Annotated in this window: 48 protein-coding genes (2 of these 48 running past the window's edge); 18 read left to right on the top strand and 30 right to left on the bottom strand. The window is 71.6% G+C overall.

Annotated elements, in window-relative coordinates; translation table 11 throughout:
• The 3 genes from H5965_RS34160 to H5965_RS34150 all read right to left on the bottom strand — a co-directional run.
• Positions 1-16: the 5' portion of a response regulator transcription factor gene (locus tag H5965_RS34160; protein ID WP_043781112.1), read on the bottom strand. 665 nt of this gene lie to the left of the window's left edge; only the first 16 of its 681 coding nucleotides appear in the window; the start codon lies at positions 14-16; its stop codon lies off the left edge, out of view.
• Positions 17-98: 82 nt separating this feature from the next.
• Positions 99-278 (bottom strand): hypothetical protein, encoded by a 180-nt coding sequence (locus H5965_RS34155; protein ID WP_310974905.1) that lies wholly within the window; start codon positions 276-278, stop codon positions 99-101.
• Between the two features lie 69 nt (positions 279-347).
• Entirely contained in the window at positions 348-1,892 is a 1,545-nt protein-coding gene (locus H5965_RS34150) for a PucR family transcriptional regulator (protein WP_310974904.1), read from the bottom strand.
• A gap of 97 nt (positions 1,893-1,989) precedes the next feature.
• On the opposite strand from H5965_RS34150, the gene H5965_RS34145 reads away from it, so the two are divergent.
• From H5965_RS34145 to H5965_RS34125, 5 genes are read left to right on the top strand one after another with little or no spacing between them, the layout of a single operon-like run.
• Complete coding sequence (locus H5965_RS34145; protein WP_310974903.1) at positions 1,990-3,435, top strand: sodium:solute symporter; 1,446 nt, start codon at positions 1,990-1,992, stop codon at positions 3,433-3,435.
• Positions 3,428-4,372, top strand: a complete 945-nt coding sequence (gene speB / locus H5965_RS34140) for an agmatinase (protein ID WP_310974902.1) — start codon at positions 3,428-3,430, stop codon at positions 4,370-4,372. Before H5965_RS34145 ends, speB begins: the two co-directional genes overlap by 8 nt.
• Positions 4,369-6,012 carry a thiamine pyrophosphate-binding protein gene (locus tag H5965_RS34135; protein WP_310974901.1) on the top strand — a complete coding sequence of 548 codons (1,644 nt, stop codon included), beginning with the start codon at positions 4,369-4,371 and terminating at the stop codon, positions 6,010-6,012. Before speB ends, H5965_RS34135 begins: the two co-directional genes overlap by 4 nt.
• On the top strand, positions 6,009-7,367 hold the full coding sequence (locus H5965_RS34130; RefSeq protein ID WP_310974900.1) for an aminobutyraldehyde dehydrogenase: 1,359 nt from the start codon (positions 6,009-6,011) through the stop codon (positions 7,365-7,367). Before H5965_RS34135 ends, H5965_RS34130 begins: the two co-directional genes overlap by 4 nt.
• On the top strand, positions 7,364-8,800 hold the full coding sequence (locus H5965_RS34125) for a cytosine permease (RefSeq protein WP_310974899.1): 1,437 nt from the start codon (positions 7,364-7,366) through the stop codon (positions 8,798-8,800). The genes H5965_RS34130 and H5965_RS34125 overlap by 4 nt, the downstream gene beginning before the upstream one ends.
• Here the strand turns inward: H5965_RS34125 and dxs are convergent.
• Positions 8,791-10,698 carry a 1-deoxy-D-xylulose-5-phosphate synthase gene (gene dxs, locus H5965_RS34120; RefSeq protein WP_310975224.1) on the bottom strand — a complete coding sequence of 636 codons (1,908 nt, stop codon included), beginning with the start codon at positions 10,696-10,698 and terminating at the stop codon, positions 8,791-8,793. The genes H5965_RS34125 and dxs overlap by 10 nt on opposite strands.
• 175 nt (positions 10,699-10,873) lie before the next feature.
• Between dxs and H5965_RS34115 the strand changes: the two genes are divergently transcribed.
• Positions 10,874-12,343 (top strand): aldehyde dehydrogenase family protein, encoded by a 1,470-nt coding sequence (locus H5965_RS34115; protein WP_310974898.1) that lies wholly within the window; start codon positions 10,874-10,876, stop codon positions 12,341-12,343.
• A 44-nt stretch (positions 12,344-12,387) separates the two neighbouring features.
• Positions 12,388-12,819 carry a hypothetical protein gene (locus H5965_RS34110; RefSeq protein WP_310974897.1) on the top strand — a complete coding sequence of 144 codons (432 nt, stop codon included), beginning with the start codon at positions 12,388-12,390 and terminating at the stop codon, positions 12,817-12,819.
• 437 nt (positions 12,820-13,256) lie between these two features.
• On the opposite strand, the gene H5965_RS34105 is transcribed toward H5965_RS34110, so the two are convergent.
• From H5965_RS34105 to H5965_RS34095, 3 genes are read right to left on the bottom strand one after another with little or no spacing between them, the layout of a single operon-like run.
• Positions 13,257-13,826, bottom strand: a complete 570-nt coding sequence (locus H5965_RS34105) for a TIGR03086 family metal-binding protein (RefSeq protein WP_310974896.1) — start codon at positions 13,824-13,826, stop codon at positions 13,257-13,259.
• 34 nt (positions 13,827-13,860) lie between these two features.
• Positions 13,861-15,048: a class I SAM-dependent RNA methyltransferase gene (locus H5965_RS34100; protein WP_310974895.1), complete on the bottom strand. Its 1,188-nt coding sequence runs from the start codon at positions 15,046-15,048 to the stop codon at positions 13,861-13,863.
• Positions 15,045-17,078: an APC family permease gene (locus H5965_RS34095; RefSeq protein WP_310974894.1), complete on the bottom strand. Its 2,034-nt coding sequence runs from the start codon at positions 17,076-17,078 to the stop codon at positions 15,045-15,047. Before H5965_RS34095 ends, H5965_RS34100 begins: the two co-directional genes overlap by 4 nt.
• Positions 17,079-17,171: 93 nt before the next feature.
• On the opposite strand from H5965_RS34095, the gene H5965_RS34090 reads away from it, so the two are divergent.
• A complete protein-coding gene (locus H5965_RS34090) occupies positions 17,172-17,837 on the top strand; it encodes a TrkA family potassium uptake protein (RefSeq protein WP_310974893.1) in 666 nt (221 codons plus the stop codon).
• A complete protein-coding gene (locus H5965_RS34085) occupies positions 17,834-18,490 on the top strand; it encodes a TrkA family potassium uptake protein (protein WP_003067924.1) in 657 nt (218 codons plus the stop codon). The genes H5965_RS34090 and H5965_RS34085 overlap by 4 nt, the downstream gene beginning before the upstream one ends.
• Before the next feature lie 217 nt (positions 18,491-18,707).
• Here the strand turns inward: H5965_RS34085 and H5965_RS34080 are convergent, their stop codons facing one another.
• Positions 18,708-19,427, bottom strand: a complete 720-nt coding sequence (locus H5965_RS34080; protein ID WP_310974892.1) for a DUF3159 domain-containing protein — start codon at positions 19,425-19,427, stop codon at positions 18,708-18,710.
• Positions 19,428-19,436: 9 nt separating this feature from the next.
• The gene (locus H5965_RS34075) at positions 19,437-19,817 is read right to left on the bottom strand and encodes an OB-fold nucleic acid binding domain-containing protein (RefSeq protein WP_003074944.1); all 381 of its coding nucleotides are present in this window, start codon (positions 19,815-19,817) and stop codon (positions 19,437-19,439) included.
• 135 nt (positions 19,818-19,952) lie between these two features.
• Here H5965_RS34075 and H5965_RS34070 point away from each other — a divergent pair, with 135 nt between their 5' ends.
• Positions 19,953-20,636, top strand: coding sequence for an alpha/beta hydrolase (locus H5965_RS34070; protein ID WP_310975223.1), 684 nt, complete (start codon positions 19,953-19,955; stop codon positions 20,634-20,636).
• A 41-nt stretch (positions 20,637-20,677) separates the two neighbouring features.
• Here the strand turns inward: H5965_RS34070 and H5965_RS34065 are convergent, their stop codons facing one another.
• A complete protein-coding gene (locus H5965_RS34065) occupies positions 20,678-21,340 on the bottom strand; it encodes a DUF3710 domain-containing protein (protein WP_310974891.1) in 663 nt (220 codons plus the stop codon).
• The gene (dut, locus tag H5965_RS34060) at positions 21,340-21,843 is read right to left on the bottom strand and encodes a dUTP diphosphatase (protein ID WP_310974890.1); all 504 of its coding nucleotides are present in this window, start codon (positions 21,841-21,843) and stop codon (positions 21,340-21,342) included. The genes H5965_RS34065 and dut overlap by 1 nt, the downstream gene beginning before the upstream one ends.
• A gap of 24 nt (positions 21,844-21,867) precedes the next feature.
• On the opposite strand from dut, the gene H5965_RS34055 reads away from it, so the two are divergent.
• The gene (locus H5965_RS34055) at positions 21,868-22,350 is read left to right on the top strand and encodes a DUF3093 domain-containing protein (protein ID WP_310974889.1); all 483 of its coding nucleotides are present in this window, start codon (positions 21,868-21,870) and stop codon (positions 22,348-22,350) included.
• A 141-nt stretch (positions 22,351-22,491) separates the two neighbouring features.
• Here H5965_RS34055 and H5965_RS34050 read toward each other — a convergent pair whose 3' ends face one another.
• Entirely contained in the window at positions 22,492-22,800 is a 309-nt protein-coding gene (locus H5965_RS34050; RefSeq protein WP_013224476.1) for a DUF4193 domain-containing protein, read from the bottom strand.
• 512 nt (positions 22,801-23,312) lie between these two features.
• Between H5965_RS34050 and cei the strand changes: the two genes are divergently transcribed.
• A complete protein-coding gene (gene cei / locus H5965_RS34045) occupies positions 23,313-23,996 on the top strand; it encodes an envelope integrity protein Cei (protein ID WP_310974888.1) in 684 nt (227 codons plus the stop codon).
• 180 nt (positions 23,997-24,176) lie between these two features.
• Here cei and H5965_RS34040 read toward each other — a convergent pair whose 3' ends face one another.
• Complete coding sequence (locus H5965_RS34040; RefSeq protein WP_310974887.1) at positions 24,177-24,995, bottom strand: inositol monophosphatase family protein; 819 nt, start codon at positions 24,993-24,995, stop codon at positions 24,177-24,179.
• Between the two features lie 64 nt (positions 24,996-25,059).
• Between H5965_RS34040 and ppgK the strand changes: the two genes are divergently transcribed.
• Both ppgK and H5965_RS34030 read left to right on the top strand, forming a co-directional pair.
• Positions 25,060-25,827, top strand: a complete 768-nt coding sequence (gene ppgK, locus H5965_RS34035; protein WP_396136973.1) for a polyphosphate--glucose phosphotransferase — start codon at positions 25,060-25,062, stop codon at positions 25,825-25,827.
• Positions 25,828-26,000: 173 nt separating this feature from the next.
• Positions 26,001-27,401 (top strand): RNA polymerase sigma factor, encoded by a 1,401-nt coding sequence (locus H5965_RS34030; protein WP_310974886.1) that lies wholly within the window; start codon positions 26,001-26,003, stop codon positions 27,399-27,401.
• 54 nt (positions 27,402-27,455) lie between these two features.
• Here the strand turns inward: H5965_RS34030 and H5965_RS34025 are convergent, their stop codons facing one another.
• The 12 genes from H5965_RS34025 to H5965_RS33970 all read right to left on the bottom strand — a co-directional run bounded on the left by H5965_RS34025 (position 27,456) and on the right by H5965_RS33970 (position 48,108).
• On the bottom strand, positions 27,456-28,649 hold the full coding sequence (locus H5965_RS34025) for a hypothetical protein (protein WP_310974885.1): 1,194 nt from the start codon (positions 28,647-28,649) through the stop codon (positions 27,456-27,458).
• A 40-nt stretch (positions 28,650-28,689) separates the two neighbouring features.
• The gene (locus H5965_RS34020; RefSeq protein WP_310974884.1) at positions 28,690-29,082 is read right to left on the bottom strand and encodes a hypothetical protein; all 393 of its coding nucleotides are present in this window, start codon (positions 29,080-29,082) and stop codon (positions 28,690-28,692) included.
• 178 nt (positions 29,083-29,260) lie between these two features.
• Complete coding sequence (gene glgB / locus H5965_RS34015) at positions 29,261-31,468, bottom strand: 1,4-alpha-glucan branching protein GlgB (RefSeq protein ID WP_310974883.1); 2,208 nt, start codon at positions 31,466-31,468, stop codon at positions 29,261-29,263.
• Positions 31,465-32,844: a maltokinase N-terminal cap-like domain-containing protein gene (locus H5965_RS34010; RefSeq protein WP_310974882.1), complete on the bottom strand. Its 1,380-nt coding sequence runs from the start codon at positions 32,842-32,844 to the stop codon at positions 31,465-31,467. The genes glgB and H5965_RS34010 overlap by 4 nt, the downstream gene beginning before the upstream one ends.
• A 5-nt stretch (positions 32,845-32,849) precedes the next feature.
• Positions 32,850-34,658, bottom strand: coding sequence for a maltose alpha-D-glucosyltransferase (treS, locus tag H5965_RS34005; protein ID WP_310974881.1), 1,809 nt, complete (start codon positions 34,656-34,658; stop codon positions 32,850-32,852).
• 40 nt (positions 34,659-34,698) lie between these two features.
• Entirely contained in the window at positions 34,699-36,681 is a 1,983-nt protein-coding gene (locus H5965_RS34000; protein ID WP_310974880.1) for a maltotransferase domain-containing protein, read from the bottom strand.
• 362 nt (positions 36,682-37,043) lie between these two features.
• Positions 37,044-39,191 carry a glycogen debranching protein GlgX gene (glgX, locus tag H5965_RS33995; RefSeq protein WP_310974879.1) on the bottom strand — a complete coding sequence of 716 codons (2,148 nt, stop codon included), beginning with the start codon at positions 39,189-39,191 and terminating at the stop codon, positions 37,044-37,046.
• 51 nt (positions 39,192-39,242) lie between these two features.
• Positions 39,243-40,967: a malto-oligosyltrehalose trehalohydrolase gene (gene treZ, locus H5965_RS33990; protein ID WP_310974878.1), complete on the bottom strand. Its 1,725-nt coding sequence runs from the start codon at positions 40,965-40,967 to the stop codon at positions 39,243-39,245.
• On the bottom strand, positions 40,964-43,240 hold the full coding sequence (gene treY, locus H5965_RS33985; RefSeq protein WP_310974877.1) for a malto-oligosyltrehalose synthase: 2,277 nt from the start codon (positions 43,238-43,240) through the stop codon (positions 40,964-40,966). Before treY ends, treZ begins: the two co-directional genes overlap by 4 nt.
• Positions 43,237-45,363 (bottom strand): glycogen debranching protein GlgX, encoded by a 2,127-nt coding sequence (glgX, locus tag H5965_RS33980; RefSeq protein WP_310974876.1) that lies wholly within the window; start codon positions 45,361-45,363, stop codon positions 43,237-43,239. Before glgX (H5965_RS33980) ends, treY begins: the two co-directional genes overlap by 4 nt.
• A 77-nt stretch (positions 45,364-45,440) precedes the next feature.
• A complete protein-coding gene (malQ, locus tag H5965_RS33975) occupies positions 45,441-47,417 on the bottom strand; it encodes a 4-alpha-glucanotransferase (RefSeq protein ID WP_310975220.1) in 1,977 nt (658 codons plus the stop codon).
• Positions 47,418-47,535: 118 nt separating this feature from the next.
• Entirely contained in the window at positions 47,536-48,108 is a 573-nt protein-coding gene (locus tag H5965_RS33970) for a hypothetical protein (RefSeq protein ID WP_310974875.1), read from the bottom strand.
• 109 nt (positions 48,109-48,217) lie between these two features.
• On the opposite strand from H5965_RS33970, the gene H5965_RS33965 reads away from it, so the two are divergent.
• From H5965_RS33965 to H5965_RS33955, 3 genes are read left to right on the top strand one after another with little or no spacing between them, the layout of a single operon-like run.
• A complete protein-coding gene (locus tag H5965_RS33965) occupies positions 48,218-49,384 on the top strand; it encodes a histidine kinase (protein ID WP_310974874.1) in 1,167 nt (388 codons plus the stop codon).
• Positions 49,384-50,043: a response regulator transcription factor gene (locus tag H5965_RS33960; protein ID WP_310974873.1), complete on the top strand. Its 660-nt coding sequence runs from the start codon at positions 49,384-49,386 to the stop codon at positions 50,041-50,043. Before H5965_RS33965 ends, H5965_RS33960 begins: the two co-directional genes overlap by 1 nt.
• Before the next feature lie 42 nt (positions 50,044-50,085).
• Positions 50,086-51,513, top strand: coding sequence for an amino acid permease (locus H5965_RS33955; RefSeq protein ID WP_310975219.1), 1,428 nt, complete (start codon positions 50,086-50,088; stop codon positions 51,511-51,513).
• Here the strand turns inward: H5965_RS33955 and H5965_RS33950 are convergent.
• The gene (locus H5965_RS33950; RefSeq protein WP_310974872.1) at positions 51,491-52,273 is read right to left on the bottom strand and encodes a DUF6885 family protein; all 783 of its coding nucleotides are present in this window, start codon (positions 52,271-52,273) and stop codon (positions 51,491-51,493) included. The two genes, H5965_RS33955 and H5965_RS33950, sit on opposite strands and share 23 nt — an antisense overlap.
• A 1,063-nt stretch (positions 52,274-53,336) precedes the next feature.
• Positions 53,337-54,140 (bottom strand): EamA family transporter, encoded by an 804-nt coding sequence (locus H5965_RS33945; protein WP_310974871.1) that lies wholly within the window; start codon positions 54,138-54,140, stop codon positions 53,337-53,339.
• A 342-nt stretch (positions 54,141-54,482) separates the two neighbouring features.
• Between H5965_RS33945 and H5965_RS33940 the strand changes: the two genes are divergently transcribed.
• A complete protein-coding gene (locus H5965_RS33940) occupies positions 54,483-54,662 on the top strand; it encodes a hypothetical protein (RefSeq protein ID WP_004561029.1) in 180 nt (59 codons plus the stop codon).
• Positions 54,663-54,811: 149 nt separating this feature from the next.
• Here H5965_RS33940 and H5965_RS33935 read toward each other — a convergent pair whose 3' ends face one another.
• The 3 genes in view from H5965_RS33935 to H5965_RS33925 are tightly spaced (at most 20 nt apart) and all read right to left on the bottom strand, a layout consistent with a single transcriptional unit that may run on beyond the window.
• Positions 54,812-55,993: an ROK family transcriptional regulator gene (locus H5965_RS33935; RefSeq protein WP_310974870.1), complete on the bottom strand. Its 1,182-nt coding sequence runs from the start codon at positions 55,991-55,993 to the stop codon at positions 54,812-54,814.
• An 11-nt stretch (positions 55,994-56,004) separates the two neighbouring features.
• Positions 56,005-57,468, bottom strand: coding sequence for an ABC transporter permease subunit (locus H5965_RS33930; protein ID WP_310974869.1), 1,464 nt, complete (start codon positions 57,466-57,468; stop codon positions 56,005-56,007).
• Positions 57,469-57,488: 20 nt separating this feature from the next.
• Positions 57,489-57,671, bottom strand: the final stretch of a protein-coding gene (locus H5965_RS33925; protein ID WP_004561026.1) for an ATP-binding cassette domain-containing protein. It continues 591 nt past the right edge of the window; only the last 183 of its 774 coding nucleotides appear in the window; its start codon lies beyond the right edge, outside the window; its stop codon occupies positions 57,489-57,491.

Below are 57,671 nucleotides of genomic sequence, written 5' to 3'. Positions count from 1 at the left end.
CTACCAAAACTCGCACCAGCCCACAATCCCATATTTTCCTGAGAGTGCCCTTTAAGGACGTCGTGCACCGGGTGTGACACCCCGCAGCGACTCGGCGGTCAGTACGTCTTCCGCTGCCTCGCCCAAGTGAGGAAGGCCGCCTTGGACGCGAAGGTGCGATTGCGATCGATCGTCGTGCCGTTGCTGTCCTCGACGGTGGCGCCGGTCATCTTCCCGCCGGACACCTGACCGGTCGCCTTGATGTGGGTGATGGGCTCGATCCAGCCTTCCAGACCCATGCTCTTCCTTTCCGGAACCTGTTGCCGCGTTTCGGTACTCCAGCCGAGTCGACGCCGGGCAGGCGCGTGTTACGGCAAATGACGGCGCGGCGTCGACACGCGGTCTCCCCAAGCCCGGTCCGGCGCGTCTGCCCAGCGCAGCGCGAACCACAGCCGCATCCGGGTCTCGGGATCCGCCAAATCGACGCCCAACGCCTTCTCCACCTGCGCGATCCGGTGCCGGACGCTGTTGCGGTGCACGCCCAGTTCGGCGGCGGTCGGTTCCCAGGCGCCGTGGTGGGCCAGCCATGTCCGCAGCGTCAGCACCAGCGAGCGGTCCCCCGCCCGGTCCAGCGCCACCAACGGCTCCAACGCCCTCGAAGCGAACCCGCGGGACGCGCCCGGGTCGAGCAGCGCGTCGAAGTCCAGCCGCTCGCCCCCGGCCACGACCGGATGGCCGAGCGCGAGCGCCCGCGCCAGCAGCAGCTCGGCTTCGCCCTCGGACGGCTGCCCGGCCGGCGCCGGCGAGCCCACCGCCGACAGCCAGCCGTGGGCGCGCAAGTCCTCCAGCACCGCGCGCGGCGGCACGGACCCCGCGATCGCCACGAACGACGGCCCGGGCAGCACCGAGACCAGGGGCGTGTCCAGCCGGGCCCGCAGCCAGTCCGGACGCCGGGCCACCTCGTCGGGACCCCGCCGAAACGCCGCCCCGGCGACCAGCCTGACGACGTCCGTCCCCAGCAGCGACCGGGCCGCGTCCCCCGGGGACACCCGGCCGAGCAGCAGGCCGGTGGCCGCCGCGCCCAGCTCGGCCGCGTCCGAGCCCGCGCGGCCGACCAGGCCGAGCAGGGCCGCGCCGACCGCGAGGATGGCCCGCTCGGCGCCGTCGAGCCGCCCGGGCCGGCCGACGACCACCAGGTGCGACGCCGTGGCCTGCGGGTACACCGGCTGGACGACGACGAACCCGCCGTCGAGCTCGGTGGTCGCGCTGCGGATCCCGCTGCCCGCCCGCACGGTCGCCATCAGTTCCCGCACCGGGAGCGGCAGCGGCGCGGGCGCGTCGTGCGCGGCGGCCAGCACGTCCTCGGCGCCGACCAGGGCGACCCAGGACCCCAGGACCGCCGCCAGTGCCGACGTCAGCTCGCCGAGGCCGCCGCCCGCGGCGCGCGTGAGCGTCTCGCGCGCCGCCGTGATCCGCCGCTGCTCCCGCTGGCCGGCCTCGGCCAGCGCCACCGAGACCGCCCGGTTGACCGCCAGGAACGGCGTCCGCGACGGCACGACCAGCAACGGCAGCCCGCGCCTCGCGCACGCCCGGCGCAGCGGCTCCGGCAGCGTCTCGTGCACCGTCGGGGTGAGCCCGAACCCCAGCGCCGTCACGCCGGCGTCGCGCAGCCCGCGCACGTACCGGTCGATCCGCTCCGGCAGGTTGACCCCGGCGGTGAGGATCAGCTCGCCGCCCAGCAGGTAGGGCGCGGGGTCCTCCAGCTCGCTGACGTGCGCCCAGCGCACCGGGGCGTCCAGCGCGCCCGGCCGCAGCGTCTCGGGGACGACGTCGAGCGCGAGCTCCCGGTTGCCGACCACGTCCCGTAACGGGACATTCACCTCCGTGGACAGCGCATCCGTGTTCGGAGTCATTTCGTCCCCACCGATGTCGACATGAGGATGAATCATCCCATGCCGGAGAGGTAGCGGCCGAACCTACGGTGACCCGAAACGACGTGAGGAGGACACCGTGACCGGCGACTACGCAGTGATCGCGCTGTACATCGCGGGCATGCTCGGGGTCGGCTGGTACGGCCTCCGGCTCGCGAAGACGAAGTCCGACTACCTGGTCGCCGGACGGCGGCTGGGCTGGTTCATGTACTCCGGCACGATGTCGGCCGTCGTGCTCGGCGGCGCGTCGACCGTCGGCGGCGTGAAGCTCGGCTACACCTACGGCATCTCCGGCATGTGGCTGGTGGTCAGCATCGGCGTCGGCATCCTGGTGCTGCACGCGCTGTTCGCGCGGCGGCTCGTGCGGCTGAAGGTCTACACCGTCGGCGAGATGCTCGACCTGCGCTACGGCGGCCGCACCAGCGCGGTGTCCGGCGTCGTCATGTGGGGCTACACCCTGATGCTCACGGTGACCTCGACGCTGGCCTTCGCGACCATCTTCAAGGTCCTGTTCGACCTGCCGAACTGGGCCGGGATCGCGATCGGCGGCTCGATCGTCGTGCTGTACTCGGTGCTCGGCGGCATGTGGTCGATCACGCTCACCGACATCGCCCAGTTCGTCATCAAGACGATCGGCATCCTGGCCATCCTGCTGCCGGTGGCGATCACGTCCGCGGGCGGCTTCGACGGGATGAGCGCCAAGCTCGACGCGAGCTTCTTCAGCTTCACCTCGATCGGCACCGACACGATCATCACCTACTTCGTCATCTACACCTTCGGCCTGCTGATCGGCCAGGACATCTGGCAGCGCGTGTTCACCGCCCGCACGCCGGCGATCGCGACGTCCGGCGGCATCACCTCCGGCGTCTACTGCCTGGTCTACGGCCTCGCCGGGGCCCTGATCGGCACCGCGGCGCACACGCTCTACCCGGACATCGCCAGCGCCCAGGACGCCTTCGCGACGATCGTCGAGCGCCTGCTGCCCACCGGCGTCCGCGGCCTGGTCCTGGCCGCCGCGCTCTCGGCGATGATGTCGACGGCGAGCGGCGCGCTGATCGCGTGTTCCACCACGACGACGTCGGACCTGCTCACCAAGCTGGGCCTCAAGAAGGGCGGCGAAGTCAGCCGCAACCGGCTCGCCACCCTGCTGCTCGGCCTCCTCGCGATCGGCATCGCGATGATCGTCGACGACGTCGTCAACGCGCTCACCATCGCCTACGACATCCTGGTCGGCGGCCTGCTCGTCGCCATCGTCGGCGCGCTGTTCTGGAAGCGCGGCACCCGGCAGGGCGCGTACGCGTCGATGGTGGCCGGCACGATCTCGGTCATCGCCTTCATGATCATCGACGGCGTCGACGCCAACACCCCGATCTACTGGGGCCTCGGCGTGAGCCTGGTCGTCTACCTGGCGGTCAGCTTCGCCACGCCCCGCACTCCCGAGACCGTCCTCTCCGTCTGGACCCGCCGCCTCGCCGGCGAAGAAACCGCCATTCCGAACCGGGAACAGGAGCCCACCAGTGCCTAACATCGGACCCCTCGACTCGTCGCGCGTCCCCCGGTTCGCCGGCTTCGCGACCTTCGCGCGGCTGCCGCGGATCGACCAGGTCGAACGCGCCGACGTCGCCGTCGTCGGGGTGCCCTTCGACTCCGGCGTGTCCTACCGGCCCGGTGCCCGGTTCGGCCCGGCGGCCGTCCGCGAGGCGAGCCGGCTGCTGCGGCCGTACCACCCGGAGCTGGACGTCTCGCCGTTCGAAGAGAAGCAGGTCGTCGACGCCGGGGACATCGCGGTCAACCCGTTCGACATCGGCGAGGCGATCGAGACGCTGCAGCAGGAAGCCGAAGCGCTGCAGGCGGACGGGACGCGGCTGGTGACGGTCGGCGGCGACCACACGATCGCCCTGCCGCTGCTGCGCGCGGCGGCGAAGAAGCACGGACCCGTCGCCCTGCTGCACTTCGACGCCCACCTGGACACCTGGGACACCTACTTCGGCGAGCCCTACACCCACGGCACCCCGTTCCGGCGGGCGTCCGAGGAAGGCATCCTCGACACGAGCGCGCTGTCGCACGTCGGCACCCGCGGGCCGCTGTACGGCAAGCGCGACCTCGAAGAGGACCGCCGGCTGGGCTTCGGCATCGTCACCTCGGGCGACGTCCTGCGCCGGGGCGTCGCCGAGACCGTCGACGCGCTGCGCCAGCGCATCGGCGACCGCCCGCTGTACGTCTCGGTCGACATCGACGTCCTCGACCCGGCCCACGCGCCCGGCACCGGTACCCCCGAGGCGGGCGGGATGACCAGCCGGGAGCTGCTGGAGATCCTGCGCGGGCTGCGCGACCTCAACCTGGTCGGCGCGGACGTCGTCGAGCTGGCCCCAGCCTACGACCACGCGGAGATCACCGCCATCGCGGCCTCCCACGTCGCCTACGACCTGGTGAGCCTGCTGGCCCTGGGGAAGGGCGAATGACCCGCATCGGCGGCGACGTCGTCGTCGAGACGCTGCGAGCCCTGGGGGCCGACACGGTGTTCGGGCTGCCGGGCCAGCACGCGCTGGGCCTGTTCGAGGCGCTGCGACGGGCCGACGACCTGCGCGTGATCAGCGGGCGCGTCGAGAACAACCTGGCCTTCGCCGCCGACGGCCACGCCCGCGCCCGGCTCGCGGCGGACCCGGACGGCCCGGTGCCGGTGACGCCGCTGATCGTCTCGACCGGCCCGGGCGCGCTGCTGACACTGGCTTCGCTGCAGGAGTCGCGCGCGGCGTCGGTGCCGGTGCTCGGCATCTCGAGCCAGGTCCCGGTCGCCGGCCTCGGCGGCGGGCGGCACGGCTACCTGCACGAGCTGCCGGACCAGCAGGCGAGTTTCACCGGCGTCGTGAAGTCGGTGCACGTCGTGCGGCGGGCGAGCCAGATCCCGTCGGCGCTGCGGGAGGCGTGGACGTCGGCCGCGACCGCGCCCTACGGCCCGGTGTGGGTCGAGATCCCCCAGGACGTGCTGCTCGGCCCGGCCGGGCTGCCGCCGATCACGTCGGTGTCGGCCGCGCCCGTTCCCCTGGAACCCCTGCCCGAGCTGGTCACCGCGGCGGCGGACCTGCTGGGCGCGGCGGCGAACCCGGTGATCCTGGCCGGCGGCGGGGCGCTGCGGTCGGGGGCGCACGCCGAGCTGCTGGCCCTGGCCGAAGCCCTCCGCGCGCCGGTGATCTCGACGTTCGGCGGCAAGGGCGTGTTCCCGTGGGACCACGAGCTGTCCGGGCGGTCGTGGCTGGAGGACTGGCACACCACGGAGTTCCTCGCGAACGCCGACGTCCTGCTCGTGCTCGGCTCCGGTCTCGGCGAGCTGTCCAGCAACTACCGCGAGTTCGCCCCGCGCGGCCGGGTGATCCAGGTCGAGGCCGACCTCGGGAAGCTGGAGTCGAACTACCCGGGCCTGGGCCTGCACGCCGACGTCCGGCCGACGCTGCAGGCGCTGCTGGAGTGGGTGCCGATGCGGGCGTCCGACGGCCGGGCCGAGAAAGCGGTCTCCGGGCTGCTCGCCCGCGTCGAGTCCCGGTTGGACGGTCAGGACCTGGCCGTCGAGCGGAAGCTGATCGACGACGTCCGCACCGCACTGCCCGAGGGCACGCAGACGTTCTGGGACATGACGATCGCGGCGTACTGGGCCTGGTCGGCGTGGAACCCCGAGGGCGCGCCGATCCACACGGCCCAGGGCGCGGGCGGCCTGGGCTACGGCCTGCCGGGCGCGCTCGGCGGCGCGGCGGCCGGCCGTCCCACGCTCGCCGTCTCGGGTGACGGCGGCGCGATGTACGGCGTCGCCGAGCTGGCCACGGCGGTGCAGCACGGCCTCGACGTGACGTGGCTGATCATCGACGACGGCGGCTACGGCGTCCTGCGCGAATACCTCACCGACGCCTTCGGCCAGACGACGGCGACGGAGCTGACCCGGCCCGACTTCGTCGCCTTGGCCGCTTCGTTCGGCGTCCCGGCCCGGTTGTCGTCGTTGGACACGGTGGGCGCGGACCTCGCCGAAGCCCTGCGCACGCCCGGGCCGTCCGTCGTCGTCCTTCCCGCGTTGCTGAAGCTGTTCGCGCCGACCCATCTGGAGAAGGCATGACCCGCACCCTGGAATTGACCGACCCGGCGACCGGCGAGGTGTTCGGCACCAGCCCCGTCGCTTCCCAGTCCGATGTGGACAACGCGCTGGCGGCCGCCGCGCAAGCGTTTGCGACCTGGCGGCGCAGCACGCCGGCGGAGCGTCAGCTGGCGTTGCTGAAGATCGCCGACGCCCTGGAGTCCCGGGCGGCCGAGTTCGCGGACCTCGAGGTGCGCGAGACCGGCAAGATCCGCTCGGTCGTCCTCGACGAGGAGATCCCGGAGTGCGTCAGCGCGCTCCGGTTCTTCGCCGGAGCCGCCCGCCACCTGGAGGGCACCGCGGCCGGCGAGTACACGCCGGGCCACACGTCGGTGATCCGCCGCGAGCCGGTCGGGGTCTGCGCGCAGATCGCCCCGTGGAACTACCCGCTGATGATGGCGGTCTGGAAGATCGCCCCGGCCCTGGCGGCGGGCAACACGGTGGTGCTCAAGCCGGCGGAGACGACCCCGTCGACGGCCGTCCGGCTGGCCGGGATCGCGGCGGAGTTCCTGCCTCCGGGGGCGTTCACCGTGCTGACCGGCGACCGCGACACGGGCCGGGCGCTCGTCAAGCACCCGATCACCGCACTCGTTTCGATCACCGGCTCGACGCGGGCGGGCATCGACGTCGCCACGGTGGCGGCCGCCGATCTCAAGCGCACCCACCTGGAGCTGGGCGGCAACGCACCGCTGCTGGTGTTCCCGGACGCCGGCCTCGCGGAGACGGCGGAGGGCATCGTGGGCGCGGCGTTCTACAACGCGGGCCAGGACTGCACGGCGGGCAGCCGGGTCCTGGTCCACGAGTCGATCCACGACGACTTCGTCGCGGCACTGGCCAAGGCCGCGGCGGCGCAGACGCCGGGCGTCGACTACGGGCCGCTGAACAGCGCGGCGCAGTTCTCCCGCGTCGAAGGCCTGATCGCGCGCTTGCCCTCGCACGCCCGCATCGAGACCGGCGGCACCCGCTTCGGTTCCCGGGGCTTCTTCTTCGCCCCCACGGTGATCTCCGGCCTGCGGCAGGACGACGAGATCGTCCAGGAAGAGATCTTCGGTCCGGTGATCACGGTCCAGTCCTTCGCGGACGAAGCCACAGGCATCGAACTGGCCAACGGCGTCCCCTACGGCCTGGCGTCCTCGGTGTGGACGCGCGACCTCGGCGTCGCGGCCAGGGTGTCGGCCGAACTGGACTTCGGTTGCGTGTGGGTCAACACACACGGGCCGCTGGTCGCCGAGATGCCCCATGGCGGCTTCGGTCACTCCGGCCACGGCAAGGACCTCTCGGCGTACGCGTTCGCCGAGTACACCCGCGTCAAGCACGTGATGACGAGGTTCGCGTGAGCGACAAGATCACGGAGGTCGAGCAGCACGGCATCGCCCCGATCCCGCCGGAGGAGCAGACCTCGCGCCCGCGGGACCTGTTCCGCATGGCGTTCGGCGGAGCGAACACGTTCGCCACGATCATCCTGGGAACACTGCCGATCGCGTATGGGCTGAGCTTCCGTGACGCGGTCCTGGCCACGGCCTTGGGCGTCGTGGTGGGCGGTTTGGTCCTGGCTCCGATGGCGCTGTTCGGCCCGCGCACGCGGACGAACAACGCGGTGTCCTCCGGCGCGCACTTCGGCGTGGTCGGCCGTTGTGTGGGCTCGTTCCTGTCGTTGCTGACGGCGATCACGTTCTTCGCGATCTCGGTCTGGGTGAGCGGCGACGCGGTGGCCGGAGCAGCGCAACGCTTGTTCGGCTTCGACGGCGGCCCGGTCCTGCGTGGCTTCGCCTACGGCGTGATCGCCATCGCAACGCTGGTGGTCTGCATCTACGGCTACCGGTTCATGTTGCTGGTGAACCGCATCGCGGTGCTCCTCGGAACGGCGATCATGCTCCTGGGCGTATTCGCCTACGGAGGAACATTCGACCCGGGTTACGCAGGGACGGGAACGTACGCACTGGGCACGTTCTGGCCAACGTTCACGTTGGCGGCCTTGACGGCCTTGGCCAACCCGATCTCCTTCGGCGCCTTCCTCGGCGACTGGGCTCGCTACATTCCCGCGTCACACAGCAAACGTTCGTTGCTGGCGGCCCCGTTCCTGGCCCAGGTGGCCACGCTGCTGCCATTCGGTTTCGGCATGGCCACGGCGACCCTGGTGGCCGACCCGGCCGACTACATCACGGGCCTGACGGCCATGTCGCCGCTGTGGTACGCCATCCCCTTGATCGTGGTGGCGCTGATCGGCGGCCTGTCCACGGGAACGACGTCGCTCTACGGAACGGGCCTCGACTTCAGCTCGATCTTCCCCAGGCTGTCCCGGGTCCAGGCCACGCTGCTGATCGGAACCTTGAGCGTGGCGTTCATCTTCGTGGGCAATTTCGTCCTGGACATGGTGTCGAGCATCAACGCGTTCGCAACCTTGATCGTCCTGTGCACCAGCCCCTGGATGGTGATCATGATGATCGGCTTCGTCCAGCGCAGAGGCTTCTACGACGTGGAGGACCTCCAGGTCTTCAACGAGGGCCGCAAGGGCGGAAGGTATTGGTTCACCCGAGGGGTGAACTGGCGGGCAATGGCGGCCTGGATCCCGGCCACAACACTGGGCCTGCTGTGCGCGAACACCCCGATGATCGCAGGCCCATGGCGAGAAGTGGCGGGAGGAGTGGACGTGAGCTTGCTGGCAACCCTGCTGACAGCAGCGGTGACGTACCCGCTATTGGTCAAGCTGTTCCCGGAACCCCGAGAGGTCTTCGCCGCCCAGCAAAGCTCTGAGCTGGCTCACCGATGAGCATCCTTGGCCGACTCTTCCGACGAAGAACCAAGCCGGGAAGCCCACTCGGTAACCCGCCGAGCAACATCCTGAGCAGTCAGCCCAACCCGAGCCAGCACCTCATCCCGGCTCCCGTGGTCGTGGAACGACTGAGGAACAGCCAAATCCCGCAAAGGAACATCACACTCGGCATCCCGGAACATCGCGGCAAGAGCCGACCCGAACCCACCATGCCGGCCACTGTCCTCAACAGTGACAACAAGCTTGTGCTGCGAAGCCAAGGCAACCAACTCGGCAGGCACCGGAAGCACCCACCGAGGATCGACAACGGTAACCCCGATCCCCTGATCAGCCAGCCGATCGGCAGCCGCAAGCCCCAGCGTCGCAAAAGCACCGACCGTCACCAGAAGAACGTCAGCCCCCTCGGCCGGCCGACGCAGCACATCAACGGTCCCCACCCGCTCCACGGCGGCGACATCGGTACCGACCTTCCCCTTCGAGAACCGAAGAGCGGTAGGCCCGTCGGAAACAGCAACGGCCTCCCGCAGCTCCTCCCGCAGGGTGGCCGGGTCACGCGGAGCGGCAACCCGCATCCCGGGAACCATCCCGAGCAACGACAAATCCCACATACCGTGGTGAGAAGGCCCATCCGGCCCGGTGATCCCGGCCCGGTCCAGCACCAGCGTCACGGGCAGCCGATGCAGGGCGACATCCATCAGCACCTGGTCGAACGCCCGGTTGAGGAACGTCGAGTAGATCGCCACAACGGGGTGCAACCCGCCCATGGCCAACCCGGCGGCCGAGGTGACCGCGTGCTGCTCGGCGATCCCGACGTCGTACCACCGGTCCGGGAACGCTTCGGCGAACTTGTCCAGCCCGGTCGAACGCAGCATCGCCGCGGTGATCGCCACGACGTCCTCGCGCTCGGCACCGATCGCCGCCAGCTCGGAGCCGAACACCCCGGTCCAGCTGGGCCCCTTGACCGGCGGCAGCCCGGTCTCCGGGTCGATCGGATCGGTCTGGTGCATCTGGTCGTGCTGGTTGTTGACCGCGGGGGCGTACCCGTGTCCCTTTTCGGTGACCACGTGCACGATCACCGCCCCGCCGAACGACCGCGCACTGTGGAAGGCCTTCTCCAGCGCGACGAGGTCGTGCCCGTCGACCGGCCCGAGGTACTTCAGGCCGAGGTCGGAGAACATCGCCTGCGGGCTCAACGCGTCCTTCAGGCCGGCCTTCGCGGCGTGCAGCGCGGCGTAGATCGGCTTCCCGACCACCGGCGTGTGCTTGAGGATCTCGCGGCCGCCGTCGAGGAGCCTCTCGTAGCCGGGCTGCAGGCGCAGCGCCGCGAGGTGGTCGGCCAGCCCGCCGATGGTCGGCGAATACGACCGGCCGTTGTCGTTGATCACGATGACGACCGGGCGGTCCTTGTGCGCGGCGATGTTGTTGAGCGCCTCCCAGCACATGCCGCCGGTGAGCGCGCCGTCGCCGACGACGGCGATCGCGTGCCGCCCGCCGCCGGCCAGCTCGAACGCCTTCGCCAGACCGTCCACATAGGACAGTCCGGACGACGCGTGGCTGCTCTCCACCCAGTCGTGCTCACTCTCCGCACGCGAGGGGTAACCGGTGACGCCGCCGGTCTGGCGCAGCAGGTCGAACCCGGCCGCGCGGCCGGTGACGAGCTTGTGGACGTACGCCTGGTGACCGACGTCCCACACGATCGCGTCACGCGGCGAGTCGAACACGCGGTGCAGCGCCAGGGTCAGCTCGACGACACCCAGGTTCGGCCCCAGGTGACCGCCCGCCCGCCGGACCTTGTCGACGAGGAAGTCCCGGATCTCGGCGGACAGTTCGCCGAGGTCCTCGACACTCATGCGCTTCAGGTCCGCCGGTCCGCTCACGGACTCCAGCATCGTCACTCGTCTCCACCTCACTCGCTCGGTTCCGGCCAGTCTACGGAGACCCGCCAGGGCCGGACCGCAGGCCGCGTCCGGCGTCACAACCGGAGCGCGACCGCAGGTCAGCACGTGGGGTGAACCTCGTCTCGCCGCGTCGCTGTGGCGGTCACGCCGCGTGGCCACGAGAATGGTGCGCATGGCGGATTTCTTCATCGGCGGCGAATGGGTGGACGCGGTGGACGGCGCCCGGCGGGAGATCCGCTGCCCGGCCGACGGCTCCCTGGTCGCGACGGTCGCCGAGGGCACCGCCAAGGACACCGAGGCCGCCATCGCGGCGGCGCGCCGGGCGTTCGACACCGGCCCGTGGCCCGGCACCCCCGCCCACCTGCGCGGCGACCTGCTGCTGCGCACGGCGGACCTGCTCGACCGCGACGCCGAGGCGTTCGCCCGCGCCGAGTCGCTCGACACCGGCAAGCGCCTGGTGGAGAGCCGCTACGACATGGCCGACATCGCGGCCTGCCTGCGCTACTTCGGCAAGCTCGCGGCCCAGGACGCCGGGCGCGTCGTCGATACCGGCAACCCGGACGCGTTCAGCCGGATCGTGCACGAGCCGGTCGGCGTCTGCGGGCTGATCACGCCGTGGAACTACCCGCTGCTGCAGACCGTGTGGAAGATCGCACCGGCGCTGGCCGCGGGCAACACGTTCGTGCTCAAGCCGAGCGAGCTGACCCCGCACACCGCGATCCTGTTCCTCAAGCTGCTCACCGAAGCCGGCCTGCCGCCGGGCGTCGGCAACCTGGTGCTGGGCGCGGGCGCCGAGGCCGGCGCGCCGCTGGCGTCGCACCCGGACGTCGACCTCGTGTCGTTCACCGGCGGCCTGGCGACCGGCAAGGTGATCGCCGCGGCGGCCGCGGGCACGGTCAAGAAGGTCGCCCTGGAGCTGGGCGGGAAGAACCCGAACGTGGTGTTCGCCGACGCCGACTTCGAGACGGCGGTCGACTACGCCCTGACGGCGGTGTTCCTCCACTCCGGCCAGGTGTGCTCGGCGGGCGCGCGGCTGATCGTGCAGCGCGAGTGGCACGACGAGTTCGTGGCCGAGCTGGTGCGCCGGGCCGAGCGCATCCGCCTGGGCGGCCCGTTCGACGCGCAGGCGGAGACCGGCCCGCTGATCTCGGCGGCCCACCGAGCGAAGGTCGAGGCGTACGTGGCGGCGGCCCTGGCCGAGGGCGCGGTGCTCCGCACGGGCGGCCGCCGCCCGGACGACCCGGCGCTGGCGGACGGCTTCTACTACCTGCCGACCATCCTCGACCAGGTGAAACAGGGCTCGTCGGCGGTCGTCGAGGAGTCGTTCGGCCCGGTCCTGACGGTCGAGACGTTCACCGACGAGGACGACGCGGTCCGCATCGCCAACGACACGCACTACGGCCTGGCGGGCGCGGTGTTCACCCAGGACGCCGGCCGTGCCCAGCGGGTCGCGGGCCGCCTGCGCCACGGAACGGTCTGGATCAACGACTTCCACCCGTACCTCCCCCAGGCCGAGTGGGGCGGCTACAAGCAGTCCGGGTTCGGCCGCGAGCTGGGCCCGACGGGGCTGGCCGAGTACACCGAGGTCAAGCACATCTACCAGAACCTCAGGCCGGAACCGCAGCGCTGGTTCTCGGGCTGAAACCGGCCTTATGCTGCGTCCACGGCGACGCAGGGGAGGCCGGAGTGGACGAACAGCGAAAGCGTCTCCGAGGCCCGCGGGCCGTGCTGGTGGGGGCGGCGGGCCTGGGCGTGATCGCGGGGCTGACCCTCCGGACGGCCGAATACCCGGGGATGTTGCCGCCCGGAACGCCGGACCCGGAGCTGGACCTGGGCTTGCGCCTGGTCTGCGCGGCGGCGGTGCTGATCGCGGTGACGCTGGCGTACTTGACGTTCGCGCGGCACCAGGACGAGCCCCTGGCAATGGCGAGCTTGCCGGGGCTGGTGGTGACGGGCGTGGTGCTGAGGCATCTGGTGGTGACGCTGCCCGGAGTGACCCGCATCCAGCCGGCGGCCCGCGTGGTGCCGGGCGCGGGGGCGTGGGTGCTGTTGGTGTCGGGCGTGGCGATGACGGCGACCGGGCTTGCGGCGGCGTTCGCGGCGCGCCGGGCAGGCTGAGATCCGCTGCACGGCCGCCTCGGCTGCCTTTCCGCGCGGCGCGGCTGCCCGGGCCGAGCGGGGTTGCAGGACCTTCGCCGCGCGCGCTCGCGCAGCGCACCGAGCCACCCGCGCCCGCAGCACGCCGAGGCACGCGCGTTCGCAGCGCCGGGCCACCCCCGCCCTCGCCAGCCGCCGGGGCACGCCCGCCGGGCCATGCAGCGCATACGTACGGGCCAGAGCGTGGGCGCACTCGCAACGCACCGGGCCACCGCGCCCGCAACAAGCCGAGGCCCGCGCGCCAGCAGCGCACCAGGCCACCCGCCCAGCGGTTCCCGGCAACGCTCGCAGCCCAACGCACCGGCGCACCGCCGAACCGCCACCGCGCAGGCGTCAGCGCGACCCGGCACCCGCCACACGGACCGCCGCCGTCAGCCTCCTCCGGCTACTCCCCCGGCTCAGCTCCAGCTGTTCACCGCCTTCCGGCCGAGGAATGCCGCCAGCCGGTCGGCCGGCGTCGCTTCCGGGGGCGGCGGAACCTCCGGGCCGAACGGGCCGCCCGGCTGCCGGGGCGCCGCTCCGAACCGCGACCGCCACTGCTCCAGGGCCCGCGTGGCCAGCTCGGGCGCCAGGTCCGTCGGCTGCCCTGTCGCGTCCGCGATGTCCCAGCCGTGGGCCAGGTACTCGTTCACCCGCATGTGCACCAGGAACACCCCCGGCACCTCACCGAGCGGCGTGGTCACCTGCCGGGAAAACAGCCCGGGCGCGGCCAGCACAGACCGCGCGGAAGCCACCGAAGCCGCGAACGCCGCAGCCGGCGACGCACCCAGGTAGTCGCCGTCCGGCGCCGGTGGGCCCGTGCCCGCCCAGAACGCCACTTTCGCGTTGCCGTGCGCCAAGTGGTTCACCACCGCGCGCACGTCCCACTCGGCGCACGCCGTCGGGAGCGCCCACTGGTCGGCACGGACCGCGGTGACCAGGCCGGTCACCGTCGAAGCTGCGAGGTCGAACTCGTCGAGAACAGTCATGCCGGAAGTGTGCCGACCACCACCGACAAAAAACTCAGGACAGCAGCGCCACACACTCCACGTGGTGGGTCATCGGGAACGCGTCGAACGCCCGCAGATCCGTCAGCGAGTACCCGTGTGAAGAGAAGAACGCCAGGTCACGAGCCAGGGCCGCCGGGTCGCACGCCACGTAGACAATCCGATCGGGTGAACCCGCCACGATCGACTCCACGACCGCCTTGCCCGCTCCCTTGCGCGGCGGGTCCAGCACCACGACGTCGACCGGCTTGGCCGCCGAGGCCAGCACGTGCTCCACGCGCCCGGCGCGCCACGAAACCTGCGGCAGGTCCGCGAGGTTGCGCTCGCCGTCGGCCACCGCGCGCCGGCCGGACTCGACCGCCAGCACCCGGCCCGCCGCACCGACCTGCGAAGCCAGCACCGACGCGAACAACCCGACCCCCGCGTAGAGGTCCCAGGCCGTGCCGCCGGACGGTGCCTCCGCCCACTCCCCCACGACCGCGGCCAGCGTCGACGCCGCCGCCGGGTGGACCTGCCAGAAACCGTGCGCGTCGAGGCGCCAGTCGCGGCCCGCCGCGTGCTGGACCGCGACGCCGCCGGTCAGCTGCCGCGCCCGCACCTTCCCGCGGACCGTCGACAGCTCCCGCACGTGCAGATCGCCGTCGCCGTCGGTCGTGACCTCCAGTTCGCTGCCGGGCCGCCAGCGCCGCGCCAGGACGTCGTCGAGCTCGCCGGGGACCGCGATCGGGCAGTCGTCCAGGGCCACCACCCGGTGGCTGTGGTGGGCGCGCAGCCCGGCCCGCCCGTCACGGCCGGCGACCAGGCGGACGCGGCTGCGCCAGTCCAGCGGCCCGCCGTCGAGGGCCTCCACGACGACGTCGCGCTCGATCCCCGCGAGCCGCTGCAGCTGTTCCGCCACCACCGAAGCCTTGAGCGTGCGCTGGTAGTCGGGCGAAGCGTGCTGCCAGTCGCAGCCGCCGCAGCCGCCCGGCACGGCCAGCGGGCACGGCGGCGGCACCCGGTGCGGCGACGCGACGAGCACCTCGATCGCGTCGCCGCGGCAGAACGAACCGCCGTTGTCCTCGGTGATCTCGACCCGGACCTGTTCGCCCGGCAGCGCGTGCCGGACGAACACGACCCGCCCGTCCGCGCGGGCGACGCAGTGGCCGCCGTGCGCGACCGCACCGACCTCGACCTCGAGGACGCGGCCCAGCCAGCTCGTCATTCGGCAGGCTCCTTGGGCTTCGGCGCCGCGACCGGCTTCCCGTTGGGCGAGAACCCGCGGCGGACGTCACCGGCGGCGGGGCGTTCGTTGCGGACCCGCGCGGCCGCCTTGGCCGACGACTCCAGCTGCCACGGCACGCTCGCCACGATCACGCCGGACTGGAACAGCAGCCGTCCCTTGAGCCGCAGCGCGCTCTGGTTGTGCAGCACCTGCTCCCACCAGTGCCCGACCACGTACTCCGGGATGAACACGGTGACCACGTTGCGCGGGTTGTCACCGCGGACCCGCTTCACGTAATCGAGGACGGGTTTCGTGATCTCGCGGTAGGGCGATTCGACGACCTTCAGCGGCACCTTGAAGTTGTGCGCGTCCCACTCGGCGGTGAGCTTGCGGGTGTCGGCATCGTCCACATTGACCGTCACGGCCTCGAGGACGTCCGGGCGCATCGCCTTGGCGTAGGCCAGCGCGCGCAGCGTCGGCCGGTGCAGTTTGGACACCAGGACGATCGCGTGGTTGCGCGACGGCAGCACGGTCGGGGTGTCGCCGAGTTCCTTCAGCTCGTCGGCGACGCGGTCGTAGTGCCGCCGGATCGCCGTCATCAGCGCGAAGATGGCCACCATCGCGGCGATCGCGATCCAGGCGCCGAGCAGGAACTTGGTGATGAGCACGATCACCAGGACGGTCGCGGTCATCGTCAGGCCGATGGCGTTGACGGTCTGCGAGCGCCGCATCCGCCGCCGCGCGCCCGGGTCGGTTTCCCTGGCCAGCAGCCGGTTCCAGTGCCGGATCATGCCCGCCTGGCTGACCGTGAACGACACGAACACACCCACGATGTAGAGCTGGATGAGCCGGGTCACCTCGGCGTCGAACGCGATGATCAGCACCAGCGCGAAGGCGGCCAGGAACAGGATGCCGTTGGAGAACGCCAGCCGGTCGCCGCGCGTGTGCAGCTGGCGCGGCAGGTAGCGGTCCTGCGCCAGGATCGAGCCCAGCACCGGGAAGCCGTTGAACGCGGTGTTCGCGGCCAGCAGCAGGATGATGCCGGTGGAGAAGGAGATGTAGTAGAACGCCGGCGGGAAGTCGGCGAACACCGCGTGCGCGATCTGCGCCACGATCGTCTTCTGCTCGTAGCCCGCGGGCGCGCCTTCGAGCTGCCGCGCCGGGTCCTCGGCGAACTTGACGTCGGTGATCGTGGCCAGCGTGATGATGCCGACCAGCATGGTGACCGCGAGCAGGCCCATCATCAGCAGCGTGGTGGCCGCGTTCTTCGACTTCGGCTTCTGGAACGCCGGGACGCCGTTGCTGATCGCCTCGACCCCGGTCAGCGCCGCCGCACCGGAGGAGAACGCCCGCAGCACCAGGAACGCGTACCCGACGCCCGCGAAGGTGCCTTCGGCGGTCAGCGTGAACCCGGCGCTCTCGGCCTTCATCTCGGTGCCGGTGGCGGCCTGCACCAGGCCCCAGGCGACCATGGCGAGGATGCCGATGATGAACCCGTATGTCGGGATTGCGAAGGCCTTGCCCGACTCGCGGATGCCGCGCAGGTTCAGCGACGTCAGCACGACCACGATGACGATCGACGCGAGCACTTTGTGCTGCGCGACCCACGGGACGGCCGAGCCGATGTTGGCCACACCGGACGAAGTGGACACCGCGACCGTCAGCACGTAGTCGACGAGCAGGGCGCTGGCCACGGTGAGGCCGAACTTGCCGCCCAGGTTCGTGTTGGCGACCTCGTAGTCGCCGCCGCCGCTCGGGTAGGCGTGCACGTTCTGCCGGTACGAGGCGACGACCACCAGCATGACCAGGGCGACCATGACGCCGATCCACGGCGCGAGCGCGTACGCGGACAGCCCGGCGACGCTCAGCGTCAGGAAGATCTCTTCCGGCGCGTAGGCGACACTGGAGAGCGCGTCCGACGCGAAGATCGGCAGCGCGATGCGCTTGGGCAGGAGCGTGTGAGAGAGCCGGTCACTGCGGAACGGACGTCCGAGGACCAGGCGTTTCAGCACGGTCGGGAACTTCGACACCACGGAAGCCTAACGTTCCGGGGGCACGGTAGGTTCGGCGCTGGTGTGTCGGGGGTAAGACGGACGGGTGAACCGCCGAGGAGGAGGCAGGGCGTGCACGTGGTGATCATGGGATGCGGCCGGGTCGGCGCGTCCCTGGCCGCTGCGCTGGAGCGGCTCGGCCACGAGGTGGCCGTCATCGACAAGAACCAGCAGGCGTTCCGCCGGCTCGGCAGCGACTTCCACGGCCAGCAGGTCGTCGGCGTCGGGTTCGACCGCCGGGTGCTGATCGAAGCCGGCATCGAGCGGGCCGGCGCGTTCGCGGCGGTGTCCAGCGGCGACAACTCGAACATCATTTCGGCGCGCGTCGCCCGGGAGAACTTCGGCATCGAGCACGTCGTCGCGCGCATTTACGACCACAAGCGCGCGGCCGTGTACGAGCGGCTGGGCATCCCCACGGTGGCGACCGTGCCGTGGACGACCGACCGGTTCCTGCGCACGCTGCTGCCGGACGGCGTCGCGTCGGCGTGGCGGGACCCGTCGGGCAACGTCGCGCTGCTGCAGCTGCCGCTGCACGAGGGCTGGGTCGGGCACTCGGTGAAGTCCCTGCAGGAGGCGACCGGCGCGCGGGTGGCGTTCATCATGCGCTTCGGCACCGGGGTGCTGCCCGACACGAAGACGGTGCTGCAGGCCGACGATGTCGTGTGGGTGGCCGCGCGGTCCGGCACCGTCACCGACGTGACCAGTGTGGCCCACCGCGAACCGGAGGACGAGGCATGAGGGTCGCGATTGCGGGCGCCGGGGCGGTCGGCCGTTCCATCGCCGCCGAGCTGATCGACGGCAGGCACCAGGTGATGCTCATCGAGCGCGAGGCCGACCAGTTCGAGCCGCACGCGGTCGAGCAGGCCGACTGGGTGCTGGGGGACGCCTGCGAGGTCTCGATCCTGGAGGAGTCCGGGATCGAGCAGTGCGACGTGGTGATCGCGGCGACGGGCGACGACAAGGCCAACCTGGTGGTGTCGCTGCTGGCGAAGACGGAGTTCGCGGTCCGGCGGGTGGTGGCCCGGGTGAACAACCCGGCCAACGAGTGGCTGTTCACCGACGCCTGGGGCGTCGACGTGGCGGTCTCGACCCCCCGCATGCTGGCGGCGATGGTCGAGGAGGCGGTCAGCGTCGGCGACCTGGTGCGGCTGATGACGTTCCGGCAGAGCAACGCCAACCTGGTCGAGCTGACGCTGCCGGCGGAGACACCGCTGGCCGGGAAGCCGGTGAGCGAGCTGACGCTGCCGCGGGATGCGGCGCTGGTGACGATCCTGCGGGGCGACCGGGTGATCGTGCCGCAGCCGGAGGACCCGCTGGAGCCGGGCGACGAGCTGCTCTTCGTGGCGACCGCGGATGTGGAGCCGGAGATCCGGACGGCGCTGGGTTACTGAGGCTGACGAGGAGGCCCCCGGTGTGCGCGCTGGGGGCCTTTTCGTGCTCCGAGGCCGGCGGTGCCGCGAATGACTCATTCGGGACGTCGGAGGTCCCGAATGAGTCATTCGCGACGCTCGGCGGCCGAAACTGTCGGTGCCTGCCGGTAGCGTGGAAAACGGGGGGGCGCCCCCACGCGCGGGGGTTGCGCGGCGGCGGGCCAGGCGTTCGGGCGGTTCAGGCCTCCGGAGTCGCGTACTTCTCGCGCAGCCGGGCCTCGACCTCGGCGTCCGTCTCCGGCGTGGGCTCGGACTCGGCGAGCGCCTTCAGGCGCTTGTCCGAGCGGCGGACCGCCCACACGACCACCAGCAGGCCCAGCGCGTACAGCGGGTAGCCCATGGCGATCTTCGCGAAGGCCAGCCAGCCCGTGTAATCCTCCTGGTAGAGCCACCGCTGCACCACGAACCGGGCCGCGAAGATGGCCGCCATCGCCAGGGTTGCGATGTCGTAGCCGTAGCGGGACGGCTTGTCCTTGCGCCACGCCTGGCCCGTGCCGTTGAGCATGTTCCAGACCACGCCCGCGATCGGCCAGCGGACCACCACCGACAGCACGAAGATGCCGCAGTAGATCAAGCTCGCGTAGATCCCGAACAGGAAGAACCCCTTCGCCGACCCCGTGCGGTAGGCGATGAACGCCGCGATCGCGACGCCGAAGAAGCCGGAGATCGCCGGCTGCAGGGGCTCCTTGCGGACCACGCGCAGCACCGTGATGGCCACCGCGCTGCCGATCGACGTCCAGATGGCCGCGGTCAGGCCGAAGAACGAGTTCGCCAGCACGAAGACGATCACCGGCACCGACGAGTAGATCAGGCCGGACACCCCGCCCATCTGCTCGAGCAGGGTCGGCTGCGGCTCTTCGCCGTCGGTCTTCTTCTCGCTCGGGGCGGATTCAGTCACTTTGGGTGATCAACTCACTGGGCTCTGGAGCTCGTAATAGGGGTTGTACAGCACCTTCTGGCCGTCACGCTCGGCCATCCGGCCGCGCACCTTGATCGTCCGGCCAGGCTCGATGCCCGGGATCCGGCGGCGGCCGAGCCAGATTAGCGTCACGCCCTGTGTTCCGTCGAACAGCTCGGCCTCCAGCGTGGCGGCCTCGTTGGTCGGGCACAGCTCGACGCTGCGGAGCCGCCCCATCACGGTGACCTCTTCGCCCGAGCGGCAGTCGCAGGCCCGCTGCGCCCCCTCGGCGCCCGACCTCATCGACATCTCGTCGGCGTCGAGATCCTCGACATCGCTGGTCAGCTTGCGTACCAGCCGGCTGAAGTAGCCGCCGTCTTTGGCGGACATAGGTGCTCCTGTGCTCCGGGGCCCCCGACAATTTGCTTGCGGCCCGTGCGATTCCAGCGTACTGCGGTCCCCGCCAGGGAAACGCCTTTGCGCAAAGATCGCAACGTGACGTCCGCAATCAGAGTTCCCGCCGTGGTGCTGCTGCCCGGCACCGGCTCGGACGACGTGTTCGTCCGGGCCGTCTTCGAACGGCCCCTGCGCGCCCTCGGTGTCCCGCTCATCGCGCCACCGCCGCCCCCGGGCGCGGCGCTCGCCGACGGCTACCTGGCGACCCTCGACGCGCTGGCGGACGAACACGGCGAACTGCTCGTCGGCGGCATTTCGTTCGGCGCCCACCTGGCCGCGGAGTGGGCCGTGCGCAACCAGGCCCGTTGCGGGGGCCTGCTGGCCGCGCTCCCGGCCTGGAACGGCGTCCCGGGCCCGGCACCCGCCTCGCAGGCCGCGACGCTGACGGCGGATCTGGTGGCCGCTTCCGGCGTCGGCGCGGCGCTGGCGCAGACCGAAGGCAGCCCGGCGTGGCTGCGGGCGGAACTGGACCGGGCGTGGCGGCGGCACGGCGACGGGCTGGCGGCCGGCCTGCGCGTCGCCGCCGGCCGCCCCTCCCCCACCCTCGCCGAACTGGCGGCGCTGGCCGTCCCGGCCGGGATCGGCACGTGCACCGACGACCCGATCCACCCGACGAAAGTCGCATCGGAGTGGGCGAGCGCACTCCCGCGCGCCGCCCTCGGCGAGACGACGCTCACGGCGCTGGGCGCGGACCGCGAATCCCTCGGCCGGGCGACCGTCCTCGCCTTCCTGAGGGCCCTCCGGACGCGCTGAAGGGCGCTCTCACCGCGGTGAGAGCGCCCTTCGGGAGCAGGTCAGCCCTGTTGCTGCTGGGCCGCGATGTGCTCGGCGACCGCCTCGGGCAGCGTGATGGTCAGCGGGGTCCGGACCGGCATCGGCGCGTCGCCGCGGTCGACGATCGTCCGCCGGACGATCTCGCGCAGCACCTCGACGGCCGCCGCGGCCTCCGACTGGGGGCCGGCGATGACGCCGCGCAGCATCCAGCGGGGCCGGTCGACGCCGACGAAGCGCAGCGCGACGTCGCCGATGATGGCCGAGATCTCCAGGCCCCACACGCCGCGGCCCAAGGTCACCTTGGCGCCGTCGGAGCGCAGCTGGTCGGCCAGCTCGGAGCTGACCTCCCGCCACAGCCCGCCCGAGCGCGGCGCGGCGTACGCGCTGACCGTGATCTGGCCCTGCTCGGTGACGACGTGCACCGCGCGCACGCCCCCGGCCTCCGGGTCCATCTCGACCTGGACCTGGGAGCCGTCGGGCACCGGCACCTTCACCGAGCCGAGGTCGATCCGCGGGATGCCGTCGTCCTCGAAGTCCGCGACATCGAACGGGCCGTCGGAAACGTCCGAAAGCTCCGATTCCTCGTCGTACGCCTCGTCCTCGAAAGTGTCTTCGGCCTCGGGCGCGGCGTGCCGTCCCGCGGACCCGCCCTCGGTCCGCCGCTTGCGTCCGAAAATCCCCACTACTTCTCCGTTCCTTCCCCCGTGGCGGCGCTCGCGGCGAGCGCCGGTGCTCCCAGTGTGGCGTGTCCACCCGTCGAGCCGTAGCCTCCGTCGCCCCGCTCGGTCGCGTCGAGGGTGTCGACTTCGACGAACTCGGCGTGCTCGACCCGCTGCACGACCAGCTGGGCGATGCGGTCGCCGCGCGTCAGCTCCAGCGGATGCACCGGATCGTGGTTGATCAGGCAGACCTTGATCTCGCCTCGGTAGCCCGAGTCGATCGTGCCCGGGGTGTTCACCACCGAGAGGCCGGCCCGGGCGGCCAGGCCCGACCGCGGGTGGACGAACCCCGCGTACCCGGGCGGGAGCGCGATCGCGACGCCGGTGCCGACGACGCCGCGTTCCCCGGGTCCGAGGACGATATCCGAGGTGGTGACGAGATCGGCGCCCGCGTCGCCCGGTCGGGCGTAGGCGGGCGGCGGGACATCCGGATCGAGCCGGGAGAGGAGTACCTGAACGCTGGACACGGGCGGCGAGATTACTCTCTACCCGTGGGTGAATCAGCGAAGACGGCCGCGAACGCGACGGTCCGGCACTCCGAACGGCTGTACGTCCCGTGGTGGGGCTGGCCGCTGCCGGTGCTGGGGGCGGTGCTGCTCGCGGCCGAGATCGACCTCGGGTACCCCGGGATCCGGGCGTGGCTGCCGTACGTGATCGCGTTGCCGGTGGTCGTGGCGCTGCTGCTGTCGCTGGGCCGGTCGAAGGTCCGGATCACCGGCGGCGACGAGCCGGAACTGTGGGTCGGCGACGCCCACCTGCCGCTGCGCTACGCCGGCGAGGTGGAGGTCTTCGACAAGGAGGCCAAGCGCAAGGCCCTGGGCCGCGACGGCGACCCGGCCGCCTACGTGCTGCACCGCGGCTGGGTCGGCCCGGTCGTGAAGGTCCACCTGACCGACGCGGACGACCCGACGCCGTACTGGCTGTTCAGCACCCGGCACCCGGAGAAGGTCGCCGAGCTGCTCAAGGGCGCCTGATCGCCGTCCGGACATGTGGAAGGGGGCCGGCCTGCCGGCCGGCCCCCTTGTCCCCAGCGCGCTTCGAGCCTCCCCCGGTTTCCCTCGAGGCTCTCCGTCGCGTCTGTTCGTCCCCTGTGTCCGAGAACCCCTCTGCGCTTCTCAGGCGCAGTCGCGGCAGATCAGGCGTCCGCCGTTGTCCTCGGCCAGCCGGCTGCGGTGGTGCACCAGGAAGCACACGGAGCAGGTGAACTCGTCCGCCTGCTTCGGCACCACCTTCACGGTCATGTCCTCACCGGAAAGCCCGGAGAGGTCGGCACCCGGCAGCTCGAAGTTCTCGGCGGTCGCGTCCTCGTCGACGTCGACGACGCCGGACTGGTTCTCGTTCCGCCGGGCCTTGAGCTCCTCCAACGAGTCTTCGGCCAGCTCGTCGGCTTCGCTGCGGCGCGGAGCGTCGTAGTCGGTAGCCATGTGTCCCTCACCCCTGCGATCAGCTTGTGTAGTCGTTTTCCCGGACTCCCGGATGCGCCCGTGAGTCCGCCGTGCCGCTGGTCAACGTTCCAGGGCCCCTGTTTGTGCCCGACGGCCGAAGTGACCGAGGTCTCTTCTTTTCGGGCCTCTTCCTGCGGCCGGAGCCCGGGAAGGGTAGCTCACCGCCGTCCGGGTTCTGCAACGAGTCAGACATTGCCGGGGAATCGTCACCCGACAGGGGGAACCCGCAGGTAAGACGCGTTGTCGTCCGTTCGGGTTGCCCGCAGGTGGAGAACTTCACGCGCGACCCGTGTCCGCTTGCCCCGCGCCACCCCGGCGTGGTGCGATCGCTGTGACGGGGATCGGTCCGGCGGGGTTCGGTACCGCACAATTGACACGGGGACCCACGGGGTGACCCGGGACCGCGTGCGTCGGTCGCAGCGCCTAGGCTGACCGGCCTCGGCGGTGCCCGGTACGCACGGCCGGTTTCGTGTTCGGGAAGGGACGGGCAGGTGGCGTCGGGGAACGGCATCGGGGACCGTGGGACGCGGCCGTATCGGAAGCACAAGCCGCTGCCGGCGCTGATCGTCATCGGCGTGCTCGCCGTCGGCGCGATCGTCGTCTGGGTGAACGCGGCCATCGGCAAGGGCGACGTCGACGAGGCGGTCAAGTGCGACCCGCCCGCGAGCCCGCCGCCGGGCGTCACGTTCAGCAGCCTGCCCCACAACGCGCTCGACGACCGCGCCCCGGTCCCGCCGGACAAGGTCGCCTACCGGGTCCTCAACGCCTCGGGCAGCCGCGGCCAGGGCGGCATCGCCACGACCGCGCTCAAGGAGCTGGGGTTCACCAGCGCCGCCGACCCGGCCAACGACCCGGCGTACGAGAACCGCGAGGCCAAGTGCCGCGGCCAGATCCGCTTCGGCGAGAACGGCGTCACCGCGGCCCGGACGCTCAGCCTGGTGGTGCCGTGCGCGGAGCTGGTCCAGGACAACCGCAAGGACGCGAGCGTCGACCTGGTGACGGGAACCCTGTTCGGCGACCTGCGGCCCCGCGCGGAGGCGAAGCAGATCATCACGCAGCTCGCCGACTGGTCCCGGACCCACCAGGGCGGCGGCGGCAACGAGCAGTCCGCGGGCGCGAAGGCGCCGGTGGTGGACCAGACGCTCCTGGCCTCGGCCCGCGACGTGGCCTGCTGACCCGCTGACCTGCGCCGACACTCGGCCCGCGGGGGCGCCCCCCGTTTTCCACGCTACCGGACGGCACCGACAGTTTCGGCCGCCCGAGGCGACCCGCCCGGCCGCCGGAGGTCGCGAATGACTCATTCGGGACGTCCGGCGCCGCGAATGAGTCATTCGCGACAGCCCGCGCCGGGAGGCTCAGACCTCCGCGGCGCCGCAGTCGGACAGGACCTTCCGCAGCGGGTCCGCGATCGACGGCGCCGCCGCGTACGTCGCGTCCGCGCCCAGCTCCGGCGCCGCTCCCGGCAAGACGACCTCCGCGCCCGCCTCGGCCGCGATCAGCGCTCCCGCCGCCCAGTCCCAGCGGTTGAGGCCGTGCTCCACGTACGCGTCCAGCCAGCCCGCCGCCACCGCGCACAGGTCCAGCGAGGCCGCCCCGTTGCGGCGGATGTCGCGCACGTGCCCGAGCAGCGCGGCCGCGAAGCGCGACTGGCGCGTCCGCCGCGAAGGCGAGTACGCGAAACCGGTTCCGACCAGCGTCACCTCCAAGCTCGACGGCGCCGACACCGTCAGGCGCCGCCCGTCGAGGTACGCGCCCTGGCCGCGGGCCGCCGACCACACGCGGCCGCTCGCCGGCTCGACCACCGCGCCGGCCACCGACACCCCGCCGACCTGGGCCGCCACCGAGACCGCGAACCACGGCAGCCCGTAGAGGAAGTTGACCGTCCCGTCGATCGGGTCGACCACCCACGTGACGCCGTCGCCCGCCGCACCGCCGCCTTCCTCGCCCAGCACCGGCTCGCCGGGGCGCAGCGAAGCCAGCCGCGAGCGCACCAGCTCCTCCGACTCGTGGTCCACCGCGGTCACCACGTCGGTCGCCCCGGACTTGGTGCCCACGGCCACCGAGCGGCCATCCGCCATCCCCTCCCAGGCCTCGCGGACCAGGGCGGAGGCTTCCGTCGCGACCTGCACCGCGACGCTTTTCAGCAACGACTCGTCAACTCCCACGTCCGACATGTCACCACATCCGGTTAAAGTCTCCGAGGCAGGCTTCTGAATCGTGCGAGAAGGGACCACGTCCGTGGTGGAGGCGACCCGCCGAGGTTTCGGCATCGACATCGGCGGCAGCGGGATCAAGGGCGCCTTGGTCGACCTGGACGCCGGTCAGCTCATCGGCGACCGCATCCGGATCGAGACGCCGAAGCCGTCCACGCCGTCGGCGGTGGCGGACGTCGTGCACGACGTCGTCACGCAGGCGGGCTGGGACGGCCCGGTCGGCGTCACGCTGCCGGCGGTCGTGAAGCGGGGCGTCGCGCACACCGCCGCCAACATCGACAAGCAGTGGATCGGCACCGACGCTGACGCGCTGTTCGCCAAGCGGCTCGGCCGCAGCGTCGACCAGATCGCGATGCTGAACGACGCGGACGCGGCGGGCATGGCGGAGATCCGCTTCGGCGACCCGGTCGCGCGCAAGGGCGTCACCGCGCTGCTCACCTTCGGCACCGGCATCGGCAGCGCGGTGTTCCAGGACGGCAAGCTCGTCCCCAACACCGAATTCGGCCACCTCGAGATCGACGGCCACGACGCCGAGAAGCGCGCGGCCGCTTCGGTGAAGGACAACGAGGGGCTCTCCTACCCCGAATGGGCCAAGCGGGTGCACCGTTATCTGACCGTGCTGGAAAACCTGATCTGGCCGGATCTGTTCATCGTCGGCGGCGGGGTCAGCAAGAAGGCCGAGAAATGGGTGCCGCTGCTGGACATCCGCACTCCGGTGCTGGTGGCGAGCCTGCAGAACAACGCCGGCATCGTCGGCGCCGCGGCCGCCGCGGCGGAGGGCATCGAGCACTGAATCGGCGCTGAGGGTGATCGCTTCGCACCGCATGCGCGTACCGTCGTTACAATGGAACACGGCCCACGGCTGCGGAGGGCAAAACCGCAGGCCGAGGCGTGATCCCCGAATGTGAGGCAGCAGTGGCACCCGTGCCGTTGCTCGTCGTGATCGACCGCTGCGAAAGGGCGTAAGTGGCAGCCGCAAGAACCGCAACCCGAGGCGGGACGAAGACCGCGACCGCAGCCGGCGAGCCGGCCGAAGAGGCAGCCACCGGGACGGCGAAGCCGGCGGCCCGCAAGACCACCACCGCCAAGAAGGCGCCGGCCAAGAAGGCACCGGCGAAGAAGGCCGTGACCAAGAGCCCGAAGACCGAAGACGGCGAGCCGGACGGTCCCGGCGACCTCGAGGACGAAGACCTCGGTTCGCCCGACCTGTCGGACCTGGAAGAGGTCGAGGTCGACGTCGTCGACGAAACGGTCAACGACGAGCCGGACACCGACTCGGCCGACGACGACGATGACGACGAAGAAGCCGACGAGGAGACGCCGGCTCAGCGTCGCCGCGGCGCCGCGGCCGACAAGGCGGCGAAGGGCTCCGACAACCCGGACTTCGTCTGGGACGAAGAGGAGTCCGAGGCGCTGCGCCAGGCGCGCAAGGACGCCGAGCTCACCGCGTCCGCCGACTCCGTTCGCGCCTACCTCAAGCAGATCGGCAAGGTCGCGCTGCTGAACGCCGAGGAGGAGGTGGAGCTGGCCAAGCGGATCGAGGCCGGGCTCTACGCCGCCGAGCGCGTGCGCACCGCCGAGGAGGAGGGCGAGAAGCTCGTCACCCAGATGCGCCGCGATCTCAAGTGGATCGTGCGTGACGGCGAGCGCGCCAAGAACCACCTGCTGGAGGCGAACCTCCGGCTCGTGGTCTCGCTGGCCAAGCGCTACACCGGCCGCGGCATGGCGTTCCTGGACCTGATCCAGGAGGGCAACCTCGGCCTGATCCGCGCGGTGGAGAAGTTCGACTACACCAAGGGCTACAAGTTCTCGACGTACGCCACGTGGTGGATCCGCCAGGCGATCACCCGCGCGATGGCCGACCAGGCGCGCACCATCCGCATCCCGGTGCACATGGTCGAGGTCATCAACAAGCTCGGCCGCATACAGCGTGAACTCCTCCAGGACCTCGGCCGCGAGCCGACCCCGGAAGAGCTTGCGAAGGAAATGGACATCTCCCCGGAGAAGGTCCTGGAGATCCAGCAGTACGCGCGTGAGCCGATCTCGCTCGACCAGACGATCGGCGACGAGGGCGACTCGCAGCTCGGTGACTTCATCGAGGACTCCGAAGCGGTCGTCGCGGTGGACGCGGTGTCGTTCACGCTGCTGCAGGACCAGCTCCAGTCGGTGCTGCAGACGCTGTCCGAGCGCGAGGCGGGCGTGGTCCGGCTGCGCTTCGGCCTCACCGACGGCCAGCCGCGCACGCTCGACGAGATCGGCCAGGTGTACGGGGTGACCCGCGAGCGCATCCGGCAGATCGAGTCGAAGACGATGTCGAAGCTGCGCCACCCGTCGCGGTCTCAGGTCTTGCGCGACTACCTGGACTGAGCGTTCGTCACGGAAACCCCGCCACCGGCGCACGGTGGCGGGGTTTCCGCCGTTTCAGGGCCGTCCGGTCAGCGTCGTCCAGGGGACGTGGACGACCACGCGCTCCCGCAGCTGCTCGTTGAGCAGCCACAGCTCACCCGTCGCCGGCCAGTACGACAGGTTCTGGCTGTTCACCGGGGCCTGGCCGGCCAGTCTCGACGTCGACGCGCCGCCGACGCCGCCGTGCAGGCAGGACGGGTGGTCGCCCGCCACGCCCGCGTACTCCGGGCACACGCCCGTCAGCACGAAGTAGCCGTTGCGCGACGCCGCTCCCTGCATCCCCCAGACCGGGGACGAGAAGCCCTCCACCGCGTGCACCTGGCCGTCGGCCGACGCCGCCAAACCACCGGAAGCCGCGTCGAACGGCCAGCGCAGGACCCGGCCGCCCGCCGCCGACGGGACGTGCTCCGCCGTCACGATCGTCGAGTCCGTGTGGTCGAACGACAACGTCGACAGGCAGGGGCGCACGTCGGTCGCTGTCGTGCACGCGCCGCCGCCCGGGTACCAGTACGCGCCGATCTGCGGCATCGCGTAGTCGTAGAACGCCGCGTGGTACTGGCCGTCCGCGCCCAGGCCGACCGTCCCCGCGCTCGCGTCGACCTTCCAGAAGTGCGTCGTGTCGAAGACGCGGATCAGGCCGCCGGTCGTCGCCACGAACAGGCGGTTGCCCGCCCACGTCAGGCCGTGGCCGTGGCCGGTGACGGCCCGGAAGTCCGTGCCGGACGTCGGTTCCACCAGCAGGACGTGCCGGTAGCCGAGCCCGGCGGCGTCCACAAAGGACAGGCGGACCATCGTGTCGCCCGGGGTGTGCCACGACGCCGCCACGACGCGCTTGCCGCCGACCGTCCCGGTCGCCGGCGAAGCGTCCCCAGAGCCGGTCAGGCCCTGCGGGATCCAGTCATTGGTCTTGTCGTCGTTCGCGTCCTCCCAGCAGAAGCCCGCCGGCTTGAGGGCCGCCGCCAGGTTGGTGCCGTGGCAGAGCGGGCGGCCCTTCCGCTTGGTGTCGGCGAGCAGCGAGCCGAGCCCGCGCGGCGGAAGTTTCGTCTCCAGTGCGGCGATCCGCGAACCGTAGGTGGCGAAGGTGTCCCCGGCGGTGAGCCGGAAGCCGTCGACGGTCGCCGCGTCCAGCCGGGGGAAGGTCGCCGCCGCCTGGGCCGCCGGGGCGAGGCCGAGCAGCAGCAGCGTCACGAAGCCGATCAGGAGTCGCATGGCGGCAGCGTGCCCGCCGCGCATACACGACCGGTACAACTCAGGGCACGGCCAGCCCGCGCTCCCGCAGCGACTGCTCGACGCGCAGGCGTTCGATCTCGCGGTCCATCCCCTCGGGCAGCTCCCCGAGCCGGTGCGGGACGCCGACCTGGCGGCAGGCCACGGTGAGGAGCTCGTCGTACGCCTGCCGGGTGCCGAGGCGGCGCGCGGCCGGGGTTCCGGACGGGTAGCCGGCCAGCAACCGGTGCACCCGGCGCAGGTCCGCGGCGACGCGCTCGATCGGCGGGCTTTCGGGTTGCGGCTTCGCGCGCTTCTCCCGGATCCAGGCGACCAGCTTGGGGATCCGCAGCGCGCACCAGAACAGCACCGTGGGAGCGAGACAGACCACGGCGAAGAGGATCAGGTTCGCGAGGACGCCACCGGCGCCGTCCATCCTCCGATGGTAAGCCCGCAACGCCCGCCCCGCGGAGACCTTTTCGCGTGATCGGAGGGTCAGCACGCGTGATCGGAGAGCCGACACGCGTGATTGGAGGGTCGACACGACGCCAGTTGCCGTGTCGTCCCCTCAATCACGCGTGTCGACCTCCTGATCACGCGTGTCGGCCCTTGGGTCACGGGAGGTCGGGGGGCTCCGGGGTTTCTTCGACCAGCCACAGGACTCCGGCCGGGGGGAGCTGGAGGACCGCGGATGCCGGCTGGCCGTGCCACGGCTCTTCGACCGCCTCCACCGCGCCCATGTTGCCGACGCCGGAACCGCCGTAGGCCTCGGCGTCGGTGTTGACGACCTCCAGCCAGCGGCCCGCCGCCGGCAGGCCCACCCGGTAGTCGTGGTGGGGGACGCCCGCGAAGTTGGCCACGCAGGCCAGCCGCGAGCCGTCGGTGCCGATGCGCAGGAAGCTCAGCACGTTGCCGCTGGAGTCGTTCGCGTCGATCCAGCGGAAGCCGTCCGGTGAGGTGTCCTGGCTGTAGAGCGCCGGGGACGACCGGTACACCGTGTTCAGCGACCGCAGCAGCTCCCAGACGCCGAGGTGCAGCGGCTCGTCCATCAGGTGCCAGTCGAGCGAGCGCGACTCCGACCACTCCCCCGGCTGACCGAACTCGCCGCCCATGAACAGCAGCTGTTTGCCCGGGTGGGCCCACATGAACGCCAGCAGCGAGCGCAGCCCGGCCGCCTTGTTCCACGCGTCGCCCGGCATGCGGCCCCACAGGGATCCCTTGCCGTGCACGACTTCGTCGTGCGACAGCGGCAGCACGAAGTTCTCGCTCCACGCGTACACGAGCGAGAACGTCATCTCGTTGTGGTGGTACGCCCGGTGAATCGGCTCGTGCGAGAGGTACCGGAGCGTGTCGTGCATCCAGCCCATGTTCCACTTGAAGCCGAACCCGAGGCCGCCCAGGTGCGTCGGCCGGGTGACGCCCGGCCAGGCCGTCGACTCCTCGGCCACCATCACCACACCCGGGTGTCGCTTGTAGACGGTCGCGTTCAGCTCCTGCAGGAACCGCACCGCGTCCAGGTTTTCCCGCCCACCGTACTGGTTGGGCAGCCACTCCCCTTCCTTGCGGGAGTAGTCGAGGTACAGCATCGACGCGACGGCGTCCACGCGCAGGCCGTCGAGGTGGAACTCGTCGAGCCAGAACAGCGCGTTGGCGACCAGGAAGTTGCGGACCTCGTTGCGGCCGAAGTCGAACACGAGCGTGCCCCAGTCGGGCTGCTCGCCGCGGCGCGGGTCCGCGTGCTCGTACAGCGGCGTCCCGTCGAAGCGGGCCAGCGCCCAGCTGTCGCGCGGGAAGTGCGCCGGCACCCAGTCCACCAGGACGCCGATCCCCCGCTGGTGCAGGCGGTCGACGAAGTAGCGGAAGTCGTCCGGCGAGCCGAAGCGGGACGTCGGCGCGTAGTACGACGTCACCTGGTAGCCCCACGAGCCGCCGAACGGGTGCTCCGACACCGGGAGCAGCTCGACGTGCGTGAAACCGGTTTCGACGAGGTAGTCGCCGAGCTGGTCGGCCAGTTCCCGGTAGTCGAGCCCGGGCCGCCACGAGCCGAGGTGCACCTCGTAGACGCTCATCGGCGCCGCGGCCCACTGCGTGGCTTCGCGCCGGGCGACCCACTCGTCGTCGTCCCAGACGTGAGCGGAACTGGTGACGACCGATGCCGTCGCGGGCGGTTGCTCGGTGGCGAACGCCAGCGGGTCGGCCTTCTCGTGCCAGTTGCCGTCGGCGCCGAGGATCCGGAACTTGTAGCAGGTGCCCGCGCCGACGCCGGGCACGAACAGCTCCCAGACGCCGGACGAGCCCAGCGAGCGCATCGCGTGCCCGCGCCCGTCCCAGCCGTTGAAATCGCCGATCACCCGGATCCCGCGCGCGTTCGGCGCCCAGACCGCGAACGACGTCCCTTCGACGACCCCGCCCGGGGTCTCGTAGGACCGCACGTGCGCGCCGAGCGCCTCCCAGAGCCGTTCGTGCCGGCCCTCGCCGATCAGGTGCAGGTCCAGCTCGCCCACCGTCGGCAGCCAGCGGTACGGGTCGTCGCAGGTGACGGTGTGCCCGTCGTACTCGACTTCCAGCCGGTAGTCACCGGGGTGCTCGGGCACGGCGACGGCGAACAGCGCGTCGATCACCGGTTCCATGGGGTACTTCTCGCCGCCCGCGACCAGCGCGACGGCCTTGGCGCCGGGCAGCAGCGCCCGGGCGGCGAAGCCCTTGCCCACGGCGTGCACGCCCAGCACCGAGTGCGGGTCGTGGTGGGACCCGGCGAGCAGCCGGTCGATGTCCGCGGCCGGCGGGGCCGCGGCCGGGAGGCCTTCGGGAGCCGCGTTCACGGTGTCGTCCCTCCGCTAGTGATCCGGGCGATCGACGCGAGCGGCACGCCCAGCCAGTCCGGCCGGTTCGCGTGCTCGTAACCCACTTCGTAGACCGCCTTGTCCAGTTCGAAGGCGCGCAGCAGCTCGCCCTGCTCCCGCGGGTCCGCCGCGACCGCGGCGTAGCCCTCGCAGAACGCCTTCCGGTTGCGCTCCGACCATTCGTGGGCGCGCTCGGCCAGCGCACTGTCGTCCGGCTGGCCGACCAGCATCTGCTGGGCCGCGTAGTCGAACGACCTCAGCATGCCCGCGACGTCGCGCAACGGCGACCGGAGCGCGTGCCGTTCTTCCACCGGGGCCGCCGGCTCGCCCTCGAAGTCGATCAGCAGCCAGCCGCCGACGGTCCGCAGCACCTGGCCCAGGTGCAGGTCGCCGTGGATGTACTGCATGGTCACCGCGTCCAGCGGCAGGGCGCGCAGCTTCTCGAACGCCGCCCGCAGCGCCGGGGCGTGCGCGGCCAGTTCCGGCACGCGCGCGGCGATCGTGTCGAGCCGGTCGAGCATCGCCTTCGCCGAGCGTTCCAGCTCGTCGGCGTCCACCGGCTCGGTGCCGAGCGCCTCGGCCAGGTCCGCGTGCACCTCGGCGACGGCCCGCCCGAGCCGCTCCGCCTCGCCGGCGAAGTCGCCGCCGACCTCCTCGGCGTGCAGTTCCGGCGCGGCCATCAGGTCGCGGACGCTGGTGGTGGCCATCGCCCAGCCGTCGACCGCGTCCGGGACGAACTGCTGGAGCATGCCGACCGTGGTCGGTTCGCCGTCCAGGTCACCGGTGATCGAGCCCAGCGGGGCCGCGATGTGCTTGCTGCCCACCGCCTGCAGCGCGCGGTGCAGCAGGAGGTCCTTGTTCTTGCCCGGCGACAGCTTCCGGAACAGCTTGAGGATGTACTGCCCGGCGTAGACCAGGGACGTGTTGCTCTGCTCCGAGGTGATCGGCCGGGCCCGCAGGCCGGTCTCCAGCTCGACGCCGGGCTCGTGCTCGAAGGTCAGGGAGCCCACGGTTTCCTCACGGGCCATCAGGTCCAGCAGCACGCCGGTGACGTCGAGGTCGCCGGACGCCTCGTAGGCGTTCAGGTCACCGACGGCCCCGATCCAGCTGGTCGACGCGATCTCCGGCGGGTGCGTCCGGCGGCCCACCAGCAGCTGGTAGGGCTCGCGCCGGTCGTCCTGGGCGACCTCGATCACGACGTGCAGGAGCTGCGGATCGCCGGACACCAGCTCGGTCACGCCGAGCGTCCGGACGCCGGTCACCGGCCGGTCCTTGCCGGCGAACCACCGCTGCTCCGGCAGCCAGCGCTTCAGGTCCTCGGTCAGGTCGTCGACCAGCTCACGCGGGTCGGACAAGGGACTCACCTCGCTTCGCCTTCGTCTCCCGGGCTCGTCAGCTGGAACCAGTAGAAGCCGTGCCCGGGCAGCGTCAGCAGGTACGACAGGTCCCCGATGCTGGGGAACCGCACGCCGCCGGTGAGCTCCACCGGCGTGCACCCGCGGTGCGCGGACAGGTCCAGCTCCACCGGCTGCGGGAACCGGGACAGGTTGTTCACGCAGAGCACGACGTCTTCGCCGCCGTCCGGGCGCCGCCACTGGCGCTTGTAGGCCAGCACGCTCGGGTTGGACCCGCCGAGGTCGACGAACTCGCCCTCGGCGAACGCGTGGTGCTGCTTGCGCACCTCGATCATCCGGCGGGTCCAGTTGAGCAGCGACGAGCTGTTGTTGGACTGCGCCTCGACGTTCAGGCCCTGGTAGCCGTACACCGGGTCCATGATCACCGGCAGGTAGATCCGGCCGGGGTCGCAGGAGGAGAACCCGGCGTTGCGGTCCGGGGTCCACTGCATGGGGGTGCGGACCGCGTCGCGGTCGCCGAGCCAGATGTTGTCTCCCATGCCGATCTCGTCACCGTAGTACAGAACGGGCGAGCCCGGCAGGGACAGCAGCATCGCGGTGAACAGCTCCTGCTGGTTGCGGTCGTTGTCCAGCAGCGGCGCGAGCCTCCGGCGGATGCCGATGTTCGCCTTCATGCGCGGGTCCTTGGCGTACTCCGCGTACATGTAGTCGCGCTCTTCGTCGGTGACCATCTCGAGGGTCAGCTCGTCGTGGTTGCGCAGGAAGATCCCCCACTGCGTGCCGCTGGGGATCTCCGGGGTCTGGGTGAGGATCTCCGAGATCGGGAAGCGCGACTCGCGGCGCACGGCCATGAAGATCCGCGGCATCAGCGGGAAGTGGAACGCCATGTGGCACTCGTCGCCGCCGACCTGCGGGTCGCCGAAGTACTCGACGACGTCCGAGGGCCACTGGTTCGCCTCGGCCAGCAGGATCCGGCCCGGGTACTCGTCGTCCACGACCTTGCGGCAGCGCTTGAGGAACTCGTGCGTGCGCGGCAGGTTCTCGCAGTTGGTGCCCTCCTGCTCGAACAGGTACGGCACGGCGTCCAGGCGGAACCCGTCGATACCGAGGTCGAGCCAGAACCGCAGGACGTCGATCATCGCGTTCTGGACGTCGACGTTCTCGTAGTTCAGGTCGGGCTGGTGGGAGAAGAACCGGTGCCAGTAGAACTGGCCGCGGACCGGGTCGTAGGTCCAGTTCGACGTCTCGGTGTCGACGAAGATGATCCGCGCGTCGGCGTAGCGGGAGTCGTCGTCGCTCCACACGTAGTAGTCGCCGTACGGGCCGTCGGGCTCGCTGCGGGACTGCTGGAACCACGGGTGCGCGTCCGAGGTGTGGTTGAGCACCAGGTCGGTGATCACCCGGATGCCGCGCCGGTGCGCTTCGTTGAGCAGGAAGACGAAGTCCTCGACGCTGCCGAACTCCGGCAGCACCGCGCGGAAGTCGCTGATGTCGTACCCGCCGTCGCGCAGCGGCGAGGCGTAGAACGGCGGCAGCCACAGGCAGTCGATGCCCAGCCAGGCCAGGTAGTCGAGCCGCCCGGCCAGGCCGCGCAGGTCGCCGGTGCCGTCGCCGTTCGAGTCGGCGAACGCGCGCACCAGCACTTCGTAGAACACCGCGCCCTTGAACCACTCGGGGTTGCTCGGCGCCTGCTGCGCCGACCGGAAGTCCCCGGCCTGTGGTTCCACGAGCATGCCGTCGGCGGTCATCGCCTCGCCGGTGTGCGGCACGCCCTCCAGCCCCAACGCCGCGTCGGGCCGGGCCTCATCCGCCATCTGTTCCACCTCAGTCCCTCGGGTTCCTGTCCTTCCGTTCTCAGCCGGCCAGCCGCCGCCGCACCGACACCACGTGGGCCACCGCCCGCCAGGGTTCGAGGCGGACGTAGTTCGCCGGGCCCCAGTCCCAGGTGTCGCCGGTGACCTCGTCGTGGGCGATCAGCCGTTCGTGCGCTTCGAAGCCGAGCGCGCCGGTGTCGAGCCAGAGCGTGCCCTCCTGGGGCCCGTACGGGTCGAGGGTGACGACCGTGACCACGGTGTCGCCGGTGGCCGGGTCCTGTTTGGAGTAGGCCAGCAACGCGTCGTTGTCGATGTGGTGGAAGTGCAGGGTGCGCATCTGCTGCAGTGCCGGGTGCGCGCGCCGGACGGCGTTCAGCTTCGCCAGCCATGGCTCCAGTGAACGCCCTTCGGCGAGCGCGCGCTCGAAATCGCGCGGACGCAGCTGGTACTTCTCGGAGTCGAGGTACTCCTCGCTGCCTTCGCGGACCGGGACGTGCTCGAACAGCTCGTAGCCGGAGTAGACGCCCCAGGTCGGCGAGATCGTCGCCGCCAGCGCCGCCCGCAGCGCGAACATGCCCGGGCCGCCGCGCTGCAGCGACTCGTGGAGGATGTCCGGCGTGTTGACGAACAGGTTCGGCCGACCCTCGTTCCAGTGTTCCCGCAGGTCGATGGCGAAGTCGATCAGTTCCTGCTTGCCGGTGCGCCAGGTGAAGTAGGTGTAGCTCTGGGTGAAGCCGAGCCGGGCCAGGCCCCACAGGCGCGCCGGGCGGGTGAACGCCTCGGCCAGGAACAGCACGTCCGGGTGGGCGTCCTTGACCGACTGGATCAGCCAGGCCCAGAAGTCCGGCGGCTTGGTGTGCGGGTTGTCGACCCGGAAGATCTTCACCCCGTGGTCGATCCAGACCGTGATCACCCGCAGCATCTCTTCGTAGACGGCCTTGGGGTCGTTGTCGAAGTTGATCGGGTAGATGTCCTGGTACTTCTTCGGCGGGTTCTCCGCGTAGGCGATGGAGCCGTCCGGGCGGGTGGTGAAGAACTCGGGGTTCTTCAGGACCCACGGGTGGTCGGGCGCGGCCTGCAGCGCGAAGTCGAGCGCCACCTCCATGCCGAGCTCGTCCGCGCGGGCGACGAAGGCGTCGAAGTCCTCGAAGGTGCCCAGCTCGGGGTGGATCGAGTCGTGGCCGCCCTCGTCGGCGCCGATCGCCCACGGCGAGCCGACGTCCTCCGGCTTGGCGTCGAGCGTGTTGTTGGGTCCCTTGCGGTTCACTCGCCCGATCGGGTGAATCGGGGGGAGGTAGACGACGTCGAAGCCCATTTTCGCGACGCGGTCGAGCGCGGTCGCGGCGGTGGCGAAGGTGCCGTGCACCGGCTTGCCCTCGGCGTCGAGGCCACCGGTCGAGCGGGGAAACAGCTCGTACCAGGAGCCGTACGCGGCGCGGCGGCGGTCGACCCACACCTTGTGCGGCTTGCCCTTGGTGATCAGCTCCCGCACCGGGAACTCGTGCATGACCTGGCGGACCTCGGGCGAGAGGGCGGGCCCGACGCGCTCGGCGAGGCTGCGCTCCTCGTCGCGCAGGGCCTTCACCGCACCGGTCAGGAGCGCCTTCTCGCCGCGGCGGTCCGGGCGGCGGGAGACGCGCTCGATCAGCCGGGCGCCGTTCTCGAGGTCGTTGGCGAGGTCTTCGGGCCCCTGCCCGGCGGCGACCTTCACCTCGACGGCGTGCTCCCACGTCGCCCAGGGGTCGCTCCAGGCGTCGATCCGGAACGTCCACATCCCGGTGGTGTCCGGCGCGATCACCGCGGCGAACTCGTCGGGGTGGTCGGGACCGCGCGGCACCATCCGCGTCTGGCGGGTCAGCCGGTCTTCCGGGCCACGCCACGCGACGGTCGCCGCGACGGCGTCGTGGCCCTCGCGCCAGACGGTCGCGAAGACCGGGATGTGTTCCCCCACAACGGCTTTGGCCGGATACCGGCCGCAGCTCACGCTGGGGGAGACGTCGTCGATGCCGAGCCGGCCGGTCATGGGCAACGCCCTTCGATGTGTCGGTTGGACGCAGACGGCGACAGTCTGCCTGACTCGATCAAGCGCCCACGAGGCAGGGTTCTTTAGGCATGTACCCAGCCCTCGCCGACCGAAACGCTTTCGCCGCAACGAATTTCCAGCGGATGTCCGGCAGGTTAAGCCGGCCCGCGAACGACACGCGAACCCGAACGGCCAAGACCCGTACCCGAATGGACGATCCGGGCCGTGCTTGAGGAGTCAACTCGCGTGATTGGGGAGTCAACTCGCGTGATTGAAGGGTCGACACGGGCACGGCCGCCGTGTCGACCCTTCAATCACGCGTGTCGACCTTCTGATCACGCGTGTCGACCCTTTCGTACGGGTCAGTAGGGCTCGGGGCGGGGTTCGGCGGCGAGGCGGGGGGCGCGGAGCAGGAGGAGGGAGCGGGACTGGAGGGTGACCCGGCTTTTGGCCTCCAGGGTGCCCGGGTTGGCCGGGCTGCCGTCGGCGGTGCTCGTGTCGAGGGTCGGCTTGAACGTCTCGCCGTACTCGCGGCCCGGGAGGATCACCTCGGCCGGGGCGTCGCCGGCGTGCAGCCAGAGCAGCCACGAGTGATCGGGCACCAGCTCGCCCTCGCGGTTGCGGGCCTGGCTGTTCGAGCCGTCGATCCACATGCCGAGCGTGTGGCGGTCCTCGAACCAGTCGCTTTCGCCGAACTCCTCGCCGTCCGGGCGGAACCAGACCAGGTCCGGCTTGCCGGTCGGCGTGGTCCGGCCCTCGAAGAACTCCGGCTGCCGCAGCGCCGGGCTGTTCGCGCGCAGCCGCACCACCCGGCGGGCGAACGCGAGCATGGCCTCGGCCTCGGGGGTGTCCGGGGTCCAGTCGAACCACGACGTCTCGTCGTCGAGGCAGTACGCGTTGTTGTTGCCGCGCTGGGTCCGCCAGAACTCGTCGCCCATGGTCAGCATCGGGGTGCCGGTGGACAGCAGCAGCGTGGCGAACATGTTCCGGGCCTGCCGGGTGCGCAGCGCGCGGATCGCCGGATCGGCGCTCTCCCCCTCGGCACCGTGGTTCCACGAGCGGTTGTCGTTGGTGCCGTCGCGGTTGTCCTCGCCGTTGCCCTCGTTGTGCTTTTCGTTGTAGGACACCAGATCCCGCAGCGTGAAGCCGTCGTGTGCGGTGACGAAGTTGATCGACTGCCACGGCCGGCGCAGGTTGTGGTCGTACAGGTCCGACGAACCGGACAGCCGGTAGGCGAGGTCGCGGACGCCGGTCGCGCCGCGCCAGAAGTCACGCACGGTGTCGCGGTAGCGGCCGTTCCACTCGGCCCACTGGGCCCCGAAGCCGCCGACGCGGTAGCCCTCGCCGGTCGCGTCCCACGGCTCGGCGATCAGCTTGCACCGCGAGAGCACCGGGTCGGTGGTGATCGCCGTCAGCAGCGTCGACGCCGGGTCGAACGCTCCCCCGCGCGGCCGGCCGAGGGTGCTGGCGAGGTCGAACCGGAAGCCGTCGACGCCCATCTCCTGCGTCCAGTACCGCAGCGAGTCGGTCACCAGCCGGACCACCGTCGGCGAGCCGGCCTCCAGGGTGTTGCCGCAGCCGGTGATGTCGGCCATGTGCCCGCGCTCGGTGTGCAGGTAGTACACCGGCGCGTTCAGCCCGCGGAAGCTCAGCGTCGGCCCGTCCGGCCCGCCCTCGCAGGTGTGGTTGAACACGACGTCGAGGATCACCTCGATGCCGGCCGCGTGCAGGGCGGCCACCATCAGCCGGAACTCCTCGACCTCGTGGCCGGGCTCGCTGGCGTACCCGGCGTGCGGGGCGAAGAAGCCCAGCGGCGAGTAACCCCAGTAGTTGTGCCGCCCGGCGCGGATCAGCGACGGCTCGTCGAGGAACGCGTGCACCGGCAGCAGCTCGACCGAGGTGACGCCGAGGCGCGTCAGGTACTCGATCGCCACCGGGTGGGCCAGGCCGAGGTAGGTGCCGCGCAGCGCCTCCGGGATGAACGGGTGCTGCCGCGTGAAGCCCTTGACGTGCAGTTCGTAGACCACCGCCTCCTCGAACGGCACCTCCGGCTTGATCCCGGTGTCCGGCCCGCCCGGCGAGGTGACCACCGACAGCGGCACGCTGCCCAGGGAGTCCACAGTGGACATCGGCCCGCGCTCGGGGTCGCCGGTGAAGCCCTGGGCCGCGGCGAGGTCGGTCAGCCCGCCGGTGATCTGCCGGGCGTACGGATCGACGAGCAGCTTGTGCGGGTTGCACCGCAGGCCGCGGGCCGGGTCGTACGGGCCGTGGATCCGGTAGCCGTAGCGCTGCCCCGGCGTCACCCCGGGCACCAGGCCGTGCCAGACGCCGAAGGTGCGCTCGGTGAGCGCGATCCGCCGTTCCGAGGAGTCCGCGTCGATCAGGCACAGCTCGACGGCGTCCGCGACGGCGGACGTGATCGCGAACCGCACCCCGCCGGCCTCGGGGTGGGCTCCGAGCGGGAAGGGGCGGCCGGCGAGGACGTGGTCGGCGGAGGGTCGTGTGGCCATTCCTGAATCGTCCCAGACAATCAGCGGTCCGTGCGCGTCATGGCAGAGGAGTTACCCGGAGGCAACCGCCGACCGGGCGATCACGAAGGTGTCCGGGGGCAGGTGCGCGGCCCCACCGTCCACGGTGGCCTCTCCCCAGGTCAGCAGCGACTCCGCGGCCCCGAGGGGCAGGGTCACCGGGCCGGGGCCGAAGTTGACGGCCAGCCGCAGCCCGCCGCGGTGCAGCACCAGCCACGACCCGTCCGGCGCCGAGTCGACGCGCAGGTCCGCGACCCACGGGTCGGCCAGCTCCGGCCGTTCCCGGCGCAACCGGATCAACGCGCGGTAGAGCGCCAGCATGTCCCGGTGACCGGGACGCTCCGGTTCGGTCCAATCCAGCCGCGAGCGTTCGACGGTGGCCGGGTCCATCGGGTCCGGCACGTCCGACTCGCCCCAGCCGTGCCGCGAGAACTCGCGACGGCGGCCGGTGCGGACGGCCTCGGCCAGCTCCGGGTCCGGGAAGGACGCGAAGAACTGCCACGGCGTGCTCGCCGCCCACTCCTCGCCCATGAACACCATCGGCGTGTACGGCGAGCAGAACAGGACCGCCGCCCCGCAGGCCAGCCGGTCGGCCGAGACGGTCGCGGACAGCCGGTCGCCGGTCGCGCGGTTGCCGATCTGGTCGTGGTTCTGCAGGTAGCCGAGGAAGCGGTGGCCCGGGACGGTCCGCGTGTCGACCGGGCGGCCGTGGGTCCGCTCCCGGAACGACGACCAGGTGCCCGCGTGGAAGAACACCTCGCGCAGCACCCGCTCGAGGGCGTCCGGCGCGGCGAAGTCCGTGTAGTACCCGGTCGCCTCGCCGGTCAGCTTGACGTGCAGGGCGTGGTGGAGGTCGTCCGACCACTGGGCGTGCAGGCCGTAGCCGCCGCGCTCGCGGGGCGTGACCAGCCGCGGGTCGTTGAGGTCGGACTCGGCGATCAGGGTCAGCGGCCGGTTGAGCGCCGCCGACAGCGCGTCGACCTCGGTGGCGAGCTGTTCGAGCAGGTGAACGGCCCGCCGGTCGAGCAGCGCGTGCACGGCGTCCAGGCGCAGGGCGTCGACGTGGAAGTCGCGGAACCAGCTCAGCGCGTTGTCGAGCACGTACCGGCGGACCTCGTCGGAGCCGGCGCCGTCGAGGTTGAGGCCGGGACCCCAGTCGTTCTGGCCGGCGAAGTACGGCCCGAACTTGTCGAGGTAGGCCCCCGACGGGCCGAGGTGGTTGTAGACGACGTCGAGCACGACGGCCAGCCCCCGCGCGTGGGCCGCGTCGACGAACCGCTTGAACCCGTCCGGGCCGCCGTAGGGCTCGTGGACCGCGCCCCAGAGGACGCCGTCGTAGCCCCAGCCCGCGGTGCCGTCGAAGGAGTTGACCGGCAGCAGCTCGACGTGGGTGATGCCGAGGTCGACGAGGTGGTCGAGCCGGTCGATCGCCGCGTCGAAGGTGCCGCCTTCGGTGAACGTGCCGATGTGGAGCTCGTAGAGGACGGCGCCGGGCAGCTGACGGCCGTGCCAGGCGTCGTCGGTCCAGGCGAACTCGCCGTGGTCGTAGACGCGCGACTCGGCGTGGACGCCGTGCGGCTGCCACCGCGACCGCGGGTCGGGCAGCGGCTTCTCGTCGTCGTCGAGCAGGAAGGCGTAGTTGATCCCCTCGGCGTCGGCGTGCCACCAGCCGCCGTCACCTTCGGTCATCTCGTGCACGCCTGCGTCGACGCTCACCCGGACCCGGCGGGCCGCCGGGGCCCACACGCTGAACTTCATGCGTCTCCTCGCACCAGCAACGCGACGGGGTACCGCTCGAACAGGGTGGCCAGGTCACCGGTCGCCTCCCGGCCGGTCAGGACGTCGGTCCAGACCCCGGGCGGCAGCGGCAGGACGGTGTCGCGCCAGCCGCCGCCGGCGTCGAGGCCGGCCGGGAGCCGGGTCACCGCCACGGCGAGGTCCGGGCTGCGCGTGTAGGCCAGGCAGTGGGCGGCGGCCGGCCCCTCGGCCCGCAGCGGCCGGTAGCCGCGGAACAGCGCCGGGTGCTCCCGCCGCAGCCGCAGCGCCTTGTGCACGACCAGCAGCTTCGCCGCGCCCGACGCGTCGATCTCCGGCAGCTCGCCCTCGGCGATCCGCGCCAGGAGCTCCCGCCGGACGACGTAGTCGACCGGGCGGCGGTTGTCCGGGTCCACCAGCGAGAAGTCCCACAGCTCGGTGCCCTGGTAGACGTCCGGGACGCCGGGCGCGGTGAGCTGGACGAGCTTCTGGCCGAGCGAGTTCGCGTACCCGGGCCCTTCGATGCGCCGGACGAACGCCTCGACGTCCGCGGCCAGCTCCGGGTCGTTCAGGACGTCCTCGGGCCAGGCGGCCACGTCGGCCTCGAAGGCCTCGTCGTGGTCGGTCCAGCTGGTCCGGAGCTTGGCTTCCTTGGCCGCCTTGTCGAGGTAGTCCCGCAGCCGGGCCGGCTCGATCGGCCAGGTCGACACCAGGGTCTGCCAGGCCAGCAGGTTCAGCGACGGCTCGTCGATGCCACGGCGCGCGGTCCACCGCCGGACGGCCCCGGCGAACTCGCCGGGCACCTCGGCCAGCACCGCCATCCGGGCGCGCGTGTCCTCCGAGCGCTTGGTGTCGTGCGTGGTCAGCGTCGTCATCGCCGCCGGGTAGCCGGCCTCGCGCTCGGCGGCCAGCCGGTGGAACTCCTCGACGTCGAGGCCGAACCGGTCCGGGTTGCCGCCGACCTCGTTGAGCGCGGCGAAGCGCGTGTAGCGGTAGAACGTCGTGTCCTCGGTGCCCTTGGCCACGACCATGCCGGACGTCTGCTGGAGCCGGGTGGCCAGCTCGCTGTCCGGGTTCTCGCGCACGTGGGTGTCGAGGGCGAGCAGCGCGTCGGCGAGGTCGGGGCGCGCCCGGCGGGCGCCCTCGATCGCCGCCGCCCAGTGCGCCGCGCCTTCGGGGAGGTAGGAGCGGTAGACCGGGAAGGCGATCATGGTCTCGGCCACCGCCTGCCGGGCCTGCTCGGGGTCGACGCCGGGCAGCAGCGCGGCGATCCGCCGGACCTCGGCGACCAGGATGCGGTCGGTGACCAGGCGCCGGGCCTCGGCCTCCACGCGGTGGTAGCCGGTCTGCACCCCCAGCTCGGTCGCCAGCGCGGTGAAGCCGGGCTCGCCCGCCGGGTCGACGAAGACGCCGGCGATCTCGCGCAGGGCGTCGTAGCCGGTGGTGCCGTCGACCGGCCAGCTCTGCGGCAGCGGCTCGCCGGGGTGGAGGATCTTCTCGGCCACGATCCACGCGTCCGGCGCGTTCTCCCGCAGCCGCCGGAAGTAGCCGCCCGGATCGGCGAGGCCGTCCGGGTGGTCGACGCGCAGGCCGGTGACGTCGCCGTCGGCGACCCAGCGCAGCACCTCGCCGTGCGTCGCGGCGAACACCTTGGGGTCTTCGACGCGGACCGCGGCCAGCGTGGTGATGTCGAAGAACCGGCGGTAGGTCAGCTCGGCGTTGCCCCGGCGCCAGCCGATCAGGCGGTAGTGCTGGCGCTCGTGGACCTCTTGCGGGGTTCCGGTTCCAGTGCCGGGGGCGATCGGGAAGCGGTGGTCGTAGTAGACCAGCTCGTCGCCCTCGACCGAGAGTTCCGCGACGGCGTCGTCGTCGCCGAGGACCGGCAGCAGGACCGGGCCACGCTCCCAGTCGACGTCGAAGAAGGACGCGTACTCGGAGTCGCGGCCGTGCTCGAGGACGTCCCACCACCAGCGGTTCGCCGTCGGCACCTCGACCGACATGTGGTTCGGCACGATGTCGACCACCAGGCCCAGCCCGAGCTCCTTCAGGAGCGCGGACAGCTCCTGGCGCGCCCCCTCGCCGCCCAGCGCGGGCCGCGCGCGGGTCGGGTCGACGACGTCGTAGCCGTGCGTCGAACCGGGGGCCGCGTCCAGCACCGGCGACGCGTACAGCGCGCCGATGCCGAGGTCGCGCAGGTAGCCGGCGATGCCGGCCGCGTCGGCGAAGGTGAACTCCGGGCGCAGCTGGACCCGGTAGGTCGACTCCGGCACGGTCATGCGGATTCCGTCTCCGTCCGTTGCAGCACGATCAGGGACCGGGCGGGCAGGGTGAGCCGGCCGCCGCCTTCGACCGGTTTCGCGTCGGCGGGTTCCACCTCGCCGGTCGCGGTGTCGACGACGACGGTCCAGCTCTCCCCGTAGCCGTTGCCCGGGAGCGTGGTGTCGATGTCCTCGTAGTGGGCGTTGAAGGCGAGCAGGAACGAGTTGTCCTCGACGTGCATCCCGCGCTGGTCGAGGTCGGGGATCGCCTTGCCGTTGAGGAAGACGACGACCGCCTTGCCGAAGCCGTCGTCCCAGTTCTGCTCGGTCATCTCCTCGCCGGCCGGGGTGAACCAGGCGATGTCGCCCAGCTTGTCGCCCTTGCCGACCGGGCCGCCCTGGAAGAACCGGCGGCGGCGGAACACCGGGTGCCGGTGCCGGAACGCGCCCAGCCCGGCGGTGAACTTGACCAGGTCCGCGTTCTCCTTGGCCAGCTCCCAGTCCATCCAGGACAGTTCGGAGTCCTGGCAGTAGACGTTGTTGTTGCCCTGCTGGGTGCGGCCGAACTCGTCGCCGTGCAGGATCATCGGCACGCCCTGGGACAGCATCAGCGTCGCGAGCATGTTCCGCTGCTGCCGGACGCGCAGGGCGAGCACCTCGGGATCGTCGGTCTCGCCCTCGACCCCGCAGTTCCACGAGCGGTTGTCGTCGGCGCCGTCGCGGCCGTCCTCGCCGTTGGCCTCGTTGTGCTTTTCGTTGTAGGACACCAGGTCCCGCAGCGTGAAGCCGTCGTGGGCGGTGACGAAGTTGATCGACGCGAAGGGGCGCCGGCCGTCGTCCTGGTAGAGGTCCGACGAGCCGGTGATCCGGCTCGCGAACTCCCCCAGCGTCGACGGCTCGCCGCGCCAGAAGTCGCGCACGGTGTCGCGGAACTGCCCGTTCCACTCGGTCCAGAGCGGCGGGAAGTTGCCGACCTGGTAGCCACCGGGGCCGACGTCCCACGGCTCGGCGATCAGCTTCACCTGGCTGACGATCGGGTCCTGCTGCACCAGGTCGAAGAACGTCGACAGCCGGTCGACGTCGTAGAACTCGCGGGCCAGCGCGGAGGCGAGGTCGAACCGGAAGCCGTCGACGTGCATCTCCGTCACCCAGTAGCGCAGCGAATCCATGATCAGCTGCAGGGTGTGCGGGTTGCGGACGTTGAGGGAGTTGCCGGTGCCGGTGTAGTCCATGTAGTACTCGGGCTCCCCCTCCACCAGCCGGTAGTAGGCCTCGTTGTCGATGCCCCGCATCGACAGCGTCGGCCCGAGGTGGTTTCCCTCGGCCGTGTGGTTGTAAACCACGTCGAGGATGACTTCGATCCCGGCTTCGTGAAAGGCCTTGACCATGCCCTTGAACTCCTGGACCTGGCCGCCTTCGCCGGGCATCGCCGCGTAGGAGTCGTGGGGCGCGAAGTACCCGATCGTGTTGTAACCCCAGTAGTTCGTCAGGCCCTTCTCGGCCAGCCCGTGGTCGGTGACGAACTGGTGCACCGGCAGCAGTTCCACCGCGGTCACGCCGAGTTTCTGCAGGTGCTCGACGACCGCGGGGTGCGCGAGACCGGCGTACGTACCCCGCAGCGCTTCGGGCACGAACGGGTGATGCACGGTCATGCCCTTGACGTGGGCCTCGTAGATGACCGTCTCGTTGTACGGCCGCTTCGGCTGGCGGTCGTTGCCCCAGTCGAAGAACGGGTTCGCCACCAGCGAATACGGCACGTGGCCGGCGCTGTCGTCGTCGTTGCGCTCGGCCGGGTTGTCGAACTTGTAGCCGAACAGCGACTCGTCCCACTTCACGCCGTGCGAGACGGCCTTCGCGTACGGGTCGATGAGCAGCTTGTTCGGGTTGCAGCGCAGGCCGCGCTTCGGGTCGTACGGGCCGTGCACGCGGAACCCGTAGCGCTGCCCGGGGCCTACGTTGAGCAGGTAGCCGTGGTGGACGAAGCCGTCGACCTCTTCGAGCGCATAGCGCGTCTCCTTGCCCTCGGCGTCGAACAGGCACAGTTCGACGCGCTCGGCCACCTCGGAGAACAGGGCGAAGTTCGTCCCGACTCCGTCGTAGGTGGCGCCGAGCGGGTAGGGCGTTCCGGGCCAGGGCCGCACTGGGTTTCTCCTCGAGCTTGGTCGTGCCGGTGGCGTACCACCGGGGGTCGCGCGCGCAGGGATGGTCGTTACCGTCGTCACCGGGGCAGCGGCCGGGCCGCCGCCAGCGGTGCGACCGCGGCGCGGACTCCCTTCGCGGTGAAGAAGCCGTCGACGCTGACGGGGAGGCGAATCCGCCAGTTAGGGTACTGGTCGACGGTTCCGGGCAGATTCGGCTGCCGCACCTGGCCCGCCACGTCGGCCGGCGAGGTCAGCACCAGCCGGGACGCGGCCCGCGCGAGCAGCGTGTGCAGCGCGACGACCAGGTCGTCGTCCGGGATCCCTTCGCGCGCAACGAGTTCCAGCAGCGCCTTGCGCTCCTCGGCGGCGGCCTTCTCCTCCGCTTCGACCCCGCGGTCCAGCAGGCCGAGCTCGGCCCGGACCCGGACGTGCTCGCCCTGCAGCCAGCCCGCGACCGTCGGCAGGTCGTGCGTGGAGATGCTGGCCATCGCGTCCGGGTCCCAGGTGTCCGGCGAGGTGAACGGCTGGCCGGGCGCGTCCCAGTCGCGCTCGAACCACAGCACGGCGGAGCTGAGCATCCCCCGTTCGTGCATGGTTTCGGTGACGACCTCCTCGACGGTGCCGAGGTCCTCCCCCACGACGACGGCGCCGGCGCGGTGCGCTTCGAGCGCGAGCACGCCGACCATCGCTTCGGCGTCGTAGTGGACGTACGTGCCGCGATGCGCGGGCTCGCCCGGCGGGATCCACCAGAGCCGCCACAGGCCGGCGATGTGGTCGACGCGGATGCCGTCGGCGAAGCGCAGGACGCCCCGGATGACGTCCCGGAACGGCGCGTACCCGGCCTCGGCCAGCTTGTCCGGCCGCCACGGCGGCAGGTTCCAGTCCTGCCCCTGCTGGTTGAAGGCGTCCGGCGGCGCGCCGACCCGCACGTCGGCGGCGAAGACGTCGTTGAGCGCCCAGGTGTCGGCCCCGCCGGGGTGCACCCCGACCGGCAGGTCGTGCACGATCCCGACGGTCATCCCGGCCTCGCGGGCGGCTTGGCGCGCCACTTCCAGCTGCACCCGGCAGAGGTGCTGGAGCCAGGCGTGGAAGGCGACGCGGTCCTTCAGCTCTTCGCGCGCCTTCGCCGTGGCCGGTCCGGCCGGGTCGCGAAGGTCCTCCGGCCAGTCCCGCCAGTCGCCGCCGTGCTGCTCGGCGAGGGCGCAGAAGAGGGCGAAGTCCGCCATGTCCTCGGGAACGTCTTCGACCCGGTGCGGCCACAGCAGCTCGAGGGCGGCGCGCTTGGCCGTCCAGACGGCGTCGTAGTCGATCAGTTCGCCTTCGCGGTCCGGGGCCAGGGACTCGACGGCGGCTCGGGTCGCGGCATCGGCTTGCCGGAAGGTCTCCGTGGCGGTGACGCGCAGGTAGACGGGGTTGGCGAACCGGCGGCTCGCGGGCGAGTACGGCGACCGCTCGATCGGGTGGGCGGGGCTGATCGCCTGGACCGGGTTGACCAGCAGGACGCCGGCGTCCAGTTCGGCGGCCGACCGGGCGGCGAAGGTGGCGAGGTCGGCGTAGTCGCCGATGCCCCAGGAGCCGGCCGAGTGCAGGGCGTAGAGCTGCAGCATCCACCCCCAGGCGGGCCGCACCTGCGGCAGCTTCGCCGGCACGACGGCGAGCACGACGTCCTGGTCGGCGGTGACCACCCGGTGCCAGCCGAGCGGCAGGTCGTCGGGCAGGTGGCCGTCGGCCCGCCGCCGCGTCCCGTCTTCGAGGACGACCTCGGCGTCGACGCCCAGCGCGGTGCCGGTGCCTTCCCGCACGACGATGGTCGGCGGCAGGGCGGCCGGGGCTTCGCGCGCGTCGCGGAGCGCGGCCGCGATGGCCTGGTCACTGGTGGCATCGACGCCGAACTGGCCGAGAACGGCGACGACGACCTCGTCGGCCACGTCGACCCAGACCCGGTCGGCGTTCTCGTACCGGGTGGCGACACCGTAGTGGGCGGCGAGCTCGTGCAGGGCGGGGATCTGTTCGGGCACGGGACCAGCATTCCGGTGCCGGGCGGTTCCCGCCATCCGCACGGCCGCGAACGTCGCGAATGACTCATTCGGGACGTCGGAGGTCCCGAATGAGTCATTCGCGGCATCGGCACCGGCACCGGCACCGGCGGCGAGTGCGCACCCGGCAGCTCCCTCACGAGCGCACCTCCTCGCGCTTGCCGAACAGCTCCTCCCAGACCGGCCCGGCGAACAGCCAGATCGTCGACACCGTGCCCAGCCGCGGCAACCACCCCCACAGCGGCGCCACCCTCTCCGGCTCGCCGATCGCGAAGATCGCCGCCAGCAGGGCCGCCGCCGCCAGCCCGCAGGCCAGCAGGCACTTGCCCCACTCGCGCCACTCGTGCCGCGCCCTTTCCCGGCCCTGGCGCTTCGGCGGTGGCGGCCCGCCGGCGAACCGATGCGCGAACCGCTCGTCCGCCCACCGGACCATGCTCGGCCCGAACACGACACTGAACCCCAGGTAGACCGCGGCCAGGCCGTGCGTGAACCCCGGCTTGCCCCCGGCGGACAGGTCGAGCACGGTCGCCACCAGCACCACGACGTCGACCAGCGGCACCATGGCCAGCACCACCGCCGACGCGCGCCGCAGGCGCAGCACGTACCGCACCGCCAGCCCCGCCGCGATGAACACCCAGAACCCGATCTCGCCCGCCGCGATGACGGCCGCCATCGGGTTCTCCGCGAAGAACTTCCCGATCTCGTCCACCCCGCCACGCTCCCGCGCCCGCCCGCCAGGCCGCGTCCGCGAAGGGACGGACCGGGCGTCATCACTTCGTAGGACGCGGCCGCTTCGCGCGGTGTGCTGGGATGATCCGGTGCCTCTCCCCCGCCTGCGCTCGCTCCCGGTGTGGCAGCAGGACGGCCTGATCGCGCTGGCCACCTGGCTGCTCGGCTTCCTCGTCTACGCGACGGACGTCCACCGGCTCGTGTCGGCCTACGACCACGCGCCGCTGGGGGTGCGGCTGCTGGAGCTGACCGCGTTGTGCGGGCTCGAGCTGCTCCGCCGGCGCGTCCCCCTGGCCCTGGTCCTGGCCACGGCGGTGCTCGCGGTGGACGTCCGGCTCGGCCCGTCGCTGCCGGTGCTGATCGTCTACACCGACTTCCTCTACGCGGCGACGCTCTACGGCTCCCGGCGCACCAGCCGGGTGATGATCGGCCTCGCCGCGTCCTCCGTGGTGGGCGTGCTCGCCGCCGTGCTGGTCCTCTCGCAGCAGTGGCGGGCCGCGGTGCTGGCCGCGGTCGCCGTGCTGCCGTTCGTCATCACGCCGGTGTGGTGGGCGGCGAACGTCCGCCAGCAGCGCGACGTCGCCGAGGCCGAGCGCGCCAACGCCGGGCAGCTGGCGAAGATCGCCGAACTGGACCGGCGGGCGGCGGTCGCCGCCGAACGCGGGCGGATGGCCCGCGACCTGCACGACGTCATCGCCGGGCACCTCTCGGCCATCGCCATCCAGTCGGAGGCGGCGCTGTCGCTGCCGGACCCGAAACTGGCGAAGGCCGTGCTGGAATCGGTGCGGGAGAACAGCGTCAGCGCCCTGGAGGAGATGCGCGCGATGATCGGGCTGCTCAAGGCCGACGGCGGCGAGGCGGAGACGACCGCGCCCGCCCGGCTGGCGGACCTGGCCAAGCTGGTGGAGTCGGCCAGGGCCAGCGGGCTGGAGGTGCACGTCGAGTCCACTGTGGACGAGCGGCTGCCGCTGCCGGCGGCGGTCGACCTGACGGCGTACCGGATCGCGCAGGAGGCGCTGACCAACGCCGTCAAGCACGCCCCGGGCGGCCGGGTCGACGTCGCCGTCCGCTGCCTCGACGGCGTGCTCGCGGTGGAGGTCCGCAACGACGTCCGCGGCCCGCTCCCCGCCACCGGGGCCGGGACGGGCCTGCTGAACATGCGCGAGCGCGCGGACGCGGTGGGCGGCGAGCTCACCGCGGGCCCGGCGGGCGACGGCTGGCTCGTCCGCGCCCAACTCCCGGTGAGCGGGCTGTGATGACGGTCCGTGTCCTCGTCGCCGACGACCACAGCGCCGTCCGGTTCGGCCTCACGACCATCCTCGGCAACGCCGAGGGCATCGAGGTCGTCGGCGAGGCGGCCGATGGCGCCGCCGCCGTCCGGCAGGCTCGGGCGCTGCGGCCGGACGTCACGCTGATGGACGTCCGCATGCCGGACACCGACGGCATCGCCGCCACCCGGGAACTGGTGTCCGCGGGGCTCACCCAGGTGCTCGTGCTGACCACGTTCGACCTCGACGAGTACGTGCACGGCGCGCTGCGGGCCGGAGCGGCCGGCTTCCTGCTCAAATCGGTCGAAGCGCCCCGGCTGATCGAAGCGGTGAAGCTCGTCGCGGCCGGTGACGGCGTGCTCGCCCCGCAGGTCACGCGCCGGCTGATCACCGCGTTCGCGGCGGCGGCCCCGGACCCGGCGCCCCTCCCGCCCGGCCTCGGCGACCTCACCGACCGCGAGCGCGAGGTGCTCGGCTGCCTGGGCGAGGGCCTGTCCAACACCCAGATCGGCACCCGGCTGCACATCGGCGAGGCGACCGTGAAGACGCACGTGTCGCGGGTGCTGGCCAAGCTCGGCCTGCGCTCGCGGGTGCAGGCCGCGATCCTCGCCCAGGAGACGGGCGCCGATCTGCGGAAAGACCCGTGACCTTCTAACTTTCTCCTCATGGGTGAGCGGAGAACGTTGAACGTGGACGAGGTCCTGGACCGCCAGGACTCCGGGGACCTCAAACGGCGGCTGCGCGGGCGCGACCTGATCGGGTTCGGCGTCGGGATCATCATCGGCACCGGCATCTTCACCTTGGCCGGCGTCGAGGCGAAGACCCACGCGGGGCCGGCGGTGACGCTGTCGTTCGTGCTCGGCGCGGTCGTCGCCGGGCTCGCGGCGCTGTGCTACGCCGAGCTCGCCTCCAGCGTCCCGACGGCGGGAAGCGCTTACACCTATGCCTTCGCCACCCTCGGCGAGGTGTTCGCCTGGATCATCGGCTGGGACCTGCTGCTCGAGTTCGCGCTCGGCGCCGCCGTCGTGTCGCGCGGCTGGTCGGGGTACCTGGCGAACCTGCTCGGGCTGTCGCCGGAGTGGTTCGGCGAGGACGCGAAGGTCAACATCGGCGCGGTGCTGATCATCGCCGTGCTGACCGTGGTCGCCGTGCTGGGCATCAAGGAGTCGGCCTGGCTGACCAACCTGCTGGTGTGCGTGAAGGTCGCGGTCTGCGTGCTGGTGCTCGCGGTCGGCCTGTTCTTCGTCAAGGGCGCGAACCTGACGCCGTTCATCCCGCCGGCCAAGGCGCCCGAAGCCGGGTCGACGGTGCTGGAGCAACCGATCGTCCAGGCCGCGCTCGGCCTGGAGCAGTCGGTGTACGGCATCGCCGGCATGATCACCGCGGCCGCCGTGGTCTTCTTCGCCTACACCGGCTTCGAAGCGCTCGCGAACCTCGGCGAAGAGACGCTGAACCCGCGCAAGGACCTGCGCGTCGGCATCCTTGGCGCGCTGGGCGTGTGCGCGCTGCTCTACATCGGCGTCTCGATCGTGCTGACCGGTATGGTCCCGTTCACCGACATCGACACCGGCGCGCCGCTGGCGGACGCGTTCGACCGGGTCGGCCAGCACTGGGTGGGCGCGCTGATCTCGCTCGGCGCGGTCACCGGGCTGACGTCGGTGATGATGGTCGAGCTGGTCACGATCGGGCGGATCGGGTTCGCGATGGGCCGCGACGGCCTGCTGCCGAAGGCGCTCGGCACCGCGCACCCGCGCTGGGGCACCCCGCACCGGATGACCATCGGCGGCGCGGCGCTCATCGCCGTCCTGGCCGCGTTCATCCCGATTTCCGAGCTGGCCGACATGGTGAGCATCGGCGCGCTGTCGGCGATGATCATCGTGGCCGTGGCGGTCCCGGTGCTGCGCCGCCGCCGTCCCGACCTGGACCGGCCGTTCCGGGTGCCGTTCTCGCCGGTGGTCCCGGTCCTGGCCGCGCTGGCCTGCCTGTACCTGATGCTGAACCTGAACGTGCTGACGTGGCTCCGGTTCGCCGCGTGGCTGGTGATCGGCCTGGTGATCTACTTCGCCTACGGCCGCCGCCACTCCCGCTTCGCGGTCAGTCCCAAAAGGACGGAGTGAGCCCGGCGCCACCGGCCGCCGCACGCACCACGCCGGCCTGGCCGGTGTCGACGACCACGAGCACGCCGAGCCCGGCCAGCGCCGCCGTCACCCATTCCACGGGCTGGTCGTGCCGGCCGTCGTCACCGAGCGACGGATAGGTGTCCACAACGGACAGCAGGGTGCCTTCGGCGCCGATGCGGATGCCCGCCAGGAGCACGAAGTGACCGCCGGGCGGGCGCCAGCGCGACGTCCACAGTGGAGGCACGCCGGTGTCGAGGTAGTCGAGCAGCGCGCGTTCCGGGGTGTCGTGCGCGCCGAGCTCGGCGCCGTCGATCCGGGCGAGCACCGCGACGCGCGGGACGTCCCACAGCCCGACGAGCAGGTCGAACAGCACCTCGGTGGTCCACTCGCCGGTCACCGGCACCGCCGCGAGCGCCCCGCGCGACAGCGACTCGACGGCCGCCGCCAGCCGCGAAACCCGGGTGCCGGCCGCGGCCGGGTCGTCGACGACGGGCAGCGGCAGCCGGAAGTCCCGCCGACCCGGCTCACCCGGCGGGTGCACGGCCGGCCCCCGGACGGTGCCGGCGGCCAGAGCGACGGTGTCCTGATCCGGCACGTCGAGCCCGGCCGCCCGCAGCGCGGCGAGCCCGCAGAACGCCGCGGCCAGGCCGTCCTTCTGGGGCAGCTCCGCCTGGGCGACGGCGGCCAGCCGCGCCCCGCCCGGCAGCCACCGCACCCCGGACAGGTCGAGCTGCCCGCCGTCGATCCCCGAAGTCATCGGTCCCCTCAGTAGCGCCGGAGGTGGCGGCCTGCGGTCCGTAGCGCCGTCCTGACCAGAATAAGGTTCTCAGGAGCGCCGGAGGGGGCGGCGATGGCCTTGTCGACGGGGTGTTCGGCCTGTCGTGAGGTCGCCCGCCCCTGGGAGCCACCTGCCGTGGGAGCCGCCTGCCACGGGAGCCACCGCCTGCCGCGGGAGCCACCCACCTCGGGAGCCCTGCCGCCGGAGCCGCCTGCCCTGGCAGCACCTGCCCTGGGAGCCGCCTCCCGCGGGAGCCGCCTGCCACGGGAGCCGCCCGCCTTGGGAAGCCACCCCGCGGCGGGGGCTGCCTGCCGCGGGAGCCACCCACCTCGGGAGCCGCCTGCCGCGGGAGCCACCCACCTCGGGAGCCGCCTGCCGCGGGAGCCACCCACCTCGGGAGCCGCCCGCCTTGGGAAGCCACCCCGCGGCGGGGGCTGCCTGCCGCGGGAGCCACCCACCTTGGGAGCCGCCTGCCGCGGGAGCCACCCACCTCGGGAGCCGCCTGCCGCGGGAGCCACCCACCTCGGGAGCCGCCTGCCGCGGGAGCCACCCACCTCGGGAGCCGCCTGCCGCGGGAGCCACCCACCTCGGGAGCCGCCTGCCGCGGGAGCCCTGCCGCCGCAGGGCCTGCCCTCGCTGGGCGGGGTTTCGGCAAAGTCGGGACGACTCGCGGGGCGGCTGCGGGCCTGCGGTGTCGCGAATGACTCATTCGGGACGTCGGAGGTCGCGAATGAGTCATTCGCGACCTCCGGGGAGCGCCGGCACCCACAGCGGCAGAACTTTGGCGGCCCCCCCTGCCGGAGAAAGAGGGGGGGAAGCCGCTCTGTGCCCACCACCCCGAAGCCGGGATTGTCACTACGGCCGGTGGTACCGCGTCAAGGCGGGAAAGCGTGCCTTGACCCGGCACCACCGTCCGCGTGCGGGCTTCGGATCGGGGTGGCGGGGGGAGGTCTGGGTGGGGTGCCGGTTGGGTTGTCAGCCTGCCGTTTCGGTTGGCGAGTTCGGATTTATCGAGCAAACCAGACAAAGCCACCAGGAGACCTCAGCCCGGCGGCTCCGCCACCTCTGCCGCGCCCGGCTCCCGGCTTCGCAACGCCACCCCCGCCACGACCGCCACCGTCCCCAGCGCCTCGGGCAGCGATGGCACCTGCCCCAGCAACACGAACCCCATCACCCCGGCCGTCACCGGCAGCAAGGCCAGCAGCGTCGCGAACCGTGCCTGTCCTACCCTCCGCAGCACCACCTGGTCCAGTGCGTACGGCACCACCGTCGACAGCACCCCTACCCCGACTCCCAGCAGCACCAGGCGAGGCGAAGACCACACCGGGCCCGTGCCCAGCGCCAGCGGGGACAGGACCACCGTTCCCGCGAAGAACCCGATCGCCAGGCTGTCGATGCCGTCGCCGTCCACCGCCACCCTCTTGCCCAGCAGGATGTAGCCCGCCCAGGCCAGCGCTGCCCCCAACGCGAACGCCACTCCCCAGAAGCTGCCGGCGATGCGGACGTCCGCGATCGCCACCACCCCCGCCGCCACCAGGAGCAGCGCCAGCACGTCGCGGACGGTTCGGGAGCCCAGCGCCGCCACCACCACCGGGCCCGCGAACTCCATCGCCACCGCCGTGCCCAGGGGCAGGCGGGCGATCGCCTCGTAGAACAGGACGTTCATGCCCGCCGTCACCACGCCGAACACGATCGCCAGCAGGAGACGGCGGCCTCGCCAGGCCGCTCGCCCCGGGCGGCGCCAGGCCAGCAGGACCACCGCCGCCCCCAGGCAGCGGAGCCAAGCCACCCCTGCGGGGGATGCGTGGCCGAAAAGGTCGACCGCCACCGCCGCTCCGGCGTACATCGAAATTCCGCTGAGAACGAACAAGAGCGGAGCGGGGATCGCGGAAAGCCGTCGGGGGGAAGTCACGGTACTCACCACCCCATGCTGCCTGACCACGGAAAACGTAACTCTCCGAGGTAATCGTCTCCTGGAATGCGGGACGGCGTTACGGCATCCGGGGTAAATCGACGTGACTCAGGTCCCACCGGCGCGGGAACACTTGCGAGCCGCGAAACGTCTGGAACAGTGGAAGCACGAACACGCGGAGCCGGAGGCGATCGCCGCCACCGGTAGCAGTCCCGAAGTGGGCGTAGCTGGATCGATGGCACCGGGCGACCGGTGCCGGGACGGAGGGAGACCCCCATGACATCGCCGACGCTCACCCGCCCCGAACTGACCGCCGCCGACCGCTGTGACCGGTGCGGAGCAGCAGCTCAGGTACGAGCCATCCTCAGCACGGGTGGCGAACTGCTCTTCTGCGGGCACCACGCCCGCGAGCACGAGGCCAAGCTCAAGGAACTGTCCGCCGACATCCAGCGGTAACAACCCAGACGCGAAAGGCGGCCGGTGCGCACAGGCACCGGCCGCCTTTCTGCATCTCCGGCGACTTTCTGCATCTTGCAGATTGCGTGGCGGAAATCACGGTTCGACTACCGGCAGCAGTGATTTCGGACACGGAACCGGACAGAAAATCAGACAGAATCCAGGACGACTTCGAACGCCACTTCCGCCGCCCCGAGCAGCTTCCCGTCGCCCCCGAGCGCCGAGCTGACGATCCGCGTGCCGCCCACCGCCCGGCTCACCAGGCTGCGGCGGCGCACCTCGGCGCCGACGTGCCGCAGCACCGCCTCCGGCAGCACCGTCAGCAGGTCACCCAGGATCACCAGCTGCGGCCCCAGCAGGTTGACGACGTTGATCAGCCCCAGCGTCAGCCACTCGGCGAACTCCGCAAGCCGCGGCATCGCCGTCTCCGGGGCGCGGCCCAGCTCCCGCAGCTCGAACAGGATCGCCCCGCGCGGGGTGTCCTCGGGCAGCCCGAGCGCCCGGCACAGTGCCGCCTCGCCGACCTCGGTCTCCCAGCAGCCGCTGCTGCCGCAGTAGCAGGGGCGCCCGTCCGGGCGGATGACCATGTGCCCGATCTCGCCGACGTACCCCGAGCCGCCGCGCAGGGCCGAGCCCTCCGCGATCACACCGCCGCCGACGCCGACGTCCGCCGAGATGTACACCACGTCGGACGCGCCGCGGGCCGCCCCGCGCAGGTGCTCGGCGACCGCGCCGAACTCGGCGTCGTTGCCGACCAGGATCGGGATCTGCAGCACGCCGCCGAGCCGGTCGCCGAGCGCGACGTCGGTCCAGCGCAGGTTCGGGGCCTCGTGCACGTGCCCGTCCGCCCGCCGGACCACGCCGGGCACCGACACCCCGGCCGCCACCGGGGTCACGTCGAGGTCGCCGGCCAGGATGGCCGTCGACTCGACGACGTGGGTGATGACCTCTTCGGGCTGCCCCATCCGGCCGCGCAGGTTCCAGCTGTTGCGGCCCAGGATCTGCCCGCCCAGCCCGACCAGGGCGATCGCGACGTGCTCGACCTGCAGGTCGACCGCGAGCACGACCGCCGCGTGCGGCTGGGGCAGGACCAGGAGCGAGGGGCGGCCCGCCCCTCGTCCCGGCCTCGGCACCTTCTCCTCGACGACACCGGCTTCGGCGAGCCCGTCGACGAGGGTCTTGATCGTGCTCCGGTTGAGCCCCAGCTCGGCGGCCAGGGTCGCCCGGGTGCTCGGCCCGCCGACGTGCAGCAGGCGGAGCAGTGTCGTGCGGTTGTGCCGGCGCACCTCGTCCGGTCGAGCAACGGGTGTGCTGGTCACGGGCTTTATCATCCCATGCTGGTTCAGCGCGCCGACGCAGCCGCGCGGCGCCGGGACAGCGCGTCGACCGTGGCGGCGAGGAGCAGGACCAGACCGGTGATGATGTTGACCACCGCGGCCGGCTGCTTGAGCAGGCCCAGGCCGTTGATGACCACGGCGATCACGAGCCCGCCGACCACGGCGTCGGACACGCGGCCCTTGCCGCCGAACAGCGACGTACCGCCGATGACGGCCGAACCGACCGCGAACAGCAGCGTGTTGAGGCCACCGGACTGCGGGCTGACCGAGCCGACCTTCGACGCGGCGACGATGCCGCCGATGGCCGCGATCGCCGAGCCGATGACGAACACGCTCGCCCGGATCTTCGGTACGTCGATACCGGCGCGGCGGGCGGCTTCCTTGTTGCCGCCGACCGCGTAGACGTACCGGCCGTACTTGGTCCGGTTGAGCACGTAGGTCCCGGCCACCAGCAGCACCAGCATGATCGGGATGACGTACGGGACGCCCTCGATCGTGACGACCGCCTTGTTCGGCGAGCGGTTGATCGTCAGCAGCCAGGTGCCGAGCGCCGACAGCACGACGAGCGCGCCGACCTTGACCATCACCAGCGCCGTCGGCTGGACGACCAGGCCGCGCTGGAGCCGCTTGAAGTGGCTGGTCAGCGTGATCACCGCGAACCCGCCGGCCGCGACGAGGAAGAAGATCCAGCTGCCCAGGATGTTCAGGTTGCCGTTGGCGATCTTGTACAGCACGTCCGAGTTGCTGATGCCGATCGTGCCGCCCTCACCGATGAACTGCAGCAGGACGCCCTGCCACACGATGAACAGCGCCAGCGTCACGACGAAGGACGGCATGCCGATCTTCGACACGAGGAAACCGGTGATGCAGCCGATCGCAGTACCGACGCAGATGGCCAGCAGGATCTCGAGCCAGGCGTTGGCCGGGACGCCGATCGCGACGAGCAGCAGGCCGATCAGCGACAGGGCGGCACCCGCCCAGATCCGCTGGTAGGCCGACAGGAGCATGGCCAGGGCCAGCACCGCGATGAACGTGATGAACACGCCGGTGCCCATGTTGCCCAGCAGGTTCCCGTTCTGGACGTAGTGCAGGGCCATCACGGACGCGGCGACACCGGAGGCCACACCGGCGGCGAGGTCGATCTCGCCGAGCAGCAGCACGAACACGATGCCCATCGCGATGATGATGACGCCCGCGCCCTGCGGGAACACGTTGGCGATGTTGGCCAGCGTGAAGAAGTTGTCCGACAGCGCGCTGAACAGGATCACCAGCACGAGCAGGCCGAACAGCGACGGCAGCGCGCCGAGCTCACCGGCCCGCAGGCGGGCGAAGTAGTCGCGGACGGCTTCGCCGGTTGACATCGATGTCGTGTCGATGCCGAAGTCGGAGATCGCCCCGGTGGGGGCCTGGGTCTGCGCGAGCGCTTCGGCGGGGGTGCCGACCTCGTGCTTGGCAGGGGTTTCAGTCATTTCCGGTTCTTTCTTCCCGCTCACAGGACCACGGCTTCGGGCCGGGCCAGGCCGAGGTCACCGGAGCGACCGGCGGTGATCAGTTCCACGACCTGGCCGTGGGTGACGTCCTTCGTGTGCACCTCGGCGACGAGCCGGCCGAGGTAGAGCACGGCGATGCGGTCGGCGACCTCGAACACGTCGGCCATGTTGTGGCTGATCAG

It is taken from the genome of Amycolatopsis sp. 505, from assembly GCF_031625235.1.
GTDB lineage: Bacteria > Actinomycetota > Actinomycetes > Mycobacteriales > Pseudonocardiaceae > Amycolatopsis.
The sequence above is the reverse complement of the archived record's forward strand: the minus strand, read 5'-3'. Positions and strand labels throughout refer to the sequence as shown.

Bases quoted from the DNA above. Each gene is read 5' to 3' on its own strand.
- H5965_RS34155 (WP_310974905.1), bottom strand. From the start codon at position 278: ATGGGTCTGGAAGGCTGGATCGAGCCCATCACCCACATCAAGGCGACC.
- H5965_RS34150 (WP_310974904.1), bottom strand. From the start codon at position 1,892: ATGACTCCGAACACGGATGCGCTGTCCACGGAGGTGAATGTCCCGTTA.
- H5965_RS34135 (WP_310974901.1), top strand. From the start codon at position 4,369: ATGACCCGCATCGGCGGCGACGTCGTCGTCGAGACGCTGCGAGCCCTG.
- H5965_RS34130 (WP_310974900.1), top strand. From the start codon at position 6,009: ATGACCCGCACCCTGGAATTGACCGACCCGGCGACCGGCGAGGTGTTC.
- H5965_RS34115 (WP_310974898.1), top strand. From the start codon at position 10,874: ATGGCGGATTTCTTCATCGGCGGCGAATGGGTGGACGCGGTGGACGGC.
- H5965_RS34105 (WP_310974896.1), bottom strand. From the start codon at position 13,826: ATGACTGTTCTCGACGAGTTCGACCTCGCAGCTTCGACGGTGACCGGC.
- H5965_RS34100 (WP_310974895.1), bottom strand. From the start codon at position 15,048: ATGACGAGCTGGCTGGGCCGCGTCCTCGAGGTCGAGGTCGGTGCGGTC.
- H5965_RS34085 (WP_003067924.1), top strand. From the start codon at position 17,834: ATGAGGGTCGCGATTGCGGGCGCCGGGGCGGTCGGCCGTTCCATCGCC.
- H5965_RS34075 (WP_003074944.1), bottom strand. From the start codon at position 19,817: ATGTCCGCCAAAGACGGCGGCTACTTCAGCCGGCTGGTACGCAAGCTG.
- H5965_RS34050 (WP_013224476.1), bottom strand. From the start codon at position 22,800: ATGGCTACCGACTACGACGCTCCGCGCCGCAGCGAAGCCGACGAGCTG.
- H5965_RS34040 (WP_310974887.1), bottom strand. From the start codon at position 24,995: ATGTCGGACGTGGGAGTTGACGAGTCGTTGCTGAAAAGCGTCGCGGTG.
- H5965_RS34025 (WP_310974885.1), bottom strand. From the start codon at position 28,649: ATGCGACTCCTGATCGGCTTCGTGACGCTGCTGCTGCTCGGCCTCGCC.
- H5965_RS34020 (WP_310974884.1), bottom strand. From the start codon at position 29,082: ATGGACGGCGCCGGTGGCGTCCTCGCGAACCTGATCCTCTTCGCCGTG.
- treS (WP_310974881.1), bottom strand. From the start codon at position 34,658: ATGGCGGATGAGGCCCGGCCCGACGCGGCGTTGGGGCTGGAGGGCGTG.
- H5965_RS34000 (WP_310974880.1), bottom strand. From the start codon at position 36,681: ATGACCGGCCGGCTCGGCATCGACGACGTCTCCCCCAGCGTGAGCTGC.
- glgX (WP_310974879.1), bottom strand. From the start codon at position 39,191: ATGGCCACACGACCCTCCGCCGACCACGTCCTCGCCGGCCGCCCCTTC.
- treZ (WP_310974878.1), bottom strand. From the start codon at position 40,967: ATGAAGTTCAGCGTGTGGGCCCCGGCGGCCCGCCGGGTCCGGGTGAGC.
- treY (WP_310974877.1), bottom strand. From the start codon at position 43,240: ATGACCGTGCCGGAGTCGACCTACCGGGTCCAGCTGCGCCCGGAGTTC.
- malQ (WP_310975220.1), bottom strand. From the start codon at position 47,417: ATGGCGGGAACCGCCCGGCACCGGAATGCTGGTCCCGTGCCCGAACAG.
- H5965_RS33960 (WP_310974873.1), top strand. From the start codon at position 49,384: ATGACGGTCCGTGTCCTCGTCGCCGACGACCACAGCGCCGTCCGGTTC.
- H5965_RS33950 (WP_310974872.1), bottom strand. From the start codon at position 52,273: ATGACTTCGGGGATCGACGGCGGGCAGCTCGACCTGTCCGGGGTGCGG.
- H5965_RS33945 (WP_310974871.1), bottom strand. From the start codon at position 54,140: ATGTACGCCGGAGCGGCGGTGGCGGTCGACCTTTTCGGCCACGCATCC.
- H5965_RS33940 (WP_004561029.1), top strand. From the start codon at position 54,483: ATGACATCGCCGACGCTCACCCGCCCCGAACTGACCGCCGCCGACCGC.
- H5965_RS33935 (WP_310974870.1), bottom strand. From the start codon at position 55,993: ATGATAAAGCCCGTGACCAGCACACCCGTTGCTCGACCGGACGAGGTG.
- H5965_RS33930 (WP_310974869.1), bottom strand. From the start codon at position 57,468: ATGACTGAAACCCCTGCCAAGCACGAGGTCGGCACCCCCGCCGAAGCG.